This window comes from Rheinheimera sp. F8 (genome assembly GCF_001518915.1).
In genome coordinates this window covers 399084-456754 of the sequence record NZ_CP013656.1, presented here as the reverse complement: position 1 = coordinate 456754, position 57671 = coordinate 399084, and the positions used below count along the sequence as shown (strand labels likewise).

The window sequence follows — 57671 nt, the reverse complement described above, 5'->3', positions numbered from 1 at the left end:
GAATATTGATTGGAAGGAACCACCTTTAGTTTATTAAAACGCAGTATCTCGGCATCGGGCCAGTCATGACCTTGTGTCAGTAATAGTTTTTTCAAATCGCCTAAATGTACCAGTGGTGCAGCTGATTGTGATTGTTGTGGCGAAAGCAACAAAATGCGCCAACCATACAGGCCTTTATCAATGGGAAATCTGACCGGAGTCAGTAACTGTTCGCGTTCTGTGGTTGTCATGCTCCAAAACACATCAATACCATGCTTTTCTGCCACTGTCCGTAAGGAGCGGCCTTGTACCATTGGTACCTCCGACGCGACTAAATGATGTCGAATGCCCATCTTACTCAGCGCCGCGGCCAACAATCGGACTTGATACAACTGGCTGCTGTCGCCATCCTGAATTGGGCGGGCATAGACAATCCTTATGCCGGGTACTTCAGCAGCAAGCGCTAAGCCTGAAAACAGCAGGCAACTACACAACCAGGTCCGGAGTTTGCTCCGGACTATGAACCGCTCACTCATCGGATCGCCTCGCTAAATACTCAGCTAAGCATTAGCCAGATCCTCAAGCTTGTCGCCTGCATTATCGAATTAAAGCCTTAGCTGGCAGGCTTTGGCCAGCAACAATACACTGAGGAACATTGAGATCGCGGCAAGACCAGACGGCAACAACCGGCTGAAACCATCCGACAAGCGTACGCTTAACACCCCACAGCATTTCAAACGCGGCTGCGGCTAATAAACACAGATAAGCAGAATAAGATATCGACATGTGAACGGCTCCTAACATCCGGCTGGGGCCGTTCCCGGGTGAACTGGAGTGGTGAGGTCGTCCTCACGTCCATTTTTGACCTGCGGGACAAAAGCGCTATCTGCAGGTGAATCGAATGCAAAATAATCTGCAGCCAGCCCGTTGCACTATTTGATTACGCATGTAATATTAGATGTATTACATGCGTAATCATTTATTCTGGTTCAGGTGCGAGAGCAAAAACAGAAACGCCGGGGTTTAAAATGAAAGAAATTAGTCAGGCAGAGCTCGAAGTGATGAAAGTGTTGTGGCGGCAGGCACCACAGACGGCAAATCAGGTGGTGGAGCAACTGGCAGATGCCAGTCAGTGGCATGAAAAGACAGTAAAAACTTTACTGAACCGCTTAGTCGGCAAAGGTGCCGTCAATTTCGAAAAAGACGGCCGGGCCTATTTATATTCTCCAGTGCTGCAACAGGCCGATTACCAGCAACGTGAAAGTCAGAGTTTTATCCAACGCGTGTTATCCGGTCGCCTCGCACCGCTGGTGGCGGGTTTTGCTGAACACCAACAATTAAAGGCAGAAGATGTAGCAGAACTGAAACAGCTGATCGCGAAATGGGAACAGGAGCAAAAATAATGCTGAACTGGCTGCTGACACAAGTGTTGCCTTTAACCCTACTGCTTACCATTTTATTGCTGGCGCGGCCACTGCTGCTGCGTTGGTTGGGCGCGCGATGGCAATACAGTCTATGGCTTGCTGTGCCTCTCTTGCTGTTATGGCCTTTACTGCCTTTCCAGCTGACACCTGTAGCTGAAACGACCGTTTATCAGGTGCAGCTGAATATACATCAGTTGAGTAAAGGCCTGGCTGCGGAGCACCAGTGGTCTTTATTGCTGTTAGCTTTGTGGTTAAGCGGTATCGGCGTGATGGCCGTTGCTTTGTGGCGTCAATATCAGCATATCCGCCAACAACTTAAGGCTGCCAGCCAGTTTACTGCTACGGAAACCACAATAGCCTGCAAACAAAGCCGCGGCCAGCAAGGGCCTTATGTCACGGGGTGGTGGCGGCCAACAGTATTGTTACCGGCGGACTTCCTGCTGCGGTTTGACCCTGAGCAACAGCAGTTAATCTTACAACATGAACTGACGCATTGGCGTCGCGGTGACCTGCACGCCAATCTGCTTGCCTTGATAGTGCTGACGTTGTTCTGGTTTCACCCACTTTGCTGGTTGGCGTATCGCGCTTACCGGCAAGATCAGGAACTGGCCTGTGATGCTTTGGTATTAGCGACTGCTAGTTCTCAACAAAAGATTGCTTACAGTTATGCGCTGCTGAGCAATATACAAAGCCATGCTCAAAGCAGCACCGCCCATTGGCAACTGCTCAGCAACCACTATGGAGATAAAAAAATGATGAAACAACGGCTGCAATTGTTACAGCACCAACAGGGTTTTAGCAAAACAGCGCTGGCGCTGACCCTGATAGCTTTAGTCGGTGCCACGTTATGGCTGCAACAGCCAGTACAGGCGGCGGACGCGGCTGCAGAGATGAAACCAATTATGCGTGTGGAGCCGCGTTTTCCGGTAGGTGCAGCAGCAGCTGGCACCGAAGGCTATGTTGTCGCCGAGTTTGATATTCAGCCGGACGGCACTGTGCAGAATGTGCAAATTATCAAATCCGTGCCAGCGCAGGTGTTTGATAAAGTAGCCGTCACTGCATTACAGCAATGGGCCTATAGCCCATCCGCGAGCGGGATGAAACAAGCCAAAGTGCAACTCGATTTTGTCATGGACCCGGTGTCCAGCGACATTGAGCGGGTGGAGGTCTCACCAACGCATTAAAACCTGCGATGAACAGTCAAAACAGCAAAGGGGCCATTGGCTCTTTTGCTATTTTGTCTGGATCCCACGCCTGACAAGGACGAGCACAGAAAAAGCGCGGAAAAACCGCGCCATTGCGCTACAGAAAAGCCGCACAAATGGGTATACTTTCCGGTCTTTATTGCCGAAATAGCGGAGCAGGTGCGCTTTCTATGCACAAATACGATATTAAAACCTTTCAGGGTCTGATCCTGGCATTACAGGATTATTGGGCTCGTCAGGGCTGCGTCATTGTGCAGCCGCTGGATATGGAAGTGGGTGCTGGTACATTCCACCCGATGACATTCTTACGTTCGCTGGGCCCGGAGCCAAGCAACGTCGCTTACGTGCAGCCATGCCGTCGCCCGACCGATGGCCGTTACGGCGAAAACCCAAACCGGTTGCAACATTATTATCAATTTCAGGTCATTCTGAAGCCGTCGCCGTCTGACATTCAGGAGCTGTACTTAGGCTCTTTACGTGAACTCGGCATCGACACGCTGGTGCATGATATTCGCTTTGTTGAAGACAACTGGGAATCGCCAACTTTAGGCGCCTGGGGTTTAGGCTGGGAAGTCTGGTTGAACGGCATGGAAGTGACGCAGTTCACTTACTTCCAGCAAGTCGGTGGTCTGGAATGTCGCCCGGTCACTGGCGAAATCACCTACGGTTTAGAGCGTCTGGCTATGTATATTCAGGGCGTCGACAGCATTTTTGATCTGGTTTGGACTGACGGCCCGATGGGGCGTATCACTTACGGTGATGTGTTCCACCAAAACGAAGTCGAACAATCGACTTACAACTTTGAATACGCCGATGTGCCAGCACTGTTTGCTGCTTTTGATCAGCATGAAGCCGAGAGCCATAAGCTGATTGAGCTGGGGCTGCCGCTGCCGGCCTATGAAAAAGTTATGAAAGCCTCACACGCCTTTAACCTGCTGGATGCCCGTCACGCCATTTCAGTGACTGAGCGTCAGCGTTACATTCTGCGGGTCCGCACGCTGGCTAAGGCCTGTGCAGAAGCTTATTACGCGGCACGAGAGAAGCTTGGCTTCCCGTTATGCCGTAACACCAAGCAGGAGGCCTGATCGTGGCTCAAGATTTTTTTGTCGAGATTGGCACTGAAGAGCTGCCACCGAAGTCGTTAAAAACCTTAGCAACGGCGTTGCAGCAGAACATCCTGGATGAACTGAATAAACTGGGTCTGGGTTTCATTGACAGCCAATGGTACGCAGCACCGCGTCGCTTAGCGGTTCGCGTCAATGCACTGGCGGCGCAGCAAGCCGACAAAGTCGTGGAGAAACGCGGCCCGGCCATCGCCGGTGCTTTTGATGCCAATGGCGAGCCGACTAAAGCAGCACAAGCCTGGGCGGCGTCGAACGGCATCACAGTAGCTGAAGCTGAACGTCTGGAAACAGACAAAGGCGCCTGGCTGATTCACAAAGCTAAAGTCACAGGTGTCGCGACAGTGGCGCTGTTGGAACAAGTGGTCGCCACAGCACTGGCAAAACTGCCAATTGCCAAGCCAATGCGCTGGGGCGCCAATGACGCTGAGTTTATCCGTCCGGTGCACACCATCATCATGTTGTATGGCAACGATGTGGTGCCAGCCACTATTCTCGGTAAAGCGGCTGGCCGCGTCACTCACGGTCACCGTTTCCATGCGCCGGCTAAGGTTGAAATTGCTAATGCGGATGCTTACTTAAGCACGCTGGAGCAGGCTTTTGTAGTGGCCGACTACGACAAGCGCAAAGCCTTTATCAAAGCCGAAGTCGAGAAAACTGCTGAAAGCTTAAAGGGTATCGCCCAGATGGACGACGCTCTGCTCGAAGAAGTGTCATCGTTGGTTGAATGGCCGGTGGTGCTGGTGGGTTCGTTTGAAGAACGTTTCCTCGAAGTGCCGCCAGAGCCGTTAATGTCGACGATGAAAGACAATCAGAAGTATTTCCCGCTTAAAGATGCAGCCGGCAAGCTTTTGAATAAATTCATTTTTGTTGCCAACATCGCCAGCAAAGACCCGCAGCAAATCATTTCGGGTAACGAAAAAGTGGTGCGGCCACGCTTAACCGACGCCCAGTTCTTCTTTGGTGTTGATAAAAAGACCAAACTGGCTGACCGGCTGGAAAGCCTCGGCACTGTGTTGTTCCAGCAAAAGCTCGGCACGCTGCTCGAGAAATCACAGCGTATCAGCGAACTGGCAGGTTATATTGCCGGCAAAATCGGTGCTGATGTTGAACACGCGAAACGCGCGGGTTTATTGTCGAAAACTGACCTGATGAGCAACATGGTCGGTGAATTCCCGGAAACCCAGGGCATTATGGGCATGCACTATGCGCGCATCGACGGCGAAGCCGAAGCAGTCGCACTGGCGCTGAACGAACAATATATGCCACGTTTTGCCGGTGATGCATTGCCGGGCCAGTTGGTCAGCTGCGCTGTGGCTATTGCCGACAAGCTTGACTCGTTAGTCGGTATTTTTGGCATCGGTCAGGCGCCAAAAGGCGACAAAGACCCCTTTGCGCTGCGCCGTGCCGCCATTGGCGCGCTGCGTATCATGGTCGAGAAACAGCTGCCGCTGGATTTGCTCGACGTGATTGGCTTTGCCCAAACCACATTTGGCGACAAGCTGAGCAATGCGCAAGTAGCTGATGAAGTGCTGGATTTTATGTTAGGCCGCTTCCGCGCCTGGTATGAAGCTGAAGGCTACGGCATCGACGTGATCCAGGCGGTGTTAGCCCGCCGGCCAACCAATCCGGCCGACTTTGACCGCCGCGTCAAAGCGGTGGCGGAGTTCCGCAAGCTGGACGCTGCACTGGCATTAGCCGCTGCCAACAAGCGGGTGGCGAATATTCTGGCGAAAGTGACTGAAGACATTCCTGCGACTGTGGATGCTGGCTTGTTAAGCGAAGCTGCGGAAAAAGCCCTGCACAGCGCCATTGTGGCGGAGCAGGCTTATCAGCAAAGCCTTAGCAGCTATAGCGAAGGCCTGGCCCATCTGGCGCAGCTGCGCGACGTGGTCGATCAGTTCTTTGATCAGGTCATGGTCAACGCAGATGACGCCAAAGTGCGGCTGAACCGCCAGGCACTACTGGCTCAGTTACGCGCACTGTTCCTGCAGGTAGCGGATATCGCTGTACTGCAATAACTGATTGACCTCAAACGGAAAAACCAGCAGCAATGCTGGTTTTTTTTTGCCGCTGGAAAATATTTTTGTGCCGTGAACCCCGGCCTGGTCCTGCGTCGTCTATATCGATGAACCTGTTGTGTTGAGAGTACCCAATGTTACAAGCGGAGTTAGACCTACTGGTATTGGCATTTCAGCAAGGCGATAAAACGGCCTTTGCCAGGTTATACCAGCATTTTCATGGTGACCTGGTCCGGTTTGCGGCGTTTCAGCTGCATGGTCAACAGGTTGCCGCCGATTTGGTGCAAAACGTCTGGTTAAAGGTGGCGAAACGTGTGCACCGGCTGGAAGACCCGGCGGTATTTACCAGTTGGTTGTACCGCGCGGTGCGCTGGGAAGTGCTGGATTGGCAGAAGCAGCCGCAGCAGCGCCGTACCGAAGCATTGCCAGATGCGGATACACTGGTCGCTAAGCCGTCGCCTTCTGCTGATACATCACTCAGCGACGCAATTGCGACGCTGAGCAGTGCTGATCAATTGTTATTGCAGCTGTATTACCGCCATCAGCTGATGCAACAAGAGATTGCGCTGATCCTGCAAATTCCGTTGGGTACAGTGAAATCCCGCTTACACCGGATCCGCCAGTTTTTGGCGCAACACAGCTCAGTTCACGTGGCCACGCCAGGTGCTGTGGCTTCATCTGACGATTAAGGAGCTTAACCATGTCGGTAGAAAACGAAATTGCGGCAGAGCTGGCGCGCCAGAATGCTGAGATAGACAATCTGATGCGGGAAGACCAAGGTTTGCCGCAGGTGTTGGCGGCCGGCTTTCACGGCGGACTTAGTCTGCTGATGAAAGTAGCTTATCTGTTGGCTGTAGTATTTGCGGTAGCAATTTTCTACTGCGGGTACCGGTTTTTTATCGCAACGACGGACCAACAGTTCTGGGGGATCCTGTTGTTGCTGGCAGTTCAGCTGCAGGTGGGGACTAAGTTGTGGATCTGGCTTGAATCGCAACGTGCCGGTACGCTGCGGGAGCTGAAGAAAATTCAGCTGGCACTGGCACGGATGCAAACGCCGCCACAAGCCTGAAATCTCGGAGACCGGCGGCAGAAACTCGCCTGCCGGATCTCCATTGGTGACCGCCAAACCACCACTCATGCCTTTACCACTGTTGTGTTTTGAAGTCGTTTGTTATCACAGGGTTGCTGAAAAAACAGCCTGTGCCGGGTGTGCGCCCGGCGCCTGATAATAACAACTCCAGGAACAACCCATGCAACAGTCAATGTCCTCTGTCCCCAGATTTACGCTTTGTGCGCTGGTGATCGCGCTGGCGCCGCAGCTGCAGGCGCAACAACAAAACCCAACCGCAATCCAAACAAAAGCAGACGCTGAGGCCAAGTCCGGCGTTGAACGGATTGCTGTGACCGGCAGCCGTATTCGTCGGGCGGATCTGGAAACCCATACCCCGGTGGTCAGTATCAGCAGTGACGATATCGTCAAATCCGGCGCGGTCAATGTCAATCAGCTGCTGAACCAGTTGCCGGCGATGATCCCGGCCAATGGCCCGCAAACATCGAATACCGGTGGTTATGCTGGCACCAGTACTCAGGATTTACGCGGCCTTGGCGCCACCCGGACGTTGGTGCTGGTCAATGGCAAGCGCCACGTGCCAGCGATCCCGGGGACCAGCATTGTCGATGTCTCATCGATTCCGACTGCTCTGATTGAGCGGGTGGATGTGCTGACCGGGGGCGCCTCATCAATTTATGGCGCCGATGCGGTGTCTGGTGTGGTTAACATCATTCTGAAGCGCCAGTTTAGCGGCACGGCTCTGACCACGTCTTATTCCGGCGCTGCGGCAGGCGATGGTCAGCGGGCATATCTGAGCCTGACGCATGGTCAGGACATCTCTGATGGCAATCTGGTTTATCACCTGAGCTATCACAGCAGCAAAGCCATTGAAGGGCGTGACCGGGACTATGTCGCCAATGACCTGTCGTATCTGACCAATCCGGACAAAACTGCCAGCCCGAAATATCTGCTGGGCCGTTTTGTCTCGATGTATAACAGTAATCAGCGTAGTTACCTGCAAGGCGACCGGATCTTCCGGCAGGATGCTCAGGGTAATTCGGTCGCAATGTTACCGGATGGCGTGCGGGTGACCGATGACACCAGCTATTCACTCGCCGGTGTTGGGCTGCGTGACGATTATGGCCAGTTTTATTCACGTTACGAATGGGCGCGTCTGGCCGTGCCGGAAGAGAAACTCAATCTTAACTTGTTGTACCAGCAAGAGTTGCAGCCCGACCTCACGCTGTCCGCCGATCTGAAATATGTTCATACCGATTCCGAAAGCCGGGTTGCGCCGTTGGTCGAATATGGCGTGACACGTTTGCCTGCCGATTATGGCTTTTATAATGCCGCACAACGGGCGGAAGTGGCGCGCACCGGACAGGGTTTGTTTTTTGCCGGTCATTTTCCGGAAATGGGCCAGCAAGGCAGTGATTATGCTTATGACTTGTATCAGGCGGTGCTGGGACTGGAAGGCACACTGGCCGGGGACTATCGTTGGCAGGTATCGGCGCAGCACGGCCAGACCAGGCTCGACAATACCATCCTCAATGATTACAACGAAGAGCACTGGCAAAAGGCGGTGTGGGGCAGCTATACCGACCCGGAAACCTACCAGACCCGTTTGTGTGGTACCGGGTGTGTGCCGGTAAATGTATTTCAGCCGCTCAGCAGCGAAGCGATGCGTTATCTGAAACTGGACCCGCATCAGGCGCAGGAAAAAATGACCCAAAGTGTGCTCAGTGCCAGCCTCGATGGCGACGTATTCAGTCTGCCGGCCGGTAATGTCGGGTTAGCGGCAGGTGTTGAACATCGGCGCGAACGCAGTGAATCGACGCCGTCCGATGTGCAGCTTGCCGGGATCGGCGCAATGAACTATCGCGCCTTGCCACAAACCGGTCGCTATCATGTGTCTGAATTGTTTGCCGAACTCAGAGTGCCGCTGCTCAGTGATTTGTTGATGGCCGAGCAGCTGGACGTCAACGCCGCCTGGCGGACGGCAAAATATAATCTGGCCGGCACCAATCACAGCTGGACTGCAGGTCTGGACTGGACACCGCTGCCAGGGCTGAAGATCCGCGCCTCGCGTGCCAAAGCGGTGCGGGCGCCGAATATCAATGAAATTTTCCAGCCGCAAAGCCAGGCCTGGAATTATGTGTATGAACTCTGTTACAGCGCTTATCGCGACAAAGGCTCTCAATACCGCCAGGACAACTGCAACAAATTAGGTTTGACGAATCCGCCGAATTATTACAATGACGCACTGATCCTGACCCAGGGTAATCCGGCACTGGACGTCGAACGGGCCTATACCTTCACCGGCGGTATGGTTTGGTCACCGCAATTTGCTGACAATTTGAATTTTACCGTCGATTTCTGGGACATTAGCCTGCAGGATAAAATTGGTACATTACCCTGGGACCAGGTCTATCCAAACTGTATCGACGGTTCGTCGCTGGATTCAGTGTTCTGCAAGCTGATTGAACGCAAAGAAGGCTATATGCAGCTGAATCTGAGTTATCTGAATTTGGCGCGGCACAGCACCCGTGGGGTGGATTATGCGCTGGATTATCAGTTCCCGCTCAGCAGCAGCTATTTACCGGATGGTAGTGTGTTGAAATTCGCCGCCAATTGGGGCCGGTTGCTGGAGCGCAAGCTGCAGTCCGATCCGTCAGCGAAAGAGCTGGAAACGCTGACTGGCATGGCTTATCCGAAATGGCGCGGCCGCAACACACTGACGCTGGATTTAGCACCAGTATCGGTCCGGTTGACCGGGCATTATGTTGGAGCACAGAAACCCAATCCAAGCCGCAAAGCCGAGGAATATCAGGTATCGCAGACTGAGCCGTTATGGTATCTCGACCTGGGGCTGAGTTATGCCATCAGCGATGCGGCCAATGTGGACCTGCTGGTGTCGAATCTGACCGACCGCGGCACGCCACAGGTACCAGGCGCCAGCACCGGCGGCGCCAGCTGGGAAATGGGGTACACTGCCGGTTTGTTTGATACGATTGGACGTTATTATGCATTGCAGTTCAGTTACCAGTTCTGATCACCGGCGGAGCTATTCATCATGATGGCGCCGCTGACCGGCACTCTGCAGCAGCTGCGCCAGCGGCTGCTGTTGTTAAAGCTGAGCGATATTGTGCTGTTGCTTGGTTTTAACACGTTATGTGCGCTGCTGAATAGTCTGACTACTACGAATCATCTGGCCGGAGATTTGTCGGTATTGTTGTTGCACTGGCGGGAATATGCGCTGTTGTATAACAGTCTGACGTTCAGCATGTTAGGGCTCTATCTGCTGCTGATGGACCGCCACAGCGCCAGCGTGCGCGGCTGGCGTCTGCTGTATCTGGTGTGTGGCACTTATCTGAGCAGTTTTGTGTTATGCGCCGGACTGTTTGATTGGTATCAGCGCGACAAAATTGCCGAAGGACTGCTGTATACACTGAATTTTATGGTGTCCGCCAGCTGGCTGTTATTGCTGATGTTTTATCTGAAAAAGCGTGTGATCAGTCCGCGCTTACAGGCATTAGCGGCCGAGGTTAACGCGACCAGTCAGGCGCGTGACCGGCTCGAGGCAGAGCTGCATCTGCTGCAGGCTCAGCTGGAACCGCATTTTTTCTTCAACACGCTGGCGAATCTGCACAATTTGATAGACCTGGATCCAGACAAAGCCAAGTTATTGCTGGAACAACTGACCGCCTATTTCCGTGACAGCATTCCGCAGTTTCGCCAGACTTTTATTGCGCTGGATGCTGAACTCGGCATTATCGAACGTTATCTGCAAATCCAGCAGATCCGCTTTGCCGGTCGATTTACTTATCAGTTTGAGATTGATGATGCTTGTCGCTATGCGGCCGTATTGCCGATGGCATTGTTGTCGCTGGTCGAAAACGCCATTAAACACGGGCTGGAAAAAACCAGCGGCACCGGTGTGTTAACGTTACGCGCGCAGCGCGATGGCACGCAGTTATTGCTGCAGGTCTGTGACAGCGCGGCACAGCCCAGTCACCATGCCTCCGGTACCGGTTTGCGCAATTTACGCGCACGGCTGGCGGCGGCTTATGCGCAGGATGCACACTTTTGCATCGAAACCCTGCCTGGGCAACAGACCTGCGCTACGGTGCGTTGTCCATGGCGCGAAATGACAGCGACGGAGGTGGCGCGTGGTCAGGATCCTCATCGCTGAAGATGAAGAGATTTTATTGCAGAGCCTGGTGCTGAAGCTGCAGAAATTTTGGCCTGCTGCTGAAATTGTGGCGTTATGCCGCGATGGTCACAGCGCCTTGCAGGCGCTTGAGCAGCAGCAACCGGATGTGGCATTTCTTGATATTCAGATGGGCGCGCTCAGTGGTATCGACGTGGCGTTTTTATCGGCACATGCGTGTCAGCTGGTGTTTGTCACTGCTTATGACCAATATGCGGTCAAAGCCTTTGATAAAGGTGCGGTCGATTATTTGCTGAAGCCATATTCGGATCTACGCCTGCAACAATGCATCAGTCGACTGCAGCAACAGTTGCAGTTGTCACAGACGGCGCCGACACCGGTGGTGCAGCGGTTGAAACTGCAGACCGGCCACAAAATCTGGTTGCAACCGGTACAGCAGATTTTGTATTTCCGCGCCTGCGGCCGTTATATCGAAGTGGTGCTGCCGGATCGGACGGCCTTGTTACGTCAGCCGATGAAACAGCTGGTGAATCAGCTTGACCCGACCTTGTTCTGGCAAATCCACCGCAGTCTGATCATCAACATTGACCAGCTTGACCATGTGCGCAGCAGCGATGCAGAGCAGTTATGGGCCTATCTGCGCGGTGTGGCTGAGCCGTTACCGGTCAGCCGCAGTTTTCAGCACCGTTTCCGTCAAACGCCACTGCTATCATCCGATCAAGCCGACTGACTGGCGGCATACCAGTGCAGCGCATCACGCAGCAACACCGCAGTACCAGCGCCAAACCGATCGTAATACGCCTGAAAACGCGCATCGCTGACGTATAAATCACCGAGCATCACCAGACGCTGCAACGGACATGGTCCGTACTGTTGTAGCCACTGATGCTGGCGCACGGCCCATAGCTGTACTTCGGCAGCATCGGCTGGTAAATGCAGACATTGCGCTAAGCCCCGGGCGATCTGTTCACCTTCTTGCGCCAATTGCTGCTGTTGTTCCGCGCTTAACTGCGCCAGTTGCTGCTCACTGTGGCGGATCTCGGATTCGCCCCAACGCTGTGCTGCTTCTTCCCGCAAGGTCGCCTGACTGAATTGATTAAATAACTGGGATGACGTGGTCATCGATGAAGACTCCTGCTGTTGGATAGTAAAATCCAGCATGCTTTGCAGCCGTTGCAGATGTGCGATCCGCCCGGCCAGCAGCTGCTGTTGTTGGCGTAAACAGTGGGTCAGGTCATAGTCTGGTGTTTGCATGATCTGCTGGATTTGCGCCAGCGGATATTCCAGCTCACGAAACATCAGGATCTGCTGTAATTGCAGCACCTGTTGCTCGTTATACAGTCGATAGCCACCACTGCTGCGTCCGGCTGGTTGCAGCAGTCCGATCGCATCATAGTGATGCAGGGTGCGGACGCTGACGCCGGCAAGCGCTGCCAGCTGACTGATGCTGTAAGTTGACATAACCAACTCCTGTTTACTGCGCGCAGTCTGCAGCCTGACGTAACGTCAGGCGCAAGCGTTTATTGCAGGATTTTTTGCAGAAATCTTAGGGGCTGTTGACGTTTGGTGTTTGTTTTTGCAGCAGTTTGGCACCACGCGGTGGCCGGCTTATGCAAGGCAGTGCGAGAGCCGTACGTGGTACCCAGTGTGTCATTCTACACAAACGAGCACTAACGCCGCAGAAAGAGCTGTCAAACGCTGCCCGAAGGGTTCGTTTGGCGGCGTTTTGGGCTTTGTCACTCGTTGCTCACATAGAATCACTATGCTACGCGCCTCGTTTCGCGCCCAAAACGCCGCCACCACGCGGTGGCCGAAACGAACAAAACTTAACCACCAAACGTCAACAGCCCCTAGAGAACCAGTGATGCTTAGCTTCGCACCAGATTGCGGCCATCGGCCTTCGCCTGGTACATCAGTTGGTCCGCCTGGCGCAGCGCTTCGTCAAAGTCATCGCTGCCACTGAGTACAGCTACACCAAAACTGCAGGTGATCACCAGTTCCGGGTGTTGTGGTAAAAAACGTTGCTGGGCGACACTTTGGCGGATTTTTTCGGCGACGCGGGTCGCGTCACTCAGCTGGGTGTGCGGCAACAATAACAGGAACTCCTCGCCACCATAACGACAGGCGATATCGGGTTGGCGTAACTTACTGCGAAACAACCGGGCGATCTGTTGCAGCACTTTGTCACCTTCGGCATGGCCAAAGCTGTCATTGATATGTTTAAAGTGGTCGAGGTCGACCAGGATCAGCGCCATCGGCAACAACAACTCGGGTTGTTGCTGCAGATATTGCGGCATGCTCTGATCAAGAAAACGCCGGTTCGCCAGGCCCGTCAATGCATCGGTATTCGCCTGATTATCCTTACTGCGCTGCAATAAATCCATGCTGTGATGGCTGCGTTCGCGGAAATGCTCATTAATGCCACAAGCCAGAATCAGCGTCAGTAATGACGCCAGAAACCGGCTGCTTTCAGCAGTCCGGTATTGCGCCTGACCCAACTCCGGTCCGTACAAAAGGAGTACCAATGCCAATAACAATGCCAAATTCAGCAGTGTGCCGCGTTTGCGGCCGAGTAAACCATACAAAATTGGCGGAAATGGAAATACCCAATACAACGCGGTACTTTCGAAGCCGCCGTGTACCACCAGTCCGACGACAAAAGTGGCCACCAGCACCCCTTCAACCAGACATGCCGAATCCAGCTGCTGGCTGGCGTGAAACCAGGCGGCATTCAGTAAAAAACTGAAAGCACAACCAAACAGAATAAACTGAAGCAGATAATCTTCACTGAACAGATGACGTAAACCCAGCACCAGCATAATGGCGGAGGTGATGTAGCTGACAAACAGCAATATATAACGGCGACGATTTTGTTCAACTGACAAAGCTTCGGCCAGGCTGGCGCGGGAGATGGGCACCATGCAGTTTCCTTCCGCTGTGAATGCCCCCAGTATTGAGGAAAGCAGCGGTAAAACACAATGTCAGGCTGTGTTTTTTTTCAGCAGATAGCGATATGGCAGCGAACTGGTATCACTAGCGAGTAATTCATGGTCCATAAAGCGGCAAAATGCCGGGATATCGCGGGTCGTGGCCGGATCATCTGCGATGATCAGCAAAGTTTCGCCGGACTGCATTTTACGGATCGTCAGCCGGGTCATCATCACAGGTTCCGGGCAACGTAAACCCAAAGCATCGAGTTGCTGGTCAGCATCGGCAAACACATCAGCAGCAGGGGACATCAGCAAAACTCCGGTCAAAGTCTAAAGGCATTATCGTATAGGCGAGGGTGCCTAATTTCAAATATCGGCTTAGATAAAAACAAAGGCAGCCTGAGCTGCCTTTGTCATCCGATCAAACCGGCGTTATTCGACGCGTTCAAATACAGTGGCGATACCCTGACCCAGACCAATACACATGGTTGCCAGGCCGTAACGCGCGTCTTTGCTTTCCAGCACGTTAATCAGCGTGGTGGATATGCGTGAACCTGAGCAACCCAGCGGGTGACCGAGCGCAATAGCGCCGCCATTGAGGTTCACTTTAGTATCCATCACTTCCAGCAGACCTAAGTCTTTCATCACCGGCAGTGCCTGTGCGGCAAACGCTTCGTTCAGCTCAAAAAAGTCGATTTGGCTGATATCGAGACCGGCCGCTTTTAACGCTTTTTTCGACGCAGGCACCGGGCCATAACCCATGATCGACGGGTCACAACCGGCCACACCCATGCCGATGACGCGGGCGCGGATTTTAAGACCTAAAGCTTTCGCTTTGTCTTCGCTCATCACCAGCATGGCAGAAGCACCATCAGATAAGGCTGAAGACGTACCGGCAGTGACAGTGCCGTTCGCCGGGTCAAACACCGGGCGCAGCGCGGCCAGGCTTTCGACTGTGGTTTCCGGCCGGATCACTTCGTCATAATCAAACAGCTTCAGCACGCCGTCGGCATCATGGCCTAAGGCTGGCAGAATTTCGGCTTTAAAACGGCCTTGTACTGTGGCTTCTTGCGCCAGACGATGCGAACGGGCGCCAAACTCGTCTTGCTGCTGGCGGCTGATGCCATGCATTTTACCTAAGAGTTCAGCGGTTAAACCCATCATACCGGCGGCTTTAGCGACTGAAACACCAAGACCAGGATGGAAATCGACACCGTGGGTCATCGGTACATGGCCCATATGCTCAACACCACCGATTAAATACACTTCGCCCATGCCACACTGAATCGAGCGGACGGCGTCGTGCAGTGCCTGCATCGACGAGCCACACAGCCGGTTGACGGTGACCGCTGGTACAGAATGCGGAATACCGGCCAATAATGCCGCGTTACGCGCGACGTTAAAACCCTGTTCCAGTGTTTGCTGGACACAACCCCAGATCACGTCGTCAATTTCTTCCGGTGCCAGGCCCGGGTTGCGCTCCAGAATGCCGCGCATCACATAAGCAGACAGTTCTTCCGCCCGTACGTTACGGAAAATACCGGCCTTGGAACGGCCCATCGGCGTACGGATACAATCAACAATAACGGCTTGTTTCATTTTCAATTTCTCCGCCATTAAACCGGATAAAACACCTGGCCGCTCTGAGCCATGGCGCGGGTTTTGTCAGTGACCTGATAGATTTCACCCAGGTCGGCGTATTGGTCAGCCAGTGCCACGAAGTTGGCGAGGCCCATCGTATCGGCATAACGCAGTGGACCACCACGGAACGGAGGGAAGCCTAAGCCGTAGATCAGGCCCATATCCGCTTCTGCAGCAGTAGCGACAATGCCTTCTTCCAGGCAACGGATCGCTTCGTTAATCATCGGGATCATGGTGCGGGCGATGATTTCATCGGCGCTAAATTCACGTGGCGCGCCAGTGACGTTTGCCAGTAGGGCGGTCGCAGCTGGATCCAGGTCTTTTTTCGGTTTGCCTTTGGCATCTTTGCTGTACGCATAGAAACCGAGGCCATTTTTCTGACCATAGCGGTTGGCGGCATACATCACGCTGACCGGGTCGTTGGCAAGTTTCGCCATCCGGGTTGGGAAGCCGTCAGCCATCACGTCAGTACAATGATGTGCAGTATCGAGGCCCACCACGTCCAGCAGATAAGCCGGGCCCATTGGCCAGCCGAATTGTTTTTCCATCACTTTGTCGATTTGCGCAAAGCTGGCGCCATCGAGCAGTAATTTTGAGAAACCGGCGAAATACGGGAACAACACGCGGTTGACGTAGAAGCCAGGGCAGTCGTTGACGACAATCGGTGACTTACCCATTTTTGCCGCATAAGCGACTACGGCTGCGACTGTCGCATCCGAAGTATCTTTGCCACGAATGACTTCGACCAGCGGCATCTGATGCACCGGGTTAAAGAAGTGCATGCCACAGAACCGGCTTGGATCGGTCAGGTTGGCGGCCAGCAAATTAATCGAAATGGTGGAGGTGTTCGACGTGATAATCGCATCAGCGGCCACCACAGTTTCAATTTCCTTCAACACTGCGCCTTTGATTTTCGGGTTTTCCACCACCGCTTCAACCACGATATCGACAGTTTTCACCGGTTCCAGCGACAAGGTTGGCTGGATAGACGCAACGACTTTGGCCATACCGGCAGCATCGAGCTTTTTGCGCTCAACTTGTTTACCGAGCAGCTTAATAGCTTCGCCCATGCCCAGTTCCAGTGCTTTGTCATTGATGTCTTTCATCACGACCGGCACGCCTTTGGAGGCGCTTTGATAACAGATACCGCCACCCATAATACCGGCACCCAGCACTGCAGCCTTTTTGATGATTTTGGTCGCTTGTTTACCGGCTTGTTTGGCTTTGGCTTTGATCAGCTGGTCGTTCAGGAATAAACCGATTTGTGCGGTGGCTGCTGTGGTTTTCGCCAGCTTGGCAAAACCGGCATTTTCCAGCGCAACAGCGCCAGTGCGGTCGAGGCGGGCGGCTTTCTCAATGGTTTCCACAGCCATCATCGGTGCCGGGTAATGTTTGCCGGCTTGGGCAAATACCATGCCTTTGGCGGTGCTGAAGCTCATGATGGCTTCAGTTTTGTTCAGTTTCAGCGGCTCGAGTTTGGCCTGACGTTTCTTGCGCCAGTTCAGTTTGCCGGCGATAGCGTCTTGTACCATCGACAATGCAGCTGCGGTTAATTTGTCCGGCGCAACGACGGCGTCGATCGCCCCTTCTTTTAATGCTTGTTCGGCACCACGTTCTTTACCAGTGGTGATCCACTCCATCGCAGTGTCGGCACCGACGATACGTGGCAGACGGGCAGTACCGCCAAAGCCAGGCATCAGGCCAAGCTTCACTTCCGGCAGACCGATTTTGGTGGTAGTGTCAGCGACGCGGTAGTCAGCAGTTAAAGTCCACTCACAACCGCCACCGAGTGCAAAGCCTTTGATGGCGCAGACCGTTGGCACCGGCAAATCTTCGGCCAGGTCAAACACGTCTGACGCTTGTTTAATCCAGGGCACTAATTGTTCTTCTGCTTGTTGGAAGGTGCCAAGGAATTCAGTGATATCAGCGCCGACAATAAAGGCGTCTTTGCCGCTGGTGTAAATCAGGCCCTTTAATGCGCTGTCTTTGTACAGGATGTCGAGGGCCGCGCGGCAGTCCGCCAGCGTCTGCTGGTCGAATTTATTGACCGAGCCGGCCGCGTTAAAGGTAAACTCGGCAATACCGTCGGCAATGTATTGCACGGTAATGCTGGAACTCTGGTAGATCATGGATGTTCTCCTTCGTCGCGTAGGTGACAGATACTTTTGGGATCGTCGCAACAGGTCAGATGAGTCTTGTGCGCAAGCAGTGTGTCGCGGTTCAGGAAAAAATTCAACCGTTATTTAAACGCGTGTTTGAATTGGCCGGCGACACCCAACTAACTATAGGTGGATTTTCGAAACATGGGGCAATTGAAGTCCGGGTTTGCTGTGTTGGCGTTATGGTGCGGTGGTTTGCTGTTGCCCGCAATGGCCGCGCCGTCAGATACCGTATTGCGCGAACGTTTTCTGCAGGCAGAGAAAAAAATTCACAAAGTACCGCTGGCACAGGCGGAGAAAATGCTGCGCGATTTACATGCCTATCCCCTGAAACCCTATATCGAATTGGAATACATTAGCCGCACGCTGAGTGATACTGCGGCAGTACAAAAATTTCTGCAGCAGTATCAGGGCACGCCGCTGGAATGGCCGCTGAAAAAACGCTGGTTGTTGTATCTGGCAGGTGTGCAGCTGACGCAGCCATTCCTGAAACACTATCAGATGGGCACCGATACCGTGCTGGACTGCGCTGCGTTACAGCTGCGGCTGTTAAACGAACCTCCAGCGTCGGTGTGGCCGGATGTTACGCATTTATGGCTCGATGGCGAATCGTTGCCAAAAGAATGTGACGCTTTATTTAAGCGCTGGCAGAAAGCCGGCCAACGCACGCCGGAAGTGGTGTGGGCGCGACTGGTCAAAGCTGCCGACGGTGGCGACGACCGCATCATTCCATATCTGCGGACGCTGATGCCGGCCAAACTGCAATATCTCGGTGATAAATGGAAACAAGTGCTGGAAGAGCCGGCCCTGGTCAGCCGGCAGAAATTTTTACCGCTGAAGCACCCGTGGGAGCGCGAGATCCTGACCTTTGGTCTGAAAAAACTGGTGTGGAAAAAGCCGGATCAGGCATTGGCCGTGTGGGCGCGTTACGAAATGGATCCGCATTTCACCAAATCTCAACGTATTGATGTAGCACGCAATTTCGCGATTGCGCTCGCCAGTAAAGACGACAGCCGTGCGGCGAAGTTTCTGGCGATGGTGCCGGTGGAACTGAAAGACGACTTGTTCCTGCAATGGCAGATCACCTGGTATCTGCGTCAGCAACAGTGGCCACGTGTCATTGAAATACTGAACGAGTTACCGGAAGCAACCCGCAAAGATGACAGTTGGCAGTATTGGCTGGCGCGGGCCTATGAACAAAGCGGCAAGACTGAACAAAGCAAGCAGATGCTGACCGCTCTGGCTGCGACCCGCGGTTATTACGGCTTTATGGCCGCAGCGAAACTGGGTTTACCGCCAAGTCTGGCGCACAAACCAGTACCGGTGACCAAGGAGCAGTATCAGGCGTTTCGCAAAAGTGACAGCATGCAGCGGATGCGTGAGTGGGAGCTGCTGGGCCGGCCCAATGCCGCCAAACGAGAGCTGACCTTCCTGCAAAAATACGGCACGCCACAACAGCAACTGAGCGCCGCTAAGCTGGCCTATGACAATGGCTGGTATGACAGAGCGATTTTTGCACTGGCCGACGCTGGTTATTGGGATGATGTCGAAATGCGTTTCCCGATGGTGTACAACAAAGAAATTCAGAAACACGCCAAAGCGGCGCAAGTTGATCCAGCCTGGGCGATGGCGATCACCCGCCGGGAAAGTACCTTTATTCCAACGGCAAAATCGCCTGTCGGTGCGCAAGGTCTGATGCAAATCATGCCACGCACGGCCAAGCATATCGCCGGCCGCAATATCAAAGCAGAAGCGCTGTATAACCCCAATACCAATATCGATATGGGCACCGATTATCTGCGGTATTTGCTGCGTGCCAACGATAATAATCTGGTGTTTGCCACGGCCAGTTATAACGCTGGTTTTAGTAACGTCCAGCGCTGGATCCCAAAACATCGTGAAATGGAACTGGATGTCTGGATTGAAACCATTCCGTTTAAAGAAACCCGTGAATACGTTAAAGCGGTCTTAGCCTATTACCAGATTTATAATATCCGGATGAATCAGGAACAGGATGTATTTGCGCCGCTGGCGACGATGAAAGTTGGCCAGACCGGCTGATCGCCGTCGGTCTGACGTTTGCTGATTTTATGTTAATCTATTGCAAAAAACGAACAGGACATACCCATGCGCCCAGCATATCAGGCTCTATACGCCGCCCATTTGTTTGAACTGCAGCAACGCACTAAAGCCGTTCTGGCGCGTGAGAGTCTGGACGCGCTGGTGATCCATTCAGGTCAGGCCAAGCGCCAGTTTCTCGATGACATGGATTACCCGTTTAAGGCCAATCCATTATTCAAAGCCTGGTTACCGGTGGTTGATAATCCGCATTGCTGGTTGATTGTTGATGGTGTCAACAAACCCAAGCTGGTGTTTTATCTGCCGGTCGATTTCTGGCACAAAGTGCCGGATGCGCCGAATGACTTCTGGTCCGGTTTTTTTGATATTCAGCTGATTGATAAACCAACCAAAGTGGAAAGCCTGTTGCCGTACGATAAAGCCAATGTGGCTTATCTCGGTGAGCAATTGGAGCTGGCACGGGCACTGGGCTTCAGTCAGCTGAATCCGGAAGGAGTGCTGAGTTATCTGCATTACTTCCGTGGCTACAAAACCGATTACGAACTGGCTTGCATGCGCGAAGCCAATCGGATTGCAGTCGAAGGCCATCGCGCCGCTGAAGCTTGTTTCCGCAATGCTGGCAGTGAATTTGATATTCAGCTGGCTTATCTGGCTGCCGTGCAGCAGGGCGAGAATGAAGTGCCGTACGGCAACATTATTGCGCTGAATGAAAACGCTGCGATTCTGCATTACACCGTGTTGTCGCGGCAAAAACCGGCGCAGCATCACTCGTTTTTAATCGATGCCGGCGCGTCTTTTCATGGTTATGCGGCCGACATTACCCGCACTTACAGCGCGCGTGACGATGAATTTCAGGCCCTAATCACCAGCATGAATGCGGTGCAGTTGGCCTTAGTGGATACGTTAAAACCCGGGATTAAATACACCGAAGTGCATTTAAAATCGCATGAACTGATCGCACAGGTGCTGGCAGACTTTGATTTTGTGCAGCTATCGCCACAAGCCATCGTCGAAAGTGGCATCAGCCGGACTTTTTACCCGCACGGCATTGGCCATCATCTGGGCCTGCAAGTACACGATGTCGGTGGTTTTATGGCGGACGAACGCGGCACGCACGTCGCGGCACCGGACGACCATCCATTCCTGCGCTGCACCCGCTTAATCGAACCGCGTCAGGTGTTCACCATCGAACCCGGCCTGTATTTCATCGATTCGCTGCTGGCGGATTTAAAAGCGACTGATCAGGGCAAGTACATCAACTGGCACAAAGTGGATGCTTTCCGTCAATTTGGTGGTATCCGCATCGAAGACAACGTCATCGTGCATCGCGAGCGCAATGAGAATATGACGCGGGATCTGGCGCTGGCATAAGCTCTGAGGTCATTTAGAAAGCAGGGGCCGGGCCCCTGCTTTTTTACCTTGTCGGTTAAGCGAATTCGCTGTAATCAGCAGAACTGATGTTTTATTCACTCGTCGTCTCGGGTCGTGAAATAATCGCTTGTAACTGTTGACCTGCAACTTGCCCTATCAGATACGGGCCAATTTTTCCTTGCTGTCGTAACGGGTTTAACGCCGCCGCGAGTTTCAACTGCTGTTGTTCAACATTATCGGTGTCCGTCAAAGTCAGCTGCAACATGCAACTGGATTGCCGACACTGGATGTCCTTAGCGGTGAAATTCCGCAACGGCAACTCAGTGACAAAATAATCGCTGAGTTGCGTCTGATATTGTTGCGACCACGCAAAGTCGACAGGTTCTTGCCAGTGCGTGCTCCATAGTTGCTGAGTTTTCACTGCGGCATTCAACTGTTGATCTGCTGAAGTCTCTGGTCGCTGGGCTGCAACAGGCAAAGTGTCCGGCTGCTTTGGTTGTCTGATTGGCTGATCGGCAGGTGTCGCCGCAGCAGCAACAGTGACCGCTTGTGCGACCTTGGATGGGGAAACCGTATTTGCCGACGATTCATTGGCCAAAACATGCTCTGGAATGATCGGTATTGGGGCCGAAGGCTGCAAGACCGAATAAGCGAGGACCGCCGTACCTAATACCAGGCCGGTTTTCAGATACATATTCATTATGATGTCTCTCTGTTCAAATGAGTGCTGCGTTACTTCAGGAGCACGGTGAGTCCCGACAATTTGAGACATGGCAGATATTGCCACTTTCACCGCTGCAGGTTAAATCACAGGTTTTACAGGATGGTGGCCCCGCCAATACCAACCCCGCGTAAAAAGCTGCTGAGAGAAACGCAGTGACTGCGACCGCCTTTTTGAATTTATTTGTAACCATAATGTCCTTCTAAATGTCTTTTAATGCCAGCAGTGTGGCATGTTGATGAAATCCGACAATCAACGTCTTGCGGGTAATCAACACCGGTACCTGCTGATAACCCAGTGCACTGAAATTTCTCAAATCTGCCTGACTTGGATGCTGGTCAAGTTCAATGTATCTGACTGCGAAATCTTGTTGTGCCAGCAAAGTTTTTAATGCACTACACGCAGAGCAGTCTGTTCGGGAATACACCAGCACAGGCCGGTCAGCTGAGATCCCTAAGTGACTGAAATCACCGTTTATGCTGATCGTGCTGAGTTGGTACAGATATCCGCCGGCCAAAAATACCAATGCGACAGCGCAGATCGCTGCAACGTGACGAAGCTTGTTAGGCCGGTACATTGCTTTACGGCTTGCATGCAACATCAATGCATCCCATCAGAGCACATGTATCGTTATTGCAGGCCCATTGGCATACGTGGCAGGTCGTCGGTGGCCCTGCCATTAATTGACCTGCGGTAAAAGCACAGATAGAAACAAAAGCTGCCAATAACGTTTTTTCATCGGGTTTCTCCATGGGTTATGTAAGTGTTCTTACTGAATAATGTATACAATATTCAGATTGTGAGCATTCTGCAATTGGTTTATTGTTAAAATGCTGTATTTTTGTAGCGATAAATGTCACATCTACGCATAAAACAGCAATTAATCTGGCTAAACGCTGACGTTTGGTTCGGTGGCAAAAAAAGGCGGTTTCAATGTATTCGGACAAATAAAAAGGGCCTCGTTGAGGCCCTGATTGACGGTATCAGTGTTTATAGGAAAAACGCGCTGACCTGGAACAGCCGTTCCACTTCACCGATGTGTTTTTTGTCGACCAGGAACAAAATCACATGGTCGTCGGTTGCGATGACGATATTGTCGTGTGCGATCAGCACCTCCTCGCCGCGCACGATGGCGCCGATGGTGCAGCCCGGTGGCAGTTTCACTTTGCCGATGGTTTGGCCGACTACTTTGGAGGTGGTGCTGTCGCCGTGCGCAATGGCTTCGATCGCTTCAGCCGCGCCACGGCGCAGTGAGTAGACGTTGACGATGTCACCACGCCGCACGTGGGTCAGCAGCGCCGATATGGTCGCTTGTTGTGGTGACACGGCGATATCAATTTCGCCGCCTTGCAGCAGGTCAACATAAGCGCTGCGTTTAATCAGTACCATGGTTTTTTGTGCGCCCATCCGTTTGGCCAGCATCGCCGACATGATGTTGGCTTCGTCGTCGTTGGTTACGGCAAGGAACACATCCACTTCGTCGATACTTTCTTCCTGTAACAGCTCCGGATCTGAAGCGTCGCCGGCATAGACCACGGTGTTTTCCAGCGCACTGGATAAATACTCGGCCCGCTCTTTACTGCGCTCGATCAGCTTGACGCTGTGGGTTTTTTCCAGTGCTTTGGCGAGACCATACCCGACGTTACCGCCACCGGCGATCATAATGCGGCGGTAGCTGTTTTCCAGCTTCTGCAGCTCGCTCATCACGGCACGGATATGTTTGGTGGCCGCGACAAAAAACACTTCATCGTCGGCTTCAATAATTGTGGTGCCAATTGGCTTGATGGCATGACCGCGACGGTAAATGGTCGCGACCCGGGCATCAATATGCGGCATGTGTTCTTTCAGCGTCGACAGGGCGTGACCGACCAACAAGCCGCCATAATAGGCTTTGACCGCAACCAAGCTGACCTTGCCACCAGCAAATTCAACTACTTGCAGTGCGCCAGGGTAATCAATCAGCCGGCGGATATAGTCGGTGACTAAGGTTTCCGGTGCGATAAAGTGGTCGACTGGTAAATCATCTTTATTAAACAGCTTGTCACGGTATTTGATGTATTGGTTGGTGCGGATCCGCGCCACTTTGGTCGGCGTGTTAAAAATGCTGTAGGCGACCTGACAGGCGACGATATTGACTTCGTCGCTGTTGGTGACCGCGATGATCATATCGGCATCTTCGGCGCCGGCTTTTTTCAGAATATCCGGGTGTGCACTGTGGCCATGCACCACCTGCAGGTCAAATTTGTCCTGCAGTGCTCGTAGTTTCTCGGCATTGATATCGACGACAGTGATGTCGTTTTCTTCACCGACCAGATTCTCTGCCAGCGTCGCACCGACCTGACCTGCGCCTAAGATAATGATTTTCATGCAATCGCCTTTTTCTGCAATTTGGCGTAGAAGAAGCCATCGGCCTGAGACTGGCCCGGAAATAATTGCCATTCGCTGGCGGTGTGGCTGGCGCGCAGCGGAATGGCCTGAGCGTCCGGCTGTGCATCGAGAAAACGTTGTACCTGCAGCTGATTTTCTTCGGGTAACACACTACAGGTCGCATACAGTAACACACCGCCTGGCTTCAGCGTTGGCCAGACCGCCGCCAGAATTTGTTGTTGTAACAATGCCAGTGCTGCAATATCCGGTTTTTTCCGCAGCCAGCGGATATCCGGGTGGCGGCGGATCACGCCGGTGGCCGAGCAGGGCACGTCCAACAAAATGCGATCAAACAGCTGACCATCCCACCATTGGCCGGGTTCGGCAGCATCGGCGGCTTTAATGATGGCCTCATGGCCTAACCGCGCCAGATTCTCCCGCACCCGTACCAGTCGGGCCGGATCTTTATCCAGCGCCAGCACGCGCGCTTCCGGCGCCAGTTCCAGCAGGTGACCGGTTTTACCGCCAGGTGCGCAGCAGGCGTCGAGGATCAGCTCACCATTTTCCGGCGCTAGGAACACTGCGGCATACTGTGCTGCGAGGTCTTGTACAGCAAAAAACCCCCAGACATAACCGGGTAATATGGTCACATCACAGGCCTTATCGAGCAGGATCGCCTGCGGCATCTCCGGCACTGGCTGACTAAAGCCAATCTCCATCGCTGTTAAATCCGCGGTGAATTTCTCTACTGAGCAGCGTTTGGTATTGACCCGCAGCCACAGCGGTGCTTTTTGCTGGTTGGCGGCGATGATCTCCAGCCATTGCTGGGGATAGGCCTGTTGCAGCGCCTGCACCAGCCAGGATGGGTGGTTGGTTTGCACGGAAAGCGGTGCGTCGGCGAATTCAAACAATTCCGGCTGGCGTTGCACGGAGCGCAATACGCCATTGATCAGCTTGGTCATTGACTGACCTTTTAAATAGCGGGCAGCTTCAACGGTTTCACCAACGGCGGCATGGTCCGGAATCCGTAAGAACTTCAGCTGATAAATGCCGAGATAAATCAGAAACTGCAATGGACGTAGCTGCTTGACCAGCGGTTTGCTCATCAGCTGCTGACAAACAAAATCGAGTTGTGGCAGCTGGCGCATCAGGCCAAAACACATTTCCTGCAGCAAGGCTTTGTCGGCCGGATTAATAAATAACAGCTGGGCTTTGGGTAAGACGTCGGATAACGATTTGCCTTGATCTACTACCTGATAACACAGCGTGGCGGCGGTCGCGCGTAAGTTTGCGCTCATTGTGGCTGTTCCGGTGTAGCTTGCAGTGGTTGACCAACCTGGAACCAGTCGGCGCGACCATTCAGGAAGTCCACCACCGCCATGGCTTTTTTACCCGGCGGCTGCAGCTGCTCAATTACCAGTAAGCCATCGGCCGTACCGATCGCAATGCCTTTTTTATCGACCCGCACTACCTGGCCAGGCTTTGCACTGCCTGCTTCAACGCGGGCCTGCCAGATTTTTAATTGCTGCGCGCCGAGTTGCAGGTAACTGACCGGCCAGGGATTAAAAGCACGGATCTCGCGCTCAAGGGCGGCGGCTGTTTTACTGAAATCGAGTTGCGCTTCTTCTTTGCTGAGCTTTTCAGCGTAATTTGCTGCGCTGTCTTGTTGCGGTTCGGCTTTCGCCTGCAACGCAGGGAGATCCTGCAAGGCTGCGATCAGCGCTTCTGGCCCGACAACGGCCAGCTTGTTATACAAAGTGGCGCTGGTGTCGGTAGCTTCAATTGGCATCGTTGCAATGCTTAACATGGCGCCGGTATCGAGACCGGCATCCATTTGCATAATAGTAACGCCAGTTTCGGCGTCGCCGGCCCACAGCGCTCTTTGGATTGGAGCCGCACCGCGCCAGCGTGGCAACAAAGAGCCATGCACATTGATACAACCCAGTTTTGGCGTAGCGAGCACTACTTGCGGCAGAATCAGGCCATAGGCGACGACAACCATCAGGTCAGCATCAAGCGCGGCGAGTTGTTGCTGCGCCGGTGCCTTTTTCAGTGACTTCGGTTGAAATACCGGAATGTTATGAGTCAGGGCAAGCTGCTTGACCGGACTGGCCTGCAGTTGCTGGCCACGCCCAGCCGGACGATCTGGCTGGGTGTAGACTGCGATCACCTGATGATCAGAATCGAGCAGGGCCTGCAGATGGCGGGCAGCGAAATCCGGCGTGCCGGCGAAAATAATACGAAGCGGTGTGGTCACGGAGATTCCTGTCAGGCTTTTGCGGCGCGGGCTTGTTTTTCCAGCTTTTTCTTAATGCGATCGCGTTTTAACGGCGACAGATAGTCGATAAACAGTTTGCCGACCAGATGATCCAGCTCGTGTTGCAAACAAATAGCCAGCAGACCGTCAGCTTTCAACTCGAACCAGTTGCCGTCCACATCCTGCGCTTTTAACGTGATCTCGGCCGCCCGTTCGACATTGGCGTAGTTTTGCGGCACGGACAGACAACCTTCTTCATAGGTGGTGTCACCGCTTTTTTCAGTAATTTCCGGGTTGATAAATACCTGAGGCTGGTTACGATCTTCAGACAGGTCTATCACCACCACACGCTGATGCACGTTGACCTGCGTGGCAGCCAGACCAATGCCATTTTCGGCATACATGGTTTCCAGCATATCAGCCACTAACTGGCGGGTTTCTGCGGTTACTGCCGCAACAGGTTTGGCAATCGTCCGCAGACGCTCGTCGGGATAATGTAAAACGGTTAGAACAGCCATGGCACCTACAAAATTATGCTTTGTGAATATATCTGTGTTATGGTTCAATTTTAGCCATTAAATCGCTGTAATAACAGCTTCCTATGCATTCTGTGCAATAATTACTGCAGTTCCGGGCCGAAGGAAACTGGCATGCTCAAAACAATAACAAGCTCAATCGCCGCCCTGTTGTTCTGTCTGACGACATCTGTCTCAGCTGATATTCTCGCTATAAAGCCTGATGCTCCCAAGAGTTACACCGTCAAACAAGGGGATACTTTGTGGGACATTTCTGGTTTGTATCTGCAACAACCCTGGTTGTGGCCACAGCTGTGGAAGCTTAATCCGCAGGTGGAAAATCCACACCTGATTTATCCCGGTGACGTGCTGAGTCTGAGTTATGACCAGGATGGCCGGCCGATATTGTCGGTTAATGGTAACGCAATCAAAGTGTCACCGGCAGCATCTGACAGTGCCGAAAGCAATGGCATCCGGAAATTGTCGCCACAGGCCCGTAAATCGTTAAAAAATACCAAAGCAGTCACGACAATCCCGCTGATGATGATTCGGCCATTCCTGACCTACGAGCAGTCTTTGTCGGCTGAACAAATTGATCGCTTGCCTTATGTGTTAGGCGCGGACGACCACGTAAAAAATGCCAGTCAGGGCCATATTCTGTATGTGCGTGGCCAATTGCAACAAGACGCTGCATACGGTATCTATCGCAAAGGCAAAGCCTATATCGACCCACAGACCGAAGAGATCCTTGGATATGAAACTATTCTGGTTGGCACGGCCCGCGCATTCCGTGCCGGCGGCGCTGAAGTCGATCAGCCCGCTTCAGTGGCCGTGCTGGATGTGAAGCAAGAGATCCGCCAAGGTGATCGCTTAATTCCTGCGGCGGACGGACAAAGCCTGCCAGCGTTTTTTATGATGCGAAAACCAGAGAAACCTTTAGCCGGCACTATCATCGACACCACTTCAGATCTGCGGGAGTTTTCCAGCTGGGATATTGTCGTGTTGAATAAGGGCCAGCAAGATGGACTCAAAGCGGGTTATATGTTTTCGATCTCCCGCCAGTCACCAACTGTGGTGGATTCAAGCCGCGGACCTGTTTATATGTCAGATGCTTCGAAATATCAGAAAATTATGGGCGGTATTGACGGTGACCGCATCGAGATGCCGAAAGAACAAATTGGTGAACTGATGGTGTTTAAAGTGGCAGAACGCACCAGCTTTGCTATCGTCACAGGAACGAAAAAACCAATCCGGGTCGGCGACAGCATCGGCGACCTGTAATCTTTCACTCCAAGCCGTTGCTGCATTGCAGCTGCCAATACGGCGGGTAGGCCAATAGGGGGAGATCATGGACGATCTCAACTGCTGGCTGCGACTGATGGCGGTGCCTGGGCTGGATGTCAGCAAACTGGTGGCGCTCAGGCCGGCCATATCTATCGCCGAGTTGTGTCAGGCATCCACATTTCAATTGCAGCGGCTGGGACTTTCCGGCGCGCAAAGTTTACATCTGCAACAATCACAGAAAAAAGCTGATGCGGCGTTGCGCTGGCTTGAAGCCAGCAGTAACCACTGGTTTATGCCTTATACCGATCCCCGTTATCCGCCTTTATTAAACCAAATCAAACATCCACCTTTGGGATTATTCGGCCGCGGCGATCCGACTGTGCTGGGTAAACCACAAATCGCCATAGTCGGCAGTCGAAGACCCACGCCCGCCGGACGGCAGCTGGCGCTTGAGTTTGCTGCTGAACTGGCAGCGCTTGGTTTTGTGATCACCAGCGGCCTGGCGCGTGGCATCGATGGTGCAGCGCATCAGGGTGCCTTACGGGCGCAGGGGCAGACTATCGCCGTGATGGGACACGGTTTGTGTTTTGTCTATCCGCCACAACATCAGGCGTTGCATCAGCAAATCACTGAGCATGGCGCTGTTCTGTCAGAGTTTTTGCCGCAACAGCATGCAAAGCCGGAGTTTTTCCCGATCCGTAACCGTATAGTTGTGGGTTTAAGCCTTGGTACTTTAGTGGTGGAGGCTGCGGAAAAGAGTGGCTCACTGATTAGTGCGCACTATGCTGCCGACTACAATCGTGAAGTGTTTGCCATACCCGGCTCGATCCGCAATCCGCAAGCTGCTGGTTGTCACGAGCTTATCCAACAGGGCGCTAAACTTACCCGTTCGGTCGCCGATATCGTAGAAGAGTTGGCACCTCAGCTTGTTGCCGGTTTAATCCGCAGCACGCTGGAAAAAAATAGTTGTTTGCCGCACTTGTCCGACGATAGCTTGTTAGCTAACGTAGGAGATGAGGCAACTGCAATAGACCTGATTGCAGATCGCGCAGCAATGCCGGTAGCCGACGTAACCATTGCCCTGCAACAGCTTGAATTAAGTGGTGCAGTGGCAGCCGTACCTGGTGGCTACATTCGAGTGAGGGGGCCTAGTCATGTTTGATATCCTCGTCTACCTGTTTGAGAATTACATCCACAACGAATCGGAAATTTACGTCAACCAGGCCGATTTGACCAAAGAACTGGTCAAAGCCGGATTTCATGATGATGACATCTTCAAAGCCCTGCGCTGGCTGGAAAATTTATCCCAGCTGCAAGAAAGTCATGTTAAACCCTATTTAACCAAAACCACGTCGACGGCAGTGCGGGTGTTTACGCCGCAAGAGCTGCAAAAGCTGGATGCTGAATGTCGGGGGTTCCTGCTGTTTCTGGAGCAAATTAATGTGTTGGATTTGCCAACCCGGGAAATGGTGCTGGACCGCGTAATGGATTTGGATAGTGCAGAAGTCAGCCTGGAAGATCTGAAATGGGTCGTGTTGATGGTGCTGTTTAATGCCCCAGGACATGAAACAGCTTATGCCCAAATGGAAGATCTGATATTTGAAGAACCTACCGGTCTGCTGCATTGAACCGCAGTCAGCGTAAAAATTCATGGTGATACAACGCCGGTATTTGCCGGCGTTGCCTTTTCTGTGGCCGTCTATGCGATAATAACCCACCTTCGACTGCCGGCCGTTTGAGTTATGTCTGACCAACCTTTGTTTGCCATTCCAGAACACAAACAAACCTGTCCATTGTGCCAGCACGAACTGGTGATGAAATCCGGCAAGCATGGCCCGTTCTTGGGTTGTAGTAATTATCCGGCCTGCAGTTATATTCAGAACCTGCACCCACACGAGAGTACAGTCGTTAAATTACTGGAAGACACGCCATGCCCGAGTTGTGGTTCGGCACTTGCGGTAAAAAATGGTCGTTATGGCATGTTTATCGGATGCAGTAATTTTCCGGAGTGTCATTTCATCGTGCATGAAGAACCGGTGATAGTAGACGACGTGCAATGTCCGCAATGTCAGATTGGTCAACTGGTCGAACGTACCAGTAAATACGGCAAAACCTTTTATGGCTGCAATCAATATCCGAAATGCGATTTTGTGTTGAATTTCAAGCCTGTAGCCGGTACCTGTCAGAGCTGTGGTTTTAGTTTGCTGGCGGAGAAGCCAGGGGCCAATGGCGTCAAGATGATTTGCGCCAGTCGTAAATGTCAGGCTGTGCAGCCGCGTTGACAGTAAAAGAAAAGGCCCGTATGGGCCTTTTAGTCGTGTTAGATCTGTTTCGCGCGTTCGCGTAGTTTGGTGGCCATTTGCGCCACTTCCGGAAAACTGCTTTCAGGCAGCAATGCACTTAAGGTGCTGAATCGTTCTGCCAGTTCTTTTGCCGTCGCCCCGCAAATATTGATGTGTCCCATTTTGCGACCGGCCCGTTTGGTTTTGCCGTACCAATGCAGGTGACATGACGGCAGACTCAGCACAGCCGGATTCACATAGTCTTCGCCGAGAATATTCACCATCACCGTTGGTCGCACCAGGGTCGTGCTGCCGAGTGGCAGACCACAAACTGCCCGCAGGTGGTTCTCAAACTGGCAGGTATCGGCGCCTTGTTGCGTCCAGTGCCCTGAGTTATGCACGCGTGGTGCAATTTCATTGACCAATAACTGCTCGCCGACCTGAAAAAACTCCAGCGCGAGCACGCCAACGTATTGCAGCTGACTAGCAACAGCGTCGAACATTTGTTTGGCTTGTTGTTGCAGGGCAGCCTGCGATGGCAGTGCAAGTGACACCGACAGTACACCATTGACGTGATGGTTTTCAGTCAGTGGATATACCACTGTGTCGCCATGTTCATTACGTACGCCGACCAGACTGACTTCGCGGTCAAACCGGACAAACTGTTCAGCAACAATGGCTTGCGGCAGGCTGTGATCGGCTCCTGCCATAAAAGCAGCAATGTCGGCCCAGACCAGCGCAGCATCTTCAGCATGCTTTAATCGCCATTGACCTTTGCCATCGTAACCAGCCAACGCACTTTTTAATACCAGTGGTAAACCCAGTTCATTAATAGCCAGCATGAACTCAGTTTCAGTCTGCACAATACGGTAGCCTGCGTTGGCGACGCCGGCGGCATCCAGCAAGGCCTTTTCCTGCCGCCGGTCACCACCGGCTTTAATGGCGGTGCTGTTGGGTTTGAACTTACCGCTGGCTTCACACACCGCCTGCACCGGGTAGGGGATATGCTCAAATTCTGAGGTCACCACGTCTGCAGCAGCCACTGCCTGTTCCAGCGTGAGTGGATAAATTTCACCAGTCACCGGATGTTGTACTTTGGCTGAATTTACATCGTAAGCCGTGACGTGCAGGTTCAGCGGCGCGCCGGCCAGCGCCATCATCCGTGCCAGCTGCCCGGCTCCCATGACTAATACGTTCATCACGCTTCCTCGGCCGGGTTAGGGTGCGCCAGCACAGCGTCGGTTTGTTCTTTGCGGAATGCATCAATTTTTGCGAGCAGACTGTCATCACTGGTCGCCAGAATTTGCGCTGCCAATAATCCGGCATTTGCCGCACCGGCATCACCAATCGCTAAAGTGCCAACCGCAACACCTTTTGGCATTTGCACGATAGACAATAATGAATCAATGCCTTTTAACGCTTTAGATTGAACAGGGACGCCCAGTACCGGCAATGAAGTGAAGGCTGCTGCCATGCCTGGCAGGTGTGCTGCACCGCCGGCACCGGCAATAATTACTTTTAAGCCGCGGCTGGCGGCATTACTGGCATATTCAGCCAGTAAGTGCGGGGTACGATGCGCAGAAACAACAGTGGTTTCATAAACGATGCCGAATTTGTCTAACATGTCTGCTGCGTTTTTCATGGTAGGCCAATCGGATTTGGAGCCCATAATGATACCGACTTTCATTGCTGTTTCCTCAAAACCGCCAGGTGCTGGCATAATAGGGCGCTATTATAGCCATCTGGCCGTTGCCAGGAAAATTTTTCACCAGTGTCTTCTGCCGGAAGCACCAAACGGGAGCCGATATGTCTGTTGATAAACATGCCGTCAAAGCTTTTTTACTGCAGCTGCAAGAGCAGATTTGCGCGGCACTGACAGCCTCCGATGGCTCTGCTGGTTTTGTCGAAGACAGCTGGGACCGTGCTGAAGGTGGTGGCGGACGCAGCCGGGTTTTGACCAAAGGCGCGGTGTTTGAGCAAGCTGGCGTGAATTTCTCCCATGTGTTTGGTGACAAAATGCCTGCTTCGGCGACGGCGCACCGGCCTGAATTGGCTGGCCGGCGCTTTGAAGCCATGGGCGTGTCGCTGGTCATTCACCCGAATAATCCTTATGTACCTACCAGTCACGCCAACGTGCGGTTTTTTATCGCTGAGAAAGAAGGTGAAGATCCGGTTTGGTGGTTTGGCGGTGGTTTTGATCTGACCCCATTTTATCCATTTGAAGACGATGTGCGGCACTGGCATCAGGTGGCGTTTGATTGCTGCGCGCCTTTTGGCGCGGATGTATATCCGAAATACAAAGCCTGGTGTGATGAATATTTCTATCTGAAACACCGTGGTGAAACGCGTGGTGTTGGCGGTTTGTTTTTTGATGATTTAAATCAATGGGGATTCGAGCGTAGTTTCGCGTTTATGCGGTCTGTCGGCGAAGCTTTTATCAAAGCCTATCAGCCGATCGTCGAGCGGCGTAAACAGACACCCTTTACCGATGCACACCGTCAATTCCAGCTATACCGCCGCGGCCGTTATGTCGAGTTTAACCTGGTGTTTGACCGCGGTACCTTATTTGGTTTGCAAAGCGGTGGTCGGACTGAATCGATCCTGATGTCGATGCCACCGCTGGTACGCTGGGAATATGGTTTTGTACCAGCAGACGGTTCGGCAGAAGCGCTGTTGTATCAGCGCTATCTGCAGCCACAGGATTGGCTCGGTATCAGTCGTTAAGGGTGCTTAACGTGGCTGGCCCTGTTCATCCCGGTTGATCATGTGGCTGGCCAGTTGGCCCAGGGCTTCGCTGAGGCCGCCGCGCAGTACTGGATCGGCCACTACTTCAGCCAGCGCCTGGTTCATACAGAGCATCCACTGGTCGCGCAGCGTCGGATTGACAGTAAAAGGCATATGGCGCATCCGCAGTCTGGGGTGACCATATTTCTGTTCAAACAAACCGGGGCCGCCAAGCCAACCCGACAAAAATTCAAAGAATTTCTGCCGGATGGTATCCAGTGGCAGTGGATGAATCGCATAGAGTTCGGCCGCTTCAGGGGCCGTGGCCATGATATCGTAAAAGCGGTTCGCCAGACGGCGGGTCGCGTCTTCGCCACCGATCAGCTGATACGGTGTTAGTTGCGGTGTCGGGTGTGCAGGATTTTTGGGCGACAACATTTGAATTAACTTCTTTAGCATGATGGGAGCTTCGTTGTGGATCGATATGCCGTCTTTGGTCATCCGATAGGACATTCCAAATCTCCGCTGATCCATCGCTGGTTTGCCGAACAAACCGGCCAGGTTCTAACGTATGAGGCGATTTTAGCACCGCTCGATGGCTTTGCCGACAGCTGGCTGCACTTTGTTGCCGAAGGTGGTCGTGGGGGCAACGTCACTGTACCGTTTAAAGAGCAGGCGTTTGCCTTAGCCCAGGTGCTGAGTGAGCGGGCGCAGCTGGCCGGTGCAGTGAATACTTTATATCTGGATGAGCAACAACGCCTCTGTGGCGACAACACAGATGGGGCGGGGCTGGTTGCCGATTTACTGCGCCAGGATGCATTGCTGGAAGGGGCGAATGTGTTGCTGCTGGGTGCTGGTGGCGCCAGTCGCGGTGTCATTCAGCCACTGCTTGACGCAGGTGTTGCACATATTCATTTGGCAAACCGGACAGTGTCCAAAGCGCAGCTGATCGCACAATTGTTTGACCCGCGCGTTAGTGCCGGCAGTTATGCCGAAGTGCCGAAACAGCGTTGGCATTTACTGGTCAATGCTACGTCGAGTGGTCTACAGGGAGAACGCCCGCCATTACATGAGCAACATCTTGAATACTGTCAGTTGGCCTATGACATGCTCTATGGCGCCGAACCTACGCCGTTTTTGCAGTGGTGCCATCAGCAAGGCGTACCTCAAATCGCCGATGGGTTAGGCATGCTGGTTTCGCAGGCGGCTGAAAGCTTTGCCATCTGGCGTGGTGTACGACCGGAGGTCGAGCCAGTATTAATGAAGTTACGGGAGCTGCTGCGCGGATGAACCAACAACTGATCTTTAACCATGACTATCAGTTTGACGAAGCTGCAGTTGCTATACGCTGTTCAATACTGCAAGGTGGACTGCGCAACATTGTATATATCCGGATGCCGGAAGGCTGGACAGCAGCAGCCTGGCTGGCGCAAGTCCGCGAAGACAGCTTCTTTTGGGAAGACGAGATTGAACTGGCACTAAAACGGGGAGAGCTCGACCCGGATGGCAACTTATGGCTGGATGGCTCAGTCTGAAAACCAGAGCCGAATCTTTGTCTCTATATAGTGGCTTTTTGATCTCGCCACTATATAGAGGTAGGTACTTAGTTCGATTCCGCCAGATACTCGTTTTTCAACACGACATAGTTTTGTGCCGATGCTGACAAAAAAGCCCGTTCTGCATCAGTGAGTGGCCTGGCTTGTTTGACCGGGCTGCCTACATATAAGTGGCCGCTTACCAGACGCTTGCCTGGCGGCACTAAACTACCGGCGCCAATAATCACATCATCTTCCACAATCGCATCGTCCATCACGATAGCGCCCATGCCGACCAGAATACGATTGCCGAGGCGACAACCATGTAGCATGCATTTATGACCCACTGTGACATCGTCGCCAATAATCAGCGGTGAGCCATCAGCATTCTTACTACTCGGGCGTGACACGTGCAACACCGTACCGTCCTGTACATTGGAACGCGCACCAATCCGGATAAAGTTCACATCACCGCGTGCTGCAACCAGAGGCCAGATGCTGACATCATCCCCTAACACGATGTCACCGGCTAAAACTGCTGATTCATCAACATAAACATTGGCACCCAGTGCCGGACTCACACCTTTATATGAACGTATCGACATCTTAAACTCCTCATCTGCTGCGGAATTATGCGACATTTGTGTATAAAAAACACCTTTCGTTGAAATTTCACCCGAACGATCGCAAAAGCGTAACTTTTCTCAAATTTAGTCTTGCGCGAGTTTTAAAACGACCTATAATGCGCGCCATGCCGACGGGGTGAAGCGAAACGCGAAACGCCGGGTGAGTTTGAAAAGTGAAAGATAGTCGATAAAAAGACGCTTGACACGAATTAAAAACTGACTAAAATGGCCGCCTCGCAGCGAGGTTGGGGTGAAAGCCTTGAAATCGCAAGTGAGGTAATTAAGTAGGTTGAGCAGCGTAGTTTATTTAAATAGTAAATTTCTCTGCTTGACTTAAAATCTGGGAAGTGTAAGATACGCCTCCCGCTTCGAAGTCGAAGCACGCTCTTTAACAATTAGCAATCAATCATCTGTGTGGGCACTCGTTGAAGATGTATCGCATGATACGAATAAAATCTTCAGTTGAGTGACTATATAGTCAATTTATTTAGTCAGTAAACTGAGCAGCTGTTTCGGCAGCAAAAAACTTTTAATTGAAGAGTTTGATCATGGCTCAGATTGAACGCTGGCGGCAGGCCTAACACATGCAAGTCGAGCGGGGTTTTCGGACCTAGCGGCGGACGGGTGAGTAATGCGTAGGAAGCTACCCGATAGAGGGGGATACCAGTTGGAAACGACTGTTAATACCGCATAATGTCTACGGACCAAAGTGTGGGACCTTCGGGCCACATGCTATCGGATGCGCCTACGTGGGATTAGCTAGTTGGTGGGGTAATGGCTCACCAAGGCGACGATCCCTAGCTGGTTTGAGAGGATGATCAGCCACACTGGAACTGAGACACGGTCCAGACTCCTACGGGAGGCAGCAGTGGGGAATATTGGACAATGGGCGCAAGCCTGATCCAGCCATGCCGCGTGTGTGAAGAAGGCCTTCGGGTTGTAAAGCACTTTCAGCGAGGAGGAAGGGAGTTGTGTTAATAGCACAGCTTCTTGACGTTACTCGCAGAAGAAGCACCGGCTAACTCTGTGCCAGCAGCCGCGGTAATACAGAGGGTGCAAGCGTTAATCGGAATTACTGGGCGTAAAGCGCACGTAGGCGGTTTTTTAAGTCAGATGTGAAAGCCCCGGGCTCAACCTGGGAATTGCATTTGAAACTGGAAAACTAGAGTGTGTGAGAGGGGGGTAGAATTCCAAGTGTAGCGGTGAAATGCGTAGAGATTTGGAGGAATACCAGTGGCGAAGGCGGCCCCCTGGCACAACACTGACGCTCAGGTGCGAAAGCGTGGGGAGCAAACAGGATTAGATACCCTGGTAGTCCACGCCGTAAACGATGTCTACTAGCTGTTCGTGACCTTGTGTCGTGAGTAGCGCAGCTAACGCATTAAGTAGACCGCCTGGGGAGTACGGTCGCAAGATTAAAACTCAAATGAATTGACGGGGGCCCGCACAAGCGGTGGAGCATGTGGTTTAATTCGACGCAACGCGAAGAACCTTACCTACTCTTGACATCTACAGAAGACTGCAGAGATGCGGTTGTGCCTTCGGGAACTGTAAGACAGGTGCTGCATGGCTGTCGTCAGCTCGTGTTGTGAAATGTTGGGTTAAGTCCCGCAACGAGCGCAACCCTTATCCTTAGTTGCCAGCGAGTTATGTCGGGAACTCTAGGGAGACTGCCGGTGATAAACCGGAGGAAGGTGGGGACGACGTCAAGTCATCATGGCCCTTACGAGTAGGGCTACACACGTGCTACAATGGTATGTACAGAGGGAGGCAAGCCAGCGATGGTGAGCGGATCTCTTAAAGCATATCGTAGTCCGGATCGCAGTCTGCAACTCGACTGCGTGAAGTCGGAATCGCTAGTAATCGCAAATCAGAATGTTGCGGTGAATACGTTCCCGGGCCTTGTACACACCGCCCGTCACACCATGGGAGTGGGTTGCAAAAGAAGTAGGTAGCTTAACCTTCGGGAGGGCGCTTACCACTTTGTGATTCATGACTGGGGTGAAGTCGTAACAAGGTAACCCTAGGGGAACCTGGGGTTGGATCACCTCCTTACCAAAAGCGAACAGATTTAACGAAGTGTCCACACAGATGATTGATTGTCATGTAGAGCAAACAGTAAGACCCATTGCGGTTACGGCTGGTCTGTAGCTCAGGTGGTTAGAGCGCACCCCTGATAAGGGTGAGGTCGGTAGTTCGAGTCTACTCAGACCAACCAATATCGCCTGTATGGGGTTATAGCTCAGCTGGGAGAGCGCCTGCCTTGCACGCAGGAGGTCAGCGGTTCGATCCCGCTTAACTCCACCATTCCTTGTGAATCAAGTGAAATCATAAGCGAAGAAAATAACTGTTTGAGTTCAAATCAGAATGCACTGCGGTGTGTTGTGATTTGAGCTTTACGCTCATACTGCTCTTTAACAATTAGGTAAGCTGATAGAAAGTAATAAATAAGGTCAACAATTTTATTGTGAACCTTACTCACAACAACGTACGACGTCAAAGACAATTTGGGGTTGTATGGTTAAGTGACTAAGCGTACACGGTGGATGCCTTGGCAGTCAGAGGCGATGAAGGACGTGCTAACCTGCGAAAAGCTGTGAGAAGTCGGTAAGAGACGTTAGACTCACAGATGTCCGAATGGGGAAACCCAGTGTGTTTACACACTATCGTATGATGAATACATAGTCATACGAGGCGAACCGGGAGAACTGAAACATCTAAGTACCCCGAGGAAAAGAAATCAACCGAGATCCCCTTAGTAGCGGCGAGCGAAAGGGGGCTAGCCCTTAAGTTGATAGCAATGCAGTGGAATCATCTGGAAATATGAGCGATACAGGGTGATAGCCCCGTACACGAAGCGTTGTTATCAATGAAAACGAGTAGGACGGGACACGAGACATCCTGTTTGAACATGGGGGGACCATCCTCCAAGGCTAAATACTCCTGACTGACCGATAGTGAACCAGTACCGTGAGGGAAAGGCGAAAAGAACCCCTGTTAGGGGAGTGAAATAGAACCTGAAACCGTGTACGTACAAGCAGTGGGAGCCTCCTTGTGGGGTGACTGCGTACCTTTTGTATAATGGGTCAGCGACTTACGTTTTGTAGCGAGGTTAACCGAATAGGGGAGCCGTAGGGAAACCGAGTCTTAACTGGGCGAATAGTTGCAAGGCGTAGACCCGAAACCCGGCGATCTATCCATGTGCAGGTTGAAGGTTGGGTAACACTAACTGGAGGACCGAACCCACTAATGTTGAAAAATTAGGGGATGACGTGTGGATAGGGGTGAAAGGCTAATCAAGCCGGGAGATATCTGGTTCTCCTCGAAAGCTATTTAGGTAGCGCCTCGAGCGAATACCATTGGGGGTAGAGCACTGTTAAGGCTAGGGGGTCATCCCGACTTACCAACCCTTTGCAAACTCCGAATACCAATGAGTACTACTCGGGAGACACACGACGGGTGCTAACGTCCGCCGTGAAAAGGGAAACAACCCAGACCACCAGCTAAGGTCCCAAAGTCATGGTTAAGTGGAAAACGATGTGGAAAGGCATAGACAGCTAGGAGGTTGGCTTAGAAGCAGCCACCCTTTAAAGAAAGCGTAATAGCTCACTAGTCGAGTCGGTCTGCGCGGAAGATGTAACGGGGCTCAAACCATGCACCGAAGCTGTGGACTTGCATTATGTGCAAGTGGTAGAGGAGCGTTCTGTAAGCCTGCGAAGGTAGATTGTGAAGTCTGCTGGAGGTATCAGAAGTGCGAATGCTGACATAAGTAACGATAAGGGGAGTGAAAAACTCCCCCGCCGGAAGACCAAGGGTTCCTATCCCATGCTAATCAGGGTAGGGTAAGTCGGCCCCTAAGGCGAGGGCGAAAGCCGTAGTCGATGGGAAACGGGTTAATATTCCCGTACCGACAGTACTGCGATGGGGGGACGGAGAAAGCTAGGCAAGCATGGCGTTGGTAGTCCATGTGAAAGTACGTAGGCAGAGGGATTAGGTAAATCCGGTTCCTTAATGCTGAGATACGAGACGAGCCACTACGGTGGTGAAGTTGCTGATGCTACGCTTCCAGGAAAAGCCTCTAAGCTTCAGGTACTGTTGACCGTACTCGAAACCGACACAGGTGGTCAGGTAGAGAATACCAAGGCGCTTGAGAGAACTCTGGTGAAGGAACTAGGCAAAATAGTACCGTAACTTCGGGAGAAGGTACGCTCTCTAATGTGAAAGACTTGCTCTGTAAGCATCGGAGAGTCGCAGTGACCAGCTGGCTGCAACTGTTTATTAAAAACACAGCACTCTGCAAACTCGAGAGAGGACGTATAGGGTGTGACACCTGCCCGGTGCCGGAAGGTTAATTGATGGGGTTAGCGCAAGCGAAGCTCTTGATCGAAGCCCCGGTAAACGGCGGCCGTAACTATAACGGTCCTAAGGTAGCGAAATTCCTTGTCGGGTAAGTTCCGACCTGCACGAATGGTGTAATGATGGCCAGGCTGTCTCCACCAGAGACTCAGTGAAATTGAAATTGCGGTGAAGATGCCGTATACCCGCGGCTAGACGGAAAGACCCCGTGAACCTTTACTATAGCTTGGCACTGAACATTGACCCTACATGTGTAGGATAGGTGGGAGACTATGAAGTTGGAACGCCAGTTCTGATGGAGTCGTCCTTGAAATACCACCCTTGTATGTTTGATGTTCTAACGTAGGTCCCTTATCGGGACTGCGGACAGTGTCTGGTGGGTAGTTTGACTGGGGCGGTCTCCTCCTAAAGAGTAACGGAGGAGCACGAAGGTTGGCTAAGTACGGTCGGACATCGTACGGTTAGTGCAAAGGCAGAAGCCAGCTTAACTGCGAGACAGACACGTCGAGCAGGTACGAAAGTAGGTCTTAGTGATCCGGTGGTTCTGTATGGAAGGGCCATCGCTCAACGGATAAAAGGTACTCCGGGGATAACAGGCTGATACCGCCCAAGAGTTCATATCGACGGCGGTGTTTGGCACCTCGATGTCGGCTCATCACATCCTGGGGCTGAAGTCGGTCCCAAGGGTATGGCTGTTCGCCATTTAAAGTGGTACGCGAGCTGGGTTTAGAACGTCGTGAGACAGTTCGGTCCCTATCTGCCGTGGGCGTTGGATGATTGATTGGAGTTGCTCCTAGTACGAGAGGACCGGAGTGAACGAACCGCTGGTGTTCGGGTTGTCATGCCAATGGCACTGCCCGGTAGCTACGTTCGGAACGGATAACCGCTGAAAGCATCTAAGCGGGAAGCCGGCCAAGAGATGAGTCATCCCTTGTGCCTTGAGCACACATAAGGGTCGTTGGAGACCACAACGTTGATAGGTGAGGTGTGGAAGCGTGGTGACACGTTAAGCTAACTCATACTAATTGCCCGAGAGGCTTAACCATACAACGCCCAAGTTGTTTTGAGTGCGTGTGTTGTTGTGAAACGAATTATCAGCTTACTTAGTTAAAGACAGACAAACAGTTTTTGCCTGGTGGCAATAGCGCTGTGGAACCACCTGAATCCATTCCGAACTCAGAAGTGAAACGCAGCTGCGACGATGGTAGTGTGGCAGTTGCCATGCGAGAGTAGTACACCGCCAGGCTCCCAATAAATAAAATAGCCCCAGTCGAAAGACTGGGGCTTTTTTATTTATCGTGATTCTGGCGATGAAGTACTTGGAGAGTAGTACAGCGAAATCGGGATTTAAGAACGCAAAACTGTTTGCGTTCTTCCGATTGAGCAATCCCGAGCTCCGCGAGGGATATGAAGGCTCCCAATAAAGCCAAAGGGCCCACTCAGTCGAGTGGGCCTTTTGCTTTATGGCATCCTGACGGAATATTGCTCGAGTGGGGCAATCCCATGCGACAAAAACGTCAGGAACGTTTTTGGACCGCTTCAGCGGGCCGCGAAGCGGCGAACCCCATGGATGGGGTGAGCAACTAGGACAGCGACACCGGGAATTAATGACGCCAACAGTTTGGCGTCATTCCGGTGGAGCACACCCGAAGCTCCGCGAGGGTGCAGACTCCCACGAAGCCACCCGCACTTCATCATGCCAACCGAACCATTAGTGGGCAGGGGTTTAAGAACGCAAACAGTTTGGCGTTGCTGGCTGTCACACAGCTGATGAGCACACCCGAAGCTCCGCGAGGGTGCAGACTCCCACGAAGCCACCCGCACTTCATCTGTAGTGGTCAACTATTTCCGGACACTAACTTAGGTTGTTCTACTATTGCCGGCGGTAGCCCAGCATTAAAGCTGTGCGGTCGCCGATGGTTGTAATACCCCAACAAGTACTGGCTGATATCGGCTTTTGCCTCAAGCAAATCTTTATAACCCGTTGTTGGGACCCATTCTGTTTTCAGGCTGCGGAATAACCGCTCTGTCGGGGCATTATCCCAGCAGTTACCGCGCCGGCTCATGCTTTGAGAGATTTGGTAACGCCATAATCTTTGCCTGAAGGCCAGTGCTGTATATTGGCAGCCTTAGTCTGAATGAAACAGCACGCTTTTGGGTTTTCCACGTTGCTGGCATGCCATGTCTAACGCAGCTATCGCCGCATCCGCCTTGTCTGATATGGCATAACCCACCACTCGTCGCCGATACAAATCCAGCACCACAGCCAGATATACCCAACGCCCAGTCCAGATGTACCTGATATCTCCGGACCAAACCTGATAGGCTGCGGAAGGCTTAAATTCGCGTGCCAGTGTATTTGGAATATCAAGCCGTTCAGCCGTGGCAACTTTGTAGCGATGCGCTCTTGGTTGTTTGCTTTGCAACTGCAATTCTTCCATCAATCGCATGATTTTAAAACGACCAATACGAACTCTTTCACGGCGCAGAATTGCAACGAAGCTGCAGTTTCCGGCAGAGCCTTTGCTGTCATCGAAAATCGTGCTGACTCGTTGGCGCAACAACGTACGTCCTTCATCAACCGGCTTGGCAAGCCAGCCATAAAAGGCCGACCTGGACATTCCAAACAACGCACAGACCATTCCAGTTGGATACTGCTCAGTCAACGGGTTTGTCAGCGTATGTTTTTGAATTCATCCGACATTAAGAGAGTTGAGGGGGAGTTTTAGTAAGTTGAATCAATGGATTGCCAGCAAGATTGGTACTTTTGTTTCCATATTAGTGTTTGCTATACAACAGTACGGCCCTATTCAAGGAAATGATGTGATAAATAAATGATAAAAAAATGATAACAAATGAGTTGCTCTACAACGTTCGAATTAATGTTCTAAATTTCCGGTGCCACTTCTAACCACTGAGGAAAATATCATGAAATTTACGTTTCGGTACGTAGTTTTTTTAATGTTAGTTATGACTTTTACGGTGTTCAGTGAAGAGAAACGCTTTACTGAAGCCTTTCAATATCGGTGTGAAAATCCTGACCAGCCTAGCTCGGCACCGTTTTTGACTTATTTTTCACCCCATATGCTTGAGTATGCGGTTGATATAGATTTTGTTGTGAAGCAAACAGGAGTGTGTACATCGCTATTGATTGCATTAATTGAGCAACAATCAGGGCTGATTCGTCAGCAGACTACATTGCGCAAACCGTGGGCAAAACCATTTGGAGAGTTGTCTGAAAAGTTTGGATTTATTGCACAACTTGTTGATGTAGCTAAAAAATTACGTGAACTAAAGAATCGTTCTTACTCAGGCTACCTGCCCGCGCACGAAAAAATGGCGTATTTGTTTAATGTTGAATTACCAAAAGGCACACCCAAGCGCTTACTTCAGGATGATAAACGACTAGATTTCCAGATTCTGTACCGCGATATGTTTATGGTGGAATACAGGCCGATGACATATTTGCATACCAGCGATTTCGGACTCCGACAGGATCTTTTACTTCGGAGTTGGCAGTTTCGTCAGAACATGGTCCGATCCGTATTCGCAGTTACCAGATAATTGATTATATATCGAGCAAAGATACATCAGAAATGTTTGCCAAAATGCAGATGAATTCTACAGGTAGTGGTGCAGTACGTTGATCATCGTTACAGCAGGAACAGGTTCGACTGACCGCTATCAAAAATTATTGGTCTGTAGCCTTTTGTAGCATTTAATCCAAAAATTCGGCAAAGTTCACAGAACATTGTCTTTAGAACAGGTATAGATTACTGGATAAAAAGCGGATCTGATTACACAGATCCGCTGTTATCAAACCATTACATCGATATTTTGACCCAGATTACCAACCGGAGAAACGGTGGCTGCTGGCGCTGCAACAGTTGCGCTTTGTAACAATTGCATTGTCATCCGGGCTTCTTGTTTCTGCTGGGTTTTAGCTAACGCTGCACCCAACATTTCGTAGCTCTGACTTACAGCCAGGCTACTGATGCTATCAGTCATAGTTCCTCCCATGCCGTTACATCTCTAGCGTTATCGGCACCAATGTTACCAGCTTGAACCGAAACTATGATTATTCGTAAAGACGCTGAATCAGCTGGCAAAACGACAATAAAAAAGCCCCGTTTGTTGCAGCAAACGGGGCCGGGGGCTTTTCGCTAGGAGTGACTTATGATATTTCCAAAGCGTCAAGGTTCTGTTGGTATTGGTCAGCCAATCTGGACCAATGCCGTGGTATTCGGTTTCATAGTCTGTGGTGGCAGTGAAGGTGTCAGCGGTCTGACAGGGCGGGTCGGCCCTTTTTTCACTGTGCCTTTGACAACAGGAGGTGCTGCCATCGGTATATTGCCGAGCTTCGCAGCGAGCCCTTGTTGTATATCGGCAACTGTATAGCCAGCTTTAATTTTCATGCGGATATAAGGGATCCCACTAGCCTCGAGTGCGCCGCTGACAAACCAGTCAGGTACAGCTTTGTGGCCGTCTTTGTTTGCGTTATTAACCAGATCAATCACTGCGACAATTGACATATCGTCGGTATTACACAGTACATAGTCCAGATATTTGGCATTCAGTTTGAGTGACGCTGCACGTCGCGTTTTGTTGTCTGCGTTGTCTTTTAATTCCAGAATATCTGCCAGCTTGACCCGATTAATAATTTTGTATTGGCCGCCAACAGCGCGTTCCAGCAAATGCAGAAATGAACGCTCGATGTGCGTAAACAACTGTGTTTTCTTATGAAATGGAAATGGATTTCCATGATGAATAAACCGGTTTACAACTAAAGCCGCCAATACAGCCAGCGCTACCAGTAACAAAATGATCAGTTCCATAGTCACCTCAGACAAAATTTTGACGTTCAGCAGAAACGGCGAAGTACCGTGCTGATGTAAAGCAGAAGTCGTGCCAGAAAGTCCGCCATGCCAAGCATTGACTCATAATTTTCAGTGATGCCAGTCATTGCTAGCATTAATGGCTGTGATGCATCAATTCGGCCTATAGTGCTGCAACAACTTTTCGTAGCTTCGATGTTATAAAGGTGCGTCGTAACGCACAGATAAGCCAACTCCAGAGGAATCACCAATGATAAATTGCGCCGGATTGACCATTAAAGGTCCGCTTAACGCGGAGTATCAGCAAATTCTGACTGAGACAGCCTGCAGCTTTGTTGTTGACCTCATCCGAGAGTTCAGGCCTGAACTGCAACAATTACTGAAAACACGCCAGCAGGTACAGGCGAGGTTTGATGCCGGTGCGTTACCGGATTTTTTGCCTGAAACTGCGCATATCCGTCAAAGCGACTGGCAAGTTGCCGCGATCCCCGTGGATTTGCAGGATCGCCGTACCGAGATCACCGGACCCGTGGATCGGAAGATGATCATCAATGCACTAAACGCCGATGTGAAAGTATTTATGGCCGACTTCGAAGACTCGCAGGCTCCAAGCTGGCAGGGTGTGATTGAAGGTCAGATTAATATGCGTGATGCGAATCAGGGCACTATCAGTTACAGCGATCCGCAATCCGGTAAGCAATATGCGCTGCGTGACAATCCGGCGCTGCTGATTGCACGGGTGCGCGGATTGCACTTATGGGAGCGTCATTTAGAGGTTGATGGTGTGCAAGTACCGGGATCATTGGTTGATTTCGCATTGTATTTTTTCCATAACTATCAGATCCGCAAGCAAAAAGGGACTGGTGTCTATTACTACCTGCCAAAACTACAAAGTCACAAAGAAGCGGCTTGGTGGGATAAAGTGTTCAGATTTACAGAAAGCCGTTTTCAGCAGCCGACTGGCTTCATTCGCGCCACTGTGTTGATAGAAACCTTGCCGGCCGTGTTTGAAATGGACGAGATCCTGTATAGCTTGAAAGACCATATCGTGGCACTGAACTGCGGGCGCTGGGACTATATCTTCAGCTATATCAAAACGTTAAGAAATCACTCAGATCGGGTTCTGCCAGATCGACAAGTGGTTACGATGAACCAGCCATTTTTAAGTGCATATTCAAGACTGCTGATTAAAACCTGCCATCAACGTGGCGCGCTGGCGATGGGCGGGATGGCGGCATTTATCCCTGCCAAAGATCCGACGGCCAATGCGGCAATATTGCAAAAAGTGACGGCAGATAAATCGTTGGAAGCCAACAATGGTCATGACGGCACTTGGGTGGCGCATCCGGGGCTCGCTGCGACAGCCAATGCAGTATTTGATGCCAAACTTGGCGACCAGCCAAATCAGTTGCATGTCTTGCGTGAGCAGGATGCGCCTATTACTGCGGCCGAGCTGCTGCAACCGAGCGAAGGGGATCGTACGGAAGCCGGGATGCGGATCAATATTCGGGTTGCGCTGCAATATATTGCCGCCTGGATCAGTGGTAAAGGTTGCGTGCCGATTTATGGGCTGATGGAAGATGCGGCTACTGCAGAAATCTGCCGAACGTCGATCTGGCAATGGATTAAGCATGGTAAGTCATTGTCAAACGGGCAGTTAATTACCAAAGCCTTATTTACGTCGATGTTGGCGGAAGAATGCGAAGTGGTACGGGCTGAAGTTGGTATTGAACAGTGGCAACAACAATCCTTTGACAAAGCCGCGGCTTTATTGCTAAGTATCACCACAGCTGATGAGTTGGTGGACTTCCTAACCCTGCCAGCGTATGAGCTTTTAGTGTAACCCGAAGCAAAGAGGGGCATCCCAACCGCCCCTCTTTTTTTATCAAAGATATGACGCAAGCGCAGTGCCTTGTCTGCCGAGCTTTTTGACTATCGCTGTCTAACTCAATTCATCCGCAATTTCTACAATTAATCGCCTCAACCAGATATGACTGGCATCCTGATGCAACAATGGGCTCCAAATCATTTTCAGTTCGATCGATGGGATCGGGAATGGCGGATCCAGTACCTGCATGCTTGTATCGTTCCGGTACAACATTGCTGCGCGATAAGGTAATGTCGCAATTAAATCGGTCTCAACAGCCAGGTGCATCGCGACATGATAGTTGCGGGTAAATACGCTGATGTTTCGTTGTTTGCCAAATTTAGCTAATGCCTCGTCTACCCAGCCGAGTTTTTGTACATCGGCCGGGTCCATCCCGACGCCAACACCAAAGCCGGTTTTACTGACCCAAATATGCTGTCCTTTCAGATAGGTATCTAAATTGAAATTCTGCAAAATGGGGTTTTGTTTGTGCACCAGGCAAGCGAAGGCATCTTTCCAGATGGTTTTTTGGTGGAATGACTGTGGCAGTTGATCAAAGCGGTTAATCGCCATATCCACTTTGCCGTTCTCGACATCATGAAAGGTCACGTCAGACGGTGTCATGATGTCCAGCGATGTACCTGGCGCCTGCGCCCGCAGGCGTTTCAGTAAGGCCGGGATCAGCGTTGAAGCCGCATAATCGCTGGCCATAATGCGAAATACCCGATGGCTGTGTATTGGCTCAAACTCTTTGTTGGGCTGCAGGGTTTCCTCCAACGTCAACAGGACACCACGGACCACTGGCGCCAACTCCTTGGCGCGTTCGGTTGGCACCATGCCTTCAGAAGTCCGCACCAGAATCGGGTCGTTTAACAGGTCGCGCAGGCGTTTTAAACCGTTGCTCATTGCTGGCTGAGTAATATTTAACTGGTTGGCGGCCCGGGTGACATTTTTCTCCCTGAGCAACATATCCAGATAGACCAGCAGGTTTAAGTCGATTTTGCTGATATTCATCAAATCCCCTGTGAAATGGCGCTAATGACGGCAGATGTTGATATTTTGATATTCATATAATGAATGATGGGCATCAGAAAAATCAACTAGATGAATTGGTTTATTGAAACCTATAGTGAAATGCAACAGCGCAAGGCACAAAGAAGTCTTGCAGTGCTGCTAAAGGAACAAACCCAATAGCCAGAACCCGATGAGGATGCAGTGATGTCAGCCTACTTACAGAAAGTCCAGCAACTGGAACAAAGTGTCAAAGTCAATGGCAGCGCCTGGAATGCAATCAGTGCTGAATATGCGACCCGGATGCAACTGCAGAACAGATTTAACAGCGGTCTGGATATCGCACAATATACCGCCGATATTATGCGCCGCGACATGGCAGAGTATGACGACGATAGCGCCAGCTACACCCAGTCACTCGGTTGCTGGCATGGTTTTATCGGTCAGCAGAAACTAATTGCTATCAAGAAACATTTTGGCAGCACGAAAAAGCGCTACCTGTACCTGTCGGGCTGGATGATTGCTGCGCTGCGTTCTGAGTTCGGGCCACAACCTGATCAGTCGATGCACGAAAAAACGGCAGTACCGGCGCTGATTGAAGAGCTGTATACCTTTTTAAAACAAGCGGACGCCCGTGAACTTGGCGGCCTGTTCCGTGAACTGGATGCTGCGCGTGCCGCGGACCAGCAAAGCAAAGTGACTGAGATCCTGGCTAAGATCGATAATTTTGAAACGCACGTCGTGCCAATCATTGCCGACATTGATGCCGGTTTTGGTAACGCCGAAGCGACTTATCTGCTGGCGAAAAAAATGATCGAAGCCGGTGCCTGCGCCATTCAGATTGAAAACCAGGTGTCAGACGAAAAACAATGTGGCCATCAGGACGGTAAAGTCACAGTGCCACATGCCGATTTTCTGGCAAAGATTAATGCGGTGCGGTATGCCTTCCTGGAGCTTGGCATCGAAAACGGCATCATCGTGGCGCGCACTGATTCATTGGGTGCCGGTTTGACCAAACAAATTGCTGTCACCAACGAGCCGGGTGATTTGGGCGACTTGTATAACAGCTTTTTGGATGGCGAATACATTCAGAGCGCAGACGACATTCAAAATGGCGATGTCGTGGTGAAAGCCAATGGCAAACTATTGAAACCAAAACGCCTGGCCAGCGGCCTGTTCCAGTTCAAAGCCGGTTCTGGGGTTGACCGTGTTGTACTGGACTGTATTACATCGCTGCAGCATGGCGCGGACTTATTGTGGATAGAAACGGAAAAACCACATGTCGGCCAAATTGCCGAGATGGTGGACCGGATCCGCGCGGTGGTGCCAAACGCCAAGCTCGTCTACAACAACAGCCCGTCGTTTAACTGGACGCTGAATTTCCGTCAGCAGGTGTTTGATACATGGCAAGCCGCCGGAAAAGATGTGTCTGCCTATGACCGCGCCAAACTGATGAGTGTGGATTACGACAGCACAGATCTGGCGTTGGAAGCCGATGAACGGATCCGGACCTTCCAGGCCGATGGGGCAAAACGTGCCGGTATCTTCCACCACTTAATTACGCTGCCGACTTATCACACAGCGGCCTTATCGACCGACAATCTGGCCAAAGAGTACTTCGGCGCGGCGGGGATGCTGGGTTACGTCAAAGGTGTGCAACGTCAGGAGATCCGCCAGGGTATCGCCTGCGTAAAACACCAGAATATGTCGGGATCGGACATCGGCGATGATCATAAAGAGTACTTTGCCGGTGAAGCTGCATTAAAAGCAGCCGGTAAAGACAACACCATGAATCAGTTCTGAGGGGCACTGATTTGTGACCAGCCGGCAATTACAGACAGGTTGCCGGCAATTGCTGAAAAAAGTTTTACGTGGTCGGGTGAATCGACTGTTGGCAGCCAAAGATTGGCTGCCTTTTTTATTCGCGCCATCCATGGCGCTCACCTTTCAGGCCAACGCTTTGCGTTGTTAAAAATTGCTCCAGGCAATTTTTTATGTCCACGGAAGGGCGGTACAGTGAATCAGGGCTTTCGTAACGCCAACAGTTTGGCGTTACGCCTGATGAACGCCATTCGCTCTGCGAATGGCCGACAAAAATGCAGGAGCAATTTTTCGTGATGTCCACGGAAGGGCGGTACACGGAAAATGCAGGAGCAATTTTTCGTGATGTCCACGGAAGGACGGTACACGGAAAATGCAGGTACGTGGTACCCAGTACGTGGTACCCAGAGATTTTCCGTGATGTCCAGGCAAGATTCAGGCGCTGAATTCGCCTTGCGGCTGCAGATTCAATAACAACTGACTCAGACGGACTTTGTGGTAAGGCAGATGGCGTTCGGCTTTGCCGGTTTTGACCAATACCAGCGAGTGTTCCTGAAATTCTACTGAAGCACGCGCCGTGCGGATTTGATTACCATGCCGGCTGAATGGGACCTGCGCCAGCGCCAGGCGTTCACACAATAACAGCTTTAACATCCGTTTATCATACATTTGTACGTCTCCGCTAAACTGCAATCCAGAGTCAGCTGGTTAGCTGATGCCGCGCAGTCTATCGGCCGCAGATGACAGAAAATTGAATGCTTCAGGACTATAGGTAAAAAGGCCCTGCGAAATCGCAGGGCCTTGTTCATTAACAATCACAGTGTTGCTTTTTTGCAGGCCCTTCCGTGGGTTCCTGTCGGGAAATACGTTGTGATGCTGTCACTTAGTGACGCCGGCGATTCCAGCCAGCCAAACCAAGCAGGGTCAGACCAAAGATCCCAAAGCTACCCCCGGATGATTTACTCGTTGGTTCTTGTGCCGTTGCTGGCAACTGGCAGCTACCATCATCGGTATTGGCGCCCGGGTTATAGTTAGTAGCCGCACTGTTCGTACAACCTTTTTCCACACCATCTGAAATTACTGTCAGTTTAAAGCTGGTGCTGGCTTTATCGCCCGGATTTTCTGCATCGGCGACTGTCACCGTCACGTCTGTACTGCCATGGAAATTGGCATCCGGTGTGATAGTCAGTGTCGAGCCGGATTTATGGCCAGACGCTGTGGCTTTGATGTTCTTGCCACTGACGCTGATAGTGTTGACACTGTTTTCCTCGTCGGCGTAAGACACCACCACATCTTTAAGCACCGCATTTTCTGCCACCGTTTTATCAGTGATAGCGCCAAGCGTGATATTGCCCGGTACGTTCAGCTGATGGCTCAGATTTGCATCCGGCTGACCGTCAAACTTAGCCACTGCAGTCATTTGCTGGGCAGTACCGGCAGCCTTGCTATTAACGGTGGTCCAGGCGGTGACTTCAAATTGCGAACTTTCCGGGCCCTTGTAGTCATAACACAGCACCAAACCATTGTGGATTTTGTCTTTGAGACCAAAAGTACGGTTGACCAGGTCATCCATGGCATATTGTTCACCGCGATACTGCGTCAGCGGACCAAAGCTGGTGATTTGACCTTTAAAGCCCTGTAGACCAATAGCTCCGCGCTGGTCTTGTGTACCAAAGCTGATATTGTCATAAGCCATGTAGAACTCATGTTCGTTATCACCAAAACGGGTGTCCGCGTTGAACACCAGTTGGAAGTCAAACCGGTCATCTTTGGCATCCCACTGGTAGACACGTTTAGCGTCCCGGCCTGCCGATGCATACGAGCGGGCATCGTCAAATTCAATAATACCCCAGCCGGTTTGCGTATAAGCAATCGAGATCCCGGCTTTCTGGCCGGAAGCGACCAGAGGAACACTCATTATTTCTGAACCACCCAGCAAGGAGCGACCACGCCACAACATCCCGATCGACTCATATGGGAAGCTTTGGTACGGGAAGCCAAGGGTATATGGGAAGAAGAACGGTTGCTGCCACAGTGACACCACACCAAAGGCGTGAATGTTTACCGAGTTTTGTTTGTTCTGATTTAAGATCTCACCGGTATTGTACAAATGGAAACTGTCACGATAGCCGGCAAAGAAGTCTTTCACTGGAATATTGATGCCGCTGCGGGTCAGAATATTGTTGTCTTTTCCATTCACAGCAAGCCCGTTTTTGTCGTACTCCACTGGTGCAAAACCGCTGAATACCGGGTTGATGCCAAAGCTTTCCAGGTTGACGTAACCACCCGGATTGCTGTTACCAAAATCAGGGATTTTACAACTGGCGTCTGTGGCGTTGGTGGTGATCACATAACCAGGTTCCAGGTTCGACAGATCAGGCTGGCTGCCTTTGATGGTCAGAGTGTCACCGCTGACGCTGATATCATCCACCATCAATTTGCTGGAGGTCAGTACATCCTCTTTACGCAGACTGAGGCCCGCTGGGATCTTGGCCGTGATGGTAAAGTCGCGTTCCTGGCCGCTGTCATTAGCCAGCACTTCGAAGGTATAAGGCACTTTGTCGCCTTTTTTTGCCGCTGTTTGTGGCACATCGAGGCTGACATCATCCACGCCACGGCGCAGCTTCAACGCGACTTTACCGATATTGCCGGCGTTTTGCTGCGAAGTACCAAAATCCAGCACCGAATAGTACAGATCCTCAGCTTGCATCGCCGGCAGATTCCAGTTCAGTTTCACATCCACCGGTTGTTGTCCGTCTGACACCGGCACATCCACGCTCATGCTGGCTGCGTTCTGGTCTGTGACTACCGCGGTGGCATATTTGAACTTCTCAATGGTTTTAATTGGGTTGTTAGTTGCTCCCGCAATAGAGTTCCATAACACTACCCAGTATTTACCTTGCTCAGGGTTATTGATATTACAGAAGTTATTAAAGACTACATGGCTGGAGACACAGAGCAATTCGGAGTCCAGATCCGGCTGTCCGTTACCGTTGTAATCTTTCCCGACATAGACGGTCAGATTGCCTTCATCGTTTGTACCGCGGTAGGCTGTCTCTGACACGCCCAGGCTCTCGACGATCAGGCGGCGGGCATTGGCCGGTACATCTACTGTGTCCCTGAAGGTGGCTTCGTCCATCCGCTGCGACATTGGTGTAGCGGCGACATCCATGCCACTCCACCAGGGCGAAATGTTGTCATCATCTTTAGGCAGTTCGATGGTTTTCACTTCGGCTTTAACCGGTGCTGCGACGCGGCCATAAGCCTGACCTTCGGGCAGTTGAATACCTTTAAACAGGGTACTGCCACTGTTACGGTGTGCTACCGCTTCTAAGTTACCCGGCATGTTGTTGTTATCAAAAGCAAATACCACAGGCCAGCGCGCCTGTGGGCTCTTGCCGTTCACTTCGGTAAAGCGCAGCTCTGAATGCAGTTCTACTTCAGAATTACTGAAAATATCCTGGGTATCCATAATCGAAGCTTCAACCACGATATGGATGGTTTCGCCGGCTTTTAAGCTGAATTCTTCCGGACTGGCTTTAATAGTCACACCATTTTGTTTGGCCTGGTTGTTCATGTCAGGAGCCCAGTTCAGCACGTCGCCCTGGCTGATTTTCCAGCTGCCATCTTTGGTGGCCTTAACGGTACGGATCCAGGTACATTTTGGTTTGCAGCTGAAGTTGACCAATTGTGGTAAGTTCAGTTTATGCACGGCGCCACCATTTTTCGGATCCGCAGCTTTGAAGTCTTCGGCGCTCTCATCCATGATAAGGCCAGCCTGCAACGCATTGGCCACATTGATACGACCGGTACCAGCGCGATAAGTCGACGCGAGACCCACTTTACCGGTGGCTTCATTCAGGCGGCGATATTGTACTTTGTTGTCGGCAGTCATGGTCAGTGCTGACTGAATTTCGCTGGCAGTCCAGGCCGGATGGGCCTGACGTAATAACGCCATAGCGCCCGCTGCGTGAGGGGACGCCATTGAAGTACCACTCAGGAATGCATAGTCGCCTGCTGCCGGTGCTTTGGTAAATGGTTGCTCGTCAGCAAATGCAGCATAAATGCTGACACCTGGAGCTGCGACGGCTGGGATCAGCGCTTCTGCCGTTGACGGGCTGGGGCCCCTGGACGAAAACGCCGCCAACCAGTCCGCTTTACTCTGATCCAGCGTTCGCTCGATGCGGGTTGCGCCGATAGTCAGCATATGGTCTTTGCCGCTGGCCAGCCAGTCGCTCAGACCATAGCCGTTGGTACCGTTGTCAAAACGGCCATCCCATTCCTGTTTGCTGATATGGGCAGTCGGCACTGAATATTTGGCTGTGCTGACCAGTGTGTCAGTATTGGCAAAATTGTACATGATCATGCCATCGCCACCGGCGGCTTTCACATGATCCGCTTTGACCGTGCGGGCAATACCGTTGGGATCATTGATGTCGTTACGTTTACAGACAACAATCACATTAACCGGATTACCTTTGCTGTCTTTGTAGTTGTCAAACAAACCTGCCGGGAATGGATTGCCACAAAATTCGTTATTAAAGCTGGCCGCGTTGACAACCAGACCTCTCACTTCAGCCGTGTTGATAGCGCCACCAACAATTTCAGTCCATTTCGGTGCCTGACTGCCGCCCACAGCATTACTCAGTGTTGTTGCCACTGCAACGTCCCGGCCATGGGTGCTGGCGGCCACGTTTAACAGCCATGGTGATGCGTGATCGATCGCCCCTAAATATTCCTGATAACCGCCAGACTGACCCGAGTTTCCTGCTGCGGCAGCAACTGAAATCCCTGCCTTGCGGGCGGCCAGGAATGCCATTTCAACGTCATCGCTCCATGGGTGAGAATCCTGGCCGCCGATCGAAAAGTTGATGACATCAACCCCATCTTTGATGGCATCTTCAATCCCGGCGATCAGGGCTTCACCCGGACAGCCTGCGGTGACATCGTTTGCCGGATAACAAACCTGATAGGAGACGATATTGGCGCGAGGCGCAACACCGGATAATTGTGGGAAGACGTTAGTTTTGATTAAGTCGCCATCTGAAACATTATTTGCTGCAGGCAACACAAAATCACGATTGAGCAGGATGTTACCGGCCGCTGTGCTGGCAACATGGGAGCCATGCCCTTGGTAATCTTCACCGGTCGTTGGTCTTGAGGCGCCCCATTCACCACTGCTGAATTTGTCGGTAATTACTTTGTAGCTGCGCACGCCAATTAATTTGTCGTTACACAGATTTTCCTGATTGTCAGTTGTACAGTCGCCGACATAGTTGCCCGGGCCCCAGGGGTTTTCATGCTGATAACCATCATCGCTGGTTGAGGCAAATGACGGATGATCGGTATTAATACCAGTATCGATGACCCCCATGATCACGCCTTCGCCTTTGTAGGCCAAACCGTTCGGAGCGGCGACACCGTTCCAGACTTTGTCCGCGCCAATCAGTGCCGGTCCGGCATCGGACTGCAACTGATACAGTTTACTGCGTTGTACAGTCTTTACCTGCGGATGTTTTGCAACTTCGGCCGCCTGTTCTGGTGTCAGCTTCATGGAGAAACCATTCACTGCATTGGTATATTGCAGGCGGATTTCGGCACTGCCGATCACGGCACCAAGTTCGTTGACAAGGTCCTGCTGGCTATTCAGCAACTGCTGTTGATACTGTTCAAGTTCAGCACTGACCAACGTTCCGGCATCATACAGCTTTGCCTGCGCTTTGCGGCTTTGCTGCTGCATGACTGTGGCAGTGGCCAGTGGCTGTTGCCATAATGTGATGATATAAACCTGAGGTCCGCTGATGTCTGGCTCGGCAATAAACTTTTGTTGTTGTGGCCGGATTTGCACGTTCAGGCCATCGTCTTGTAACGGCCCCATAAAATCTTCGTCAGCCTGGACCGATCTCTCCATGACCGCCTTGATATCCAGTTGCGGCTGCATCAGCCGGTGCTGGGGGGGAGTCAAATCTGCGGCAGCCTGCAAAGTTCCGGCTGTACACAAAGCAGCGGTTACCGCTGTAGCGATAAGTTTTAGTTTCACGTTGATGTTCCCTGAATTGAACTTAGTTCTGGTTATGACGGAGGCCAGGAGTGGGGGCTTCCGCGTAACGGGATATAATCACGGCTGCTGATTTAACCGGCAGTGGTTTGAGGTAGCATTTTGTAGCGATTCGTCTGCAAGGCACGACAGCACTGGGATTTGAAGTTAAAGTGCAGGTTATTACTGCAGGAGATGTAACCCGATGAGATGTGTATCACTGCAGCACCGCCATCAGTTGTCTGGTCTGGATTGGTTACGGCTGATTGCTGTGCTCGGTTTCTTTTTATGCAGCCCGGCTGTGATGAGTGATCAAACCAAGGTTGCGGCAGAGACCGCTCAGCTGCGGACTGAGACTGGTCATTGGCAATTTGCAGTGGCTGTTGGTTATGGCGAGCTTGAGAATCCGCTGGCCCGGCAGAAAAACCCATCGAGCGTGCTGTTGCCAAGCTGGCACTATTATGGTGATAAATTTTACCTGGATAACTTTAATCTGGGGTATAGCCTGCTGGAAACCCGAGATCTGGAAATTGATTTGCAGACCCGCCTTAATGAAGATGGCTTGTTATTTGAGTTAAATGGATTATCGCGTTTGTTCGCCACAGACCTGTTTAACCGGGTTCCTTTTCGCAATGAACGCACTCCACCAGTCTACGAGAATATTCAGCGTCATGTGTCTTACCTTGGTGGTGTCCAGTTGAATTTTCCGACAGCTGCTGCCACTGTCAGTGTTGGCCATTTCCACGATATCAGCAATATCCATGATGGCGCCGAAACAATTCTCCGGGTCAACCGGGTTTTTAGTTTTGACACTGCGAGACTGGGCGTTGAGGCTGGCTGGACCCGTAAAAATCAGGCGCTGGTTGATTACTACTACAAATTATCGTCGGCTGAGCTCGGATATTTGACGGCCAGGCAATATACCCGCGCCACTCAGAACTATCATGTCCGTCTGGTGCTGAACGTGCCCATTAATCCGGATTGGTACTGGTTGCTGACGGCTGAACATAACTGGTTGGGTCAGGGGATACGGCGTAGTTTTCTGGTGAATAAAGCCCAGTACAGTGCCGGATTTGTCGGAATAGGTTATGACTTTTGAACTCAGGCGTGCTGCATTCAGTCTGTGCGGCAGACTCTTGTTTTTACTGGTTCTGCTTGGCGGGCCTTGGTTCCCGGCTGCTGCAACAAACAGACTGGTGCTGAAGCCCGATACCTGTGTCCGGCACGCCGAACAGCCGCAATGTATTTTGCGCTTAACTGTCAGATTCAACCAGCCGCAGTTGCAGGCTTTCTGTCTGTATTTGCAGCATCAGAAAAGCGCATTGCATTGCAGTCGTGGTGATGGAGAACGTGAAGTGAAGTTAAATGTCACGTTACAGTCGTCATTGCAGCTCGAACTGCGGGACGAAAAACAACAGGTGCTGGCGAGCGCGCCGCTGAAAGTTGCGGTGTATCAGCCCGCTCAAACCCGCAGAAGACGTGGACTTGGCTGGAATTTGTTATGACACAGAAAACTCTGTTACTGATAGAGGACGACGTGCCACTGGCGCAACTGACTATGTCATATCTGCAGCGGCAGGGTTACCAGCTGAGCCATGCGACCACAGTCGCAAGGGCCTTGCAGCTGCCGAAGATGTTCCGCCCCAGTCTGATTATTTGTGACGTCATGTTGCCAGATCAGTCTGGGTTTGCTGCCAGTGAGTTGTTATTAAGTCGCTTTAAATGTCCTTTGCTGTTTTTAACGGCGCTGGACAGTACTGAAGATCAAATCACCGGTTTAACCTTAGGTGCCTGTGATTATATAGTTAAACCGGTACAACCAGCCCTGCTGCTGGCAAAAATAGAAGCTAATCTGCGCAAGACAAGTGTGCCCCCAGTGCTCCAGCTGAAGATCGGCGGGCTGTTGCTGGATAAAGCTTTGCAGCAGCTGACGTTACATAACGAGAAGATTAGTCTGACAACGATGGAGTTTGCCATGCTGTGGATTTTTGCCCAGCAGCCGGCTCAGGTACTGAGCCGTGAGTATCTGTTTGAACAGTTAGTTGGCCGGCCCTATGACGGCATGAACCGGGCCATAGATGCTAAAGTCAGTCGTTTGCGTAAGCGGTTACAGGAACTGGCGATCCCTGGTCTTGAGCTTGTGACTGTGCATGGCCGCGGTTATCAGATGTGTTTTCCGGCTATGGAATTACCCGGATGAAAGCGCAATTTTACCGTCTGTTCAGTTTCATGCTGCTTTCAGGGGCTCTGGTGTTCTGGAGTTTTAGTGAACTGGCAGATG

Annotated in this window: 47 protein-coding genes, 2 tRNA genes and 3 rRNA genes (2 of these 52 cut by a window edge); 30 read left to right on the top strand and 22 right to left on the bottom strand. The window is 51.7% G+C overall.

Annotation, left to right across the window (positions count from 1 at the left end; genetic code table 11):
- Positions 1-515, bottom strand: the 5' portion of a protein-coding gene (locus ATY27_RS02170) for a transporter substrate-binding domain-containing protein (RefSeq protein WP_208932526.1). The gene continues 373 nt to the left of window position 1, outside the view; the window shows 515 of its 888 coding nt (coding positions 1-515); the start codon lies at positions 513-515; its stop codon lies off the left edge, out of view.
- 492 nt (positions 516-1007) lie between these two features.
- On the opposite strand from ATY27_RS02170, the gene ATY27_RS02165 reads away from it, so the two are divergent.
- From ATY27_RS02165 to ATY27_RS02125, 9 genes are all read left to right on the top strand, one after another.
- The gene (locus ATY27_RS02165) at positions 1008-1382 is read left to right on the top strand and encodes a BlaI/MecI/CopY family transcriptional regulator (protein ID WP_208932525.1); all 375 of its coding nucleotides are present in this window, start codon (positions 1008-1010) and stop codon (positions 1380-1382) included.
- Positions 1382-2587, top strand: a complete 1206-nt coding sequence (locus tag ATY27_RS02160; protein ID WP_208932524.1) for a M56 family metallopeptidase — start codon at positions 1382-1384, stop codon at positions 2585-2587. Before ATY27_RS02165 ends, ATY27_RS02160 begins: the two co-directional genes overlap by 1 nt.
- Before the next feature lie 191 nt (positions 2588-2778).
- Positions 2779-3693, top strand: a complete 915-nt coding sequence (gene glyQ / locus ATY27_RS02155) for a glycine--tRNA ligase subunit alpha (protein WP_208932523.1) — start codon at positions 2779-2781, stop codon at positions 3691-3693.
- Between the two features lie 2 nt (positions 3694-3695).
- Positions 3696-5750, top strand: a complete 2055-nt coding sequence (glyS, locus tag ATY27_RS02150; protein WP_347876417.1) for a glycine--tRNA ligase subunit beta — start codon at positions 3696-3698, stop codon at positions 5748-5750.
- A 134-nt stretch (positions 5751-5884) separates the two neighbouring features.
- Positions 5885-6439 (top strand): sigma-70 family RNA polymerase sigma factor, encoded by a 555-nt coding sequence (locus tag ATY27_RS02145; protein ID WP_208932522.1) that lies wholly within the window; start codon positions 5885-5887, stop codon positions 6437-6439.
- Positions 6440-6450: 11 nt separating this feature from the next.
- Positions 6451-6819: a DUF6768 family protein gene (locus tag ATY27_RS02140; RefSeq protein WP_208932521.1), complete on the top strand. Its 369-nt coding sequence runs from the start codon at positions 6451-6453 to the stop codon at positions 6817-6819.
- A 181-nt stretch (positions 6820-7000) separates the two neighbouring features.
- Positions 7001-9853 carry a TonB-dependent receptor gene (locus ATY27_RS02135; RefSeq protein WP_208932520.1) on the top strand — a complete coding sequence of 951 codons (2853 nt, stop codon included), beginning with the start codon at positions 7001-7003 and terminating at the stop codon, positions 9851-9853.
- A gap of 21 nt (positions 9854-9874) precedes the next feature.
- The gene (locus ATY27_RS02130) at positions 9875-10993 is read left to right on the top strand and encodes a histidine kinase (RefSeq protein WP_208932519.1); all 1119 of its coding nucleotides are present in this window, start codon (positions 9875-9877) and stop codon (positions 10991-10993) included.
- Complete coding sequence (locus tag ATY27_RS02125) at positions 10971-11702, top strand: LytTR family DNA-binding domain-containing protein (RefSeq protein ID WP_208932518.1); 732 nt, start codon at positions 10971-10973, stop codon at positions 11700-11702. Before ATY27_RS02130 ends, ATY27_RS02125 begins: the two co-directional genes overlap by 23 nt.
- On the opposite strand, the gene ATY27_RS02120 is transcribed toward ATY27_RS02125, so the two are convergent.
- The 5 genes from ATY27_RS02120 to fadB all read right to left on the bottom strand — a co-directional run bounded on the left by ATY27_RS02120 (position 11690) and on the right by fadB (position 17672).
- Positions 11690-12433 (bottom strand): MerR family transcriptional regulator, encoded by a 744-nt coding sequence (locus ATY27_RS02120; protein ID WP_208932517.1) that lies wholly within the window; start codon positions 12431-12433, stop codon positions 11690-11692. The genes ATY27_RS02125 and ATY27_RS02120 overlap by 13 nt on opposite strands.
- A 407-nt stretch (positions 12434-12840) precedes the next feature.
- Positions 12841-13893 carry a GGDEF domain-containing protein gene (locus ATY27_RS02115; RefSeq protein WP_208932516.1) on the bottom strand — a complete coding sequence of 351 codons (1053 nt, stop codon included), beginning with the start codon at positions 13891-13893 and terminating at the stop codon, positions 12841-12843.
- Positions 13894-13953: 60 nt separating this feature from the next.
- Positions 13954-14211 carry a sulfurtransferase TusA gene (gene tusA, locus ATY27_RS02110; protein ID WP_208932515.1) on the bottom strand — a complete coding sequence of 86 codons (258 nt, stop codon included), beginning with the start codon at positions 14209-14211 and terminating at the stop codon, positions 13954-13956.
- A 123-nt stretch (positions 14212-14334) separates the two neighbouring features.
- Positions 14335-15501 (bottom strand): acetyl-CoA C-acyltransferase FadA, encoded by a 1167-nt coding sequence (fadA, locus tag ATY27_RS02105; RefSeq protein ID WP_208932514.1) that lies wholly within the window; start codon positions 15499-15501, stop codon positions 14335-14337.
- A 17-nt stretch (positions 15502-15518) separates the two neighbouring features.
- Entirely contained in the window at positions 15519-17672 is a 2154-nt protein-coding gene (gene fadB / locus ATY27_RS02100) for a fatty acid oxidation complex subunit alpha FadB (RefSeq protein ID WP_208932513.1), read from the bottom strand.
- Positions 17673-17846: 174 nt separating this feature from the next.
- On the opposite strand from fadB, the gene ATY27_RS02095 reads away from it, so the two are divergent.
- Positions 17847-19763: a transglycosylase SLT domain-containing protein gene (locus ATY27_RS02095; protein ID WP_244151392.1), complete on the top strand. Its 1917-nt coding sequence runs from the start codon at positions 17847-17849 to the stop codon at positions 19761-19763.
- A gap of 66 nt (positions 19764-19829) precedes the next feature.
- Positions 19830-21152 carry a Xaa-Pro dipeptidase gene (pepQ, locus tag ATY27_RS02090; protein ID WP_208932512.1) on the top strand — a complete coding sequence of 441 codons (1323 nt, stop codon included), beginning with the start codon at positions 19830-19832 and terminating at the stop codon, positions 21150-21152.
- 91 nt (positions 21153-21243) lie between these two features.
- On the opposite strand, the gene ATY27_RS02085 is transcribed toward pepQ, so the two are convergent.
- From ATY27_RS02085 to def, 6 genes are all read right to left on the bottom strand, one after another.
- Positions 21244-21852, bottom strand: a complete 609-nt coding sequence (locus tag ATY27_RS02085; RefSeq protein ID WP_208932511.1) for a hypothetical protein — start codon at positions 21850-21852, stop codon at positions 21244-21246.
- A gap of 223 nt (positions 21853-22075) precedes the next feature.
- Positions 22076-22474: a glutaredoxin family protein gene (locus ATY27_RS02080; RefSeq protein WP_208932510.1), complete on the bottom strand. Its 399-nt coding sequence runs from the start codon at positions 22472-22474 to the stop codon at positions 22076-22078.
- A 389-nt stretch (positions 22475-22863) separates the two neighbouring features.
- The gene (gene trkA, locus ATY27_RS02075) at positions 22864-24240 is read right to left on the bottom strand and encodes a Trk system potassium transporter TrkA (RefSeq protein ID WP_208932509.1); all 1377 of its coding nucleotides are present in this window, start codon (positions 24238-24240) and stop codon (positions 22864-22866) included.
- Complete coding sequence (rsmB, locus tag ATY27_RS02070) at positions 24237-25538, bottom strand: 16S rRNA (cytosine(967)-C(5))-methyltransferase RsmB (RefSeq protein WP_208932508.1); 1302 nt, start codon at positions 25536-25538, stop codon at positions 24237-24239. Before rsmB ends, trkA begins: the two co-directional genes overlap by 4 nt.
- Positions 25535-26497 carry a methionyl-tRNA formyltransferase gene (fmt, locus tag ATY27_RS02065; RefSeq protein ID WP_208932507.1) on the bottom strand — a complete coding sequence of 321 codons (963 nt, stop codon included), beginning with the start codon at positions 26495-26497 and terminating at the stop codon, positions 25535-25537. Before fmt ends, rsmB begins: the two co-directional genes overlap by 4 nt.
- 11 nt (positions 26498-26508) lie before the next feature.
- Entirely contained in the window at positions 26509-27015 is a 507-nt protein-coding gene (def, locus tag ATY27_RS02060; RefSeq protein ID WP_208932506.1) for a peptide deformylase, read from the bottom strand.
- Between the two features lie 132 nt (positions 27016-27147).
- Here def and ATY27_RS02055 point away from each other — a divergent pair, with 132 nt between their 5' ends.
- The 4 genes from ATY27_RS02055 to ATY27_RS02040 all read left to right on the top strand — a co-directional run bounded on the left by ATY27_RS02055 (position 27148) and on the right by ATY27_RS02040 (position 30578).
- Entirely contained in the window at positions 27148-28293 is a 1146-nt protein-coding gene (locus tag ATY27_RS02055; RefSeq protein ID WP_208932505.1) for a LysM domain-containing protein, read from the top strand.
- 67 nt (positions 28294-28360) lie between these two features.
- On the top strand, positions 28361-29458 hold the full coding sequence (gene dprA, locus ATY27_RS02050) for a DNA-processing protein DprA (RefSeq protein ID WP_208932504.1): 1098 nt from the start codon (positions 28361-28363) through the stop codon (positions 29456-29458).
- Positions 29451-29924, top strand: coding sequence for a DUF494 family protein (locus ATY27_RS02045; protein WP_208932503.1), 474 nt, complete (start codon positions 29451-29453; stop codon positions 29922-29924). The genes dprA and ATY27_RS02045 overlap by 8 nt, the downstream gene beginning before the upstream one ends.
- A gap of 114 nt (positions 29925-30038) precedes the next feature.
- Positions 30039-30578 (top strand): topoisomerase DNA-binding C4 zinc finger domain-containing protein, encoded by a 540-nt coding sequence (locus ATY27_RS02040; RefSeq protein ID WP_208932502.1) that lies wholly within the window; start codon positions 30039-30041, stop codon positions 30576-30578.
- A 38-nt stretch (positions 30579-30616) separates the two neighbouring features.
- On the opposite strand, the gene ATY27_RS02035 is transcribed toward ATY27_RS02040, so the two are convergent.
- Positions 30617-31777: a 5-(carboxyamino)imidazole ribonucleotide synthase gene (locus ATY27_RS02035; protein WP_208932501.1), complete on the bottom strand. Its 1161-nt coding sequence runs from the start codon at positions 31775-31777 to the stop codon at positions 30617-30619.
- Complete coding sequence (gene purE, locus ATY27_RS02030) at positions 31777-32265, bottom strand: 5-(carboxyamino)imidazole ribonucleotide mutase (RefSeq protein ID WP_208932500.1); 489 nt, start codon at positions 32263-32265, stop codon at positions 31777-31779. The genes ATY27_RS02035 and purE overlap by 1 nt, the downstream gene beginning before the upstream one ends.
- A 119-nt stretch (positions 32266-32384) precedes the next feature.
- On the opposite strand from purE, the gene hemF reads away from it, so the two are divergent.
- On the top strand, positions 32385-33302 hold the full coding sequence (gene hemF, locus ATY27_RS02025) for an oxygen-dependent coproporphyrinogen oxidase (RefSeq protein ID WP_208932499.1): 918 nt from the start codon (positions 32385-32387) through the stop codon (positions 33300-33302).
- A 6-nt stretch (positions 33303-33308) separates the two neighbouring features.
- Here hemF and ATY27_RS02020 read toward each other — a convergent pair whose 3' ends face one another.
- The gene (locus ATY27_RS02020) at positions 33309-33740 is read right to left on the bottom strand and encodes a group II truncated hemoglobin (RefSeq protein WP_208932498.1); all 432 of its coding nucleotides are present in this window, start codon (positions 33738-33740) and stop codon (positions 33309-33311) included.
- Positions 33741-33776: 36 nt separating this feature from the next.
- On the opposite strand from ATY27_RS02020, the gene aroE reads away from it, so the two are divergent.
- Positions 33777-34592, top strand: a complete 816-nt coding sequence (aroE, locus tag ATY27_RS02015) for a shikimate dehydrogenase (protein WP_208932497.1) — start codon at positions 33777-33779, stop codon at positions 34590-34592.
- Positions 34589-34837: a hypothetical protein gene (locus tag ATY27_RS02010; protein WP_208932496.1), complete on the top strand. Its 249-nt coding sequence runs from the start codon at positions 34589-34591 to the stop codon at positions 34835-34837. Before aroE ends, ATY27_RS02010 begins: the two co-directional genes overlap by 4 nt.
- A 68-nt stretch (positions 34838-34905) precedes the next feature.
- Here ATY27_RS02010 and ATY27_RS02005 read toward each other — a convergent pair whose 3' ends face one another.
- The gene (locus ATY27_RS02005; RefSeq protein ID WP_208932495.1) at positions 34906-35442 is read right to left on the bottom strand and encodes a gamma carbonic anhydrase family protein; all 537 of its coding nucleotides are present in this window, start codon (positions 35440-35442) and stop codon (positions 34906-34908) included.
- A gap of 551 nt (positions 35443-35993) precedes the next feature.
- On the opposite strand from ATY27_RS02005, the gene ATY27_RS02000 reads away from it, so the two are divergent.
- The 5 genes from ATY27_RS02000 (at position 35994) to rrf (ending at position 41065) form a co-directional block, all read left to right on the top strand.
- A 16S ribosomal RNA gene (locus ATY27_RS02000) occupies positions 35994-37518 on the top strand.
- A gap of 86 nt (positions 37519-37604) precedes the next feature.
- Positions 37605-37681, top strand: a tRNA-Ile gene (locus ATY27_RS01995).
- Positions 37682-37694: 13 nt separating this feature from the next.
- Positions 37695-37770, top strand: a tRNA-Ala gene (locus tag ATY27_RS01990).
- 212 nt (positions 37771-37982) lie between these two features.
- Positions 37983-40865, top strand: a 23S ribosomal RNA gene (locus ATY27_RS01985).
- A gap of 85 nt (positions 40866-40950) precedes the next feature.
- Positions 40951-41065, top strand: a 5S ribosomal RNA gene (gene rrf, locus ATY27_RS01980).
- The 16S, 23S and 5S rRNA genes sit together here with 2 tRNA genes alongside, the layout of an rRNA operon.
- 883 nt (positions 41066-41948) lie before the next feature.
- On the opposite strand, the gene ATY27_RS01970 is transcribed toward rrf, so the two are convergent.
- Positions 41949-42440, bottom strand: coding sequence for a DDE-type integrase/transposase/recombinase (locus ATY27_RS01970; RefSeq protein ID WP_208932493.1), 492 nt, complete (start codon positions 42438-42440; stop codon positions 41949-41951).
- A 307-nt stretch (positions 42441-42747) separates the two neighbouring features.
- Between ATY27_RS01970 and ATY27_RS01965 the strand changes: the two genes are divergently transcribed.
- On the top strand, positions 42748-43383 hold the full coding sequence (locus tag ATY27_RS01965) for a hypothetical protein (RefSeq protein WP_208932492.1): 636 nt from the start codon (positions 42748-42750) through the stop codon (positions 43381-43383).
- A 252-nt stretch (positions 43384-43635) separates the two neighbouring features.
- Here the strand turns inward: ATY27_RS01965 and ATY27_RS01960 are convergent, their stop codons facing one another.
- Positions 43636-43827 (bottom strand): hypothetical protein, encoded by a 192-nt coding sequence (locus tag ATY27_RS01960; protein ID WP_208932491.1) that lies wholly within the window; start codon positions 43825-43827, stop codon positions 43636-43638.
- A 206-nt stretch (positions 43828-44033) separates the two neighbouring features.
- Positions 44034-44654, bottom strand: a complete 621-nt coding sequence (locus tag ATY27_RS01955) for a DUF2726 domain-containing protein (protein WP_208932490.1) — start codon at positions 44652-44654, stop codon at positions 44034-44036.
- A 250-nt stretch (positions 44655-44904) separates the two neighbouring features.
- On the opposite strand from ATY27_RS01955, the gene aceB reads away from it, so the two are divergent.
- Entirely contained in the window at positions 44905-46497 is a 1593-nt protein-coding gene (gene aceB / locus ATY27_RS01950; RefSeq protein WP_208932489.1) for a malate synthase A, read from the top strand.
- Between the two features lie 99 nt (positions 46498-46596).
- Here aceB and ATY27_RS01945 read toward each other — a convergent pair whose 3' ends face one another.
- Positions 46597-47535 carry a LysR family transcriptional regulator gene (locus ATY27_RS01945; RefSeq protein WP_208932488.1) on the bottom strand — a complete coding sequence of 313 codons (939 nt, stop codon included), beginning with the start codon at positions 47533-47535 and terminating at the stop codon, positions 46597-46599.
- Positions 47536-47739: 204 nt separating this feature from the next.
- On the opposite strand from ATY27_RS01945, the gene ATY27_RS01940 reads away from it, so the two are divergent.
- Positions 47740-49335 (top strand): isocitrate lyase, encoded by a 1596-nt coding sequence (locus ATY27_RS01940; RefSeq protein ID WP_208932487.1) that lies wholly within the window; start codon positions 47740-47742, stop codon positions 49333-49335.
- 453 nt (positions 49336-49788) lie between these two features.
- Here the strand turns inward: ATY27_RS01940 and ATY27_RS01935 are convergent, their stop codons facing one another.
- Both ATY27_RS01935 and ATY27_RS01930 read right to left on the bottom strand, forming a co-directional pair.
- Entirely contained in the window at positions 49789-50022 is a 234-nt protein-coding gene (locus ATY27_RS01935; protein WP_208932486.1) for a hypothetical protein, read from the bottom strand.
- Between the two features lie 214 nt (positions 50023-50236).
- Positions 50237-55393 carry a S8 family serine peptidase gene (locus tag ATY27_RS01930; RefSeq protein WP_208932485.1) on the bottom strand — a complete coding sequence of 1719 codons (5157 nt, stop codon included), beginning with the start codon at positions 55391-55393 and terminating at the stop codon, positions 50237-50239.
- A 202-nt stretch (positions 55394-55595) separates the two neighbouring features.
- Between ATY27_RS01930 and ATY27_RS01925 the strand changes: the two genes are divergently transcribed.
- The 4 genes in view from ATY27_RS01925 to ATY27_RS01910 are tightly spaced (each overlapping or abutting the next) and all read left to right on the top strand, a layout consistent with a single transcriptional unit that may run on beyond the window.
- Complete coding sequence (locus ATY27_RS01925) at positions 55596-56489, top strand: MipA/OmpV family protein (RefSeq protein ID WP_208932484.1); 894 nt, start codon at positions 55596-55598, stop codon at positions 56487-56489.
- Positions 56479-56895 (top strand): DUF3019 domain-containing protein, encoded by a 417-nt coding sequence (locus ATY27_RS01920; RefSeq protein ID WP_208932483.1) that lies wholly within the window; start codon positions 56479-56481, stop codon positions 56893-56895. The genes ATY27_RS01925 and ATY27_RS01920 overlap by 11 nt, the downstream gene beginning before the upstream one ends.
- The gene (locus tag ATY27_RS01915; protein ID WP_208932482.1) at positions 56892-57590 is read left to right on the top strand and encodes a response regulator transcription factor; all 699 of its coding nucleotides are present in this window, start codon (positions 56892-56894) and stop codon (positions 57588-57590) included. Before ATY27_RS01920 ends, ATY27_RS01915 begins: the two co-directional genes overlap by 4 nt.
- Positions 57587-57671, top strand: partial view of an ATP-binding protein gene (locus ATY27_RS01910; protein ID WP_208932481.1) — the 5' end (the start) only. The gene runs 1181 nt beyond the window's last position; the window shows 85 of its 1266 coding nt (coding positions 1-85); the start codon lies at positions 57587-57589; the stop codon falls past the right edge of the window. Before ATY27_RS01915 ends, ATY27_RS01910 begins: the two co-directional genes overlap by 4 nt.

Bases quoted from the DNA above. Each gene is read 5' to 3' on its own strand.
- tusA (WP_208932515.1), bottom strand. From the start codon at position 14,211: ATGTCCCCTGCTGCTGATGTGTTTGCCGATGCTGACCAGCAACTCGAT.
- pepQ (WP_208932512.1), top strand. From the start codon at position 19,830: ATGCGCCCAGCATATCAGGCTCTATACGCCGCCCATTTGTTTGAACTG.
- def (WP_208932506.1), bottom strand. From the start codon at position 27,015: ATGGCTGTTCTAACCGTTTTACATTATCCCGACGAGCGTCTGCGGACG.
- ATY27_RS02165 (WP_208932525.1), top strand. From the start codon at position 1,008: ATGAAAGAAATTAGTCAGGCAGAGCTCGAAGTGATGAAAGTGTTGTGG.
- ATY27_RS02115 (WP_208932516.1), bottom strand. From the start codon at position 13,893: ATGGTGCCCATCTCCCGCGCCAGCCTGGCCGAAGCTTTGTCAGTTGAA.
- dprA (WP_208932504.1), top strand. From the start codon at position 28,361: ATGGACGATCTCAACTGCTGGCTGCGACTGATGGCGGTGCCTGGGCTG.
- ATY27_RS02120 (WP_208932517.1), bottom strand. From the start codon at position 12,433: ATGTCAACTTACAGCATCAGTCAGCTGGCAGCGCTTGCCGGCGTCAGC.
- aceB (WP_208932489.1), top strand. From the start codon at position 44,905: ATGATAAATTGCGCCGGATTGACCATTAAAGGTCCGCTTAACGCGGAG.
- ATY27_RS02095 (WP_244151392.1), top strand. From the start codon at position 17,847: ATGGGGCAATTGAAGTCCGGGTTTGCTGTGTTGGCGTTATGGTGCGGT.
- trkA (WP_208932509.1), bottom strand. From the start codon at position 24,240: ATGAAAATCATTATCTTAGGCGCAGGTCAGGTCGGTGCGACGCTGGCA.
- ATY27_RS02020 (WP_208932498.1), bottom strand. From the start codon at position 33,740: ATGTTGTCGCCCAAAAATCCTGCACACCCGACACCGCAACTAACACCG.
- ATY27_RS01915 (WP_208932482.1), top strand. From the start codon at position 56,892: ATGACACAGAAAACTCTGTTACTGATAGAGGACGACGTGCCACTGGCG.
- ATY27_RS01965 (WP_208932492.1), top strand. From the start codon at position 42,748: ATGAAATTTACGTTTCGGTACGTAGTTTTTTTAATGTTAGTTATGACT.
- ATY27_RS01925 (WP_208932484.1), top strand. From the start codon at position 55,596: ATGAGATGTGTATCACTGCAGCACCGCCATCAGTTGTCTGGTCTGGAT.
- ATY27_RS01970 (WP_208932493.1), bottom strand. From the start codon at position 42,440: ATGTCCAGGTCGGCCTTTTATGGCTGGCTTGCCAAGCCGGTTGATGAA.
- ATY27_RS02135 (WP_208932520.1), top strand. From the start codon at position 7,001: ATGCAACAGTCAATGTCCTCTGTCCCCAGATTTACGCTTTGTGCGCTG.
- ATY27_RS02005 (WP_208932495.1), bottom strand. From the start codon at position 35,442: ATGTCGATACGTTCATATAAAGGTGTGAGTCCGGCACTGGGTGCCAAT.
- ATY27_RS02145 (WP_208932522.1), top strand. From the start codon at position 5,885: ATGTTACAAGCGGAGTTAGACCTACTGGTATTGGCATTTCAGCAAGGC.
- ATY27_RS01935 (WP_208932486.1), bottom strand. From the start codon at position 50,022: ATGTATGATAAACGGATGTTAAAGCTGTTATTGTGTGAACGCCTGGCG.
- ATY27_RS01945 (WP_208932488.1), bottom strand. From the start codon at position 47,535: ATGAATATCAGCAAAATCGACTTAAACCTGCTGGTCTATCTGGATATG.
- ATY27_RS02140 (WP_208932521.1), top strand. From the start codon at position 6,451: ATGTCGGTAGAAAACGAAATTGCGGCAGAGCTGGCGCGCCAGAATGCT.
- ATY27_RS02040 (WP_208932502.1), top strand. From the start codon at position 30,039: ATGTCTGACCAACCTTTGTTTGCCATTCCAGAACACAAACAAACCTGT.
- ATY27_RS02045 (WP_208932503.1), top strand. From the start codon at position 29,451: ATGTTTGATATCCTCGTCTACCTGTTTGAGAATTACATCCACAACGAA.
- ATY27_RS02035 (WP_208932501.1), bottom strand. From the start codon at position 31,777: ATGAACGTATTAGTCATGGGAGCCGGGCAGCTGGCACGGATGATGGCG.
- glyQ (WP_208932523.1), top strand. From the start codon at position 2,779: ATGCACAAATACGATATTAAAACCTTTCAGGGTCTGATCCTGGCATTA.
- fadB (WP_208932513.1), bottom strand. From the start codon at position 17,672: ATGATCTACCAGAGTTCCAGCATTACCGTGCAATACATTGCCGACGGT.
- purE (WP_208932500.1), bottom strand. From the start codon at position 32,265: ATGAAAGTCGGTATCATTATGGGCTCCAAATCCGATTGGCCTACCATG.
- ATY27_RS02080 (WP_208932510.1), bottom strand. From the start codon at position 22,474: ATGTTGCATGCAAGCCGTAAAGCAATGTACCGGCCTAACAAGCTTCGT.
- hemF (WP_208932499.1), top strand. From the start codon at position 32,385: ATGTCTGTTGATAAACATGCCGTCAAAGCTTTTTTACTGCAGCTGCAA.
- ATY27_RS01920 (WP_208932483.1), top strand. From the start codon at position 56,479: ATGACTTTTGAACTCAGGCGTGCTGCATTCAGTCTGTGCGGCAGACTC.
- ATY27_RS02085 (WP_208932511.1), bottom strand. From the start codon at position 21,852: ATGAATATGTATCTGAAAACCGGCCTGGTATTAGGTACGGCGGTCCTC.
- ATY27_RS01940 (WP_208932487.1), top strand. From the start codon at position 47,740: ATGTCAGCCTACTTACAGAAAGTCCAGCAACTGGAACAAAGTGTCAAA.
- fadA (WP_208932514.1), bottom strand. From the start codon at position 15,501: ATGAAACAAGCCGTTATTGTTGATTGTATCCGTACGCCGATGGGCCGT.
- ATY27_RS02130 (WP_208932519.1), top strand. From the start codon at position 9,875: ATGATGGCGCCGCTGACCGGCACTCTGCAGCAGCTGCGCCAGCGGCTG.
- ATY27_RS02160 (WP_208932524.1), top strand. From the start codon at position 1,382: ATGCTGAACTGGCTGCTGACACAAGTGTTGCCTTTAACCCTACTGCTT.
- ATY27_RS01960 (WP_208932491.1), bottom strand. From the start codon at position 43,827: ATGACTGATAGCATCAGTAGCCTGGCTGTAAGTCAGAGCTACGAAATG.
- ATY27_RS02010 (WP_208932496.1), top strand. From the start codon at position 34,589: ATGAACCAACAACTGATCTTTAACCATGACTATCAGTTTGACGAAGCT.
- ATY27_RS01955 (WP_208932490.1), bottom strand. From the start codon at position 44,654: ATGGAACTGATCATTTTGTTACTGGTAGCGCTGGCTGTATTGGCGGCT.
- rsmB (WP_208932508.1), bottom strand. From the start codon at position 25,538: ATGAGCGCAAACTTACGCGCGACCGCCGCCACGCTGTGTTATCAGGTA.
- ATY27_RS02055 (WP_208932505.1), top strand. From the start codon at position 27,148: ATGCTCAAAACAATAACAAGCTCAATCGCCGCCCTGTTGTTCTGTCTG.